The 57,671-nt window shown below is 34.8% G+C and carries 46 protein-coding genes; 19 read left to right on the top strand and 27 right to left on the bottom strand.

All coding sequences use genetic code 11. The features are described from left to right. Positions 1-124: 124 nt before the first annotated feature. Together BUB80_RS08670 and BUB80_RS08675 are read right to left on the bottom strand one after the other, a co-directional pair. Complete coding sequence (locus BUB80_RS08670; RefSeq protein WP_073292541.1) at positions 125-1,174, bottom strand: serine hydrolase domain-containing protein; 1,050 nt, start codon at positions 1,172-1,174, stop codon at positions 125-127. A gap of 448 nt (positions 1,175-1,622) precedes the next feature. Next, positions 1,623-3,665, bottom strand: coding sequence for a PAS domain-containing sensor histidine kinase (locus BUB80_RS08675; RefSeq protein WP_139262621.1), 2,043 nt, complete (start codon positions 3,663-3,665; stop codon positions 1,623-1,625). Between the two features lie 664 nt (positions 3,666-4,329). On the opposite strand from BUB80_RS08675, the gene BUB80_RS08680 reads away from it, so the two are divergent. The 5 genes from BUB80_RS08680 to BUB80_RS08700 all read left to right on the top strand — a co-directional run bounded on the left by BUB80_RS08680 (position 4,330) and on the right by BUB80_RS08700 (position 8,697). Further along, a complete protein-coding gene (locus tag BUB80_RS08680; protein ID WP_073292543.1) occupies positions 4,330-4,920 on the top strand; it encodes a TetR/AcrR family transcriptional regulator in 591 nt (196 codons plus the stop codon). Positions 4,921-4,991: 71 nt separating this feature from the next. Next, positions 4,992-6,083: an alkene reductase gene (locus tag BUB80_RS08685; RefSeq protein WP_073292544.1), complete on the top strand. Its 1,092-nt coding sequence runs from the start codon at positions 4,992-4,994 to the stop codon at positions 6,081-6,083. Positions 6,084-6,105: 22 nt separating this feature from the next. Continuing rightward, positions 6,106-6,834, top strand: a complete 729-nt coding sequence (locus tag BUB80_RS08690) for an SDR family oxidoreductase (RefSeq protein WP_073292545.1) — start codon at positions 6,106-6,108, stop codon at positions 6,832-6,834. Between the two features lie 72 nt (positions 6,835-6,906). Next, positions 6,907-7,674: an SDR family oxidoreductase gene (locus tag BUB80_RS08695; RefSeq protein WP_073292546.1), complete on the top strand. Its 768-nt coding sequence runs from the start codon at positions 6,907-6,909 to the stop codon at positions 7,672-7,674. Between the two features lie 21 nt (positions 7,675-7,695). Further along, positions 7,696-8,697, top strand: coding sequence for an NADP-dependent oxidoreductase (locus tag BUB80_RS08700; protein ID WP_073292547.1), 1,002 nt, complete (start codon positions 7,696-7,698; stop codon positions 8,695-8,697). Positions 8,698-8,851: 154 nt separating this feature from the next. On the opposite strand, the gene BUB80_RS08705 is transcribed toward BUB80_RS08700, so the two are convergent. From BUB80_RS08705 to BUB80_RS08715, 3 genes are all read right to left on the bottom strand, one after another. Next, positions 8,852-9,880: a rod shape-determining protein gene (locus BUB80_RS08705; RefSeq protein ID WP_054510940.1), complete on the bottom strand. Its 1,029-nt coding sequence runs from the start codon at positions 9,878-9,880 to the stop codon at positions 8,852-8,854. Positions 9,881-10,120: 240 nt separating this feature from the next. Continuing rightward, complete coding sequence (locus BUB80_RS08710; RefSeq protein ID WP_073292548.1) at positions 10,121-10,819, bottom strand: LytR/AlgR family response regulator transcription factor; 699 nt, start codon at positions 10,817-10,819, stop codon at positions 10,121-10,123. After that, positions 10,819-12,477: a histidine kinase gene (locus BUB80_RS08715; protein WP_073292549.1), complete on the bottom strand. Its 1,659-nt coding sequence runs from the start codon at positions 12,475-12,477 to the stop codon at positions 10,819-10,821. Before BUB80_RS08715 ends, BUB80_RS08710 begins: the two co-directional genes overlap by 1 nt. Before the next feature lie 110 nt (positions 12,478-12,587). Between BUB80_RS08715 and BUB80_RS08720 the strand changes: the two genes are divergently transcribed. Next, positions 12,588-14,963 (top strand): TonB-dependent receptor, encoded by a 2,376-nt coding sequence (locus tag BUB80_RS08720; protein WP_073292550.1) that lies wholly within the window; start codon positions 12,588-12,590, stop codon positions 14,961-14,963. A 473-nt stretch (positions 14,964-15,436) separates the two neighbouring features. After that, entirely contained in the window at positions 15,437-16,528 is a 1,092-nt protein-coding gene (locus tag BUB80_RS08725; protein WP_139262623.1) for a DUF5700 domain-containing putative Zn-dependent protease, read from the top strand. 117 nt (positions 16,529-16,645) lie between these two features. Here BUB80_RS08725 and BUB80_RS08730 read toward each other — a convergent pair whose 3' ends face one another. Continuing rightward, positions 16,646-18,043 carry an MFS transporter gene (locus BUB80_RS08730; RefSeq protein ID WP_073292552.1) on the bottom strand — a complete coding sequence of 466 codons (1,398 nt, stop codon included), beginning with the start codon at positions 18,041-18,043 and terminating at the stop codon, positions 16,646-16,648. Further along, a complete protein-coding gene (locus BUB80_RS08735; protein WP_073292553.1) occupies positions 18,044-18,610 on the bottom strand; it encodes a TetR/AcrR family transcriptional regulator in 567 nt (188 codons plus the stop codon). Positions 18,611-20,070: 1,460 nt separating this feature from the next. On the opposite strand from BUB80_RS08735, the gene BUB80_RS08740 reads away from it, so the two are divergent. After that, entirely contained in the window at positions 20,071-20,466 is a 396-nt protein-coding gene (locus tag BUB80_RS08740) for an ACT domain-containing protein (RefSeq protein WP_073292554.1), read from the top strand. A gap of 1,074 nt (positions 20,467-21,540) precedes the next feature. Here BUB80_RS08740 and BUB80_RS08750 read toward each other — a convergent pair. Beyond that, on the bottom strand, positions 21,541-21,936 hold the full coding sequence (locus BUB80_RS08750; protein WP_073292556.1) for a VOC family protein: 396 nt from the start codon (positions 21,934-21,936) through the stop codon (positions 21,541-21,543). A gap of 173 nt (positions 21,937-22,109) precedes the next feature. On the opposite strand from BUB80_RS08750, the gene BUB80_RS08755 reads away from it, so the two are divergent. Continuing rightward, positions 22,110-23,516 carry a S41 family peptidase gene (locus BUB80_RS08755; protein WP_073292557.1) on the top strand — a complete coding sequence of 469 codons (1,407 nt, stop codon included), beginning with the start codon at positions 22,110-22,112 and terminating at the stop codon, positions 23,514-23,516. 104 nt (positions 23,517-23,620) lie between these two features. On the opposite strand, the gene BUB80_RS08760 is transcribed toward BUB80_RS08755, so the two are convergent. Both BUB80_RS08760 and BUB80_RS08765 read right to left on the bottom strand, forming a co-directional pair. After that, positions 23,621-24,937 (bottom strand): sensor histidine kinase, encoded by a 1,317-nt coding sequence (locus BUB80_RS08760; protein WP_139262625.1) that lies wholly within the window; start codon positions 24,935-24,937, stop codon positions 23,621-23,623. A gap of 315 nt (positions 24,938-25,252) precedes the next feature. Continuing rightward, positions 25,253-26,596, bottom strand: coding sequence for a sigma-54-dependent transcriptional regulator (locus tag BUB80_RS08765; RefSeq protein WP_073292558.1), 1,344 nt, complete (start codon positions 26,594-26,596; stop codon positions 25,253-25,255). Positions 26,597-26,820: 224 nt separating this feature from the next. Between BUB80_RS08765 and BUB80_RS08770 the strand changes: the two genes are divergently transcribed. The 4 genes from BUB80_RS08770 (at position 26,821) to BUB80_RS08785 (ending at position 32,876) form a co-directional block, all read left to right on the top strand. Next, a complete protein-coding gene (locus BUB80_RS08770; protein ID WP_073292559.1) occupies positions 26,821-28,062 on the top strand; it encodes an efflux RND transporter periplasmic adaptor subunit in 1,242 nt (413 codons plus the stop codon). An 87-nt stretch (positions 28,063-28,149) separates the two neighbouring features. Continuing rightward, positions 28,150-28,872, top strand: coding sequence for an ABC transporter ATP-binding protein (locus BUB80_RS08775; RefSeq protein ID WP_073292560.1), 723 nt, complete (start codon positions 28,150-28,152; stop codon positions 28,870-28,872). A 45-nt stretch (positions 28,873-28,917) separates the two neighbouring features. Further along, the gene (locus tag BUB80_RS08780) at positions 28,918-31,332 is read left to right on the top strand and encodes an ABC transporter permease (RefSeq protein WP_073292561.1); all 2,415 of its coding nucleotides are present in this window, start codon (positions 28,918-28,920) and stop codon (positions 31,330-31,332) included. Positions 31,333-31,577: 245 nt separating this feature from the next. Then, on the top strand, positions 31,578-32,876 hold the full coding sequence (locus tag BUB80_RS08785) for a TolC family protein (RefSeq protein WP_073292562.1): 1,299 nt from the start codon (positions 31,578-31,580) through the stop codon (positions 32,874-32,876). Positions 32,877-32,958: 82 nt separating this feature from the next. Here BUB80_RS08785 and BUB80_RS08790 read toward each other — a convergent pair whose 3' ends face one another. The 9 genes from BUB80_RS08790 to BUB80_RS08825 all read right to left on the bottom strand — a co-directional run bounded on the left by BUB80_RS08790 (position 32,959) and on the right by BUB80_RS08825 (position 40,963). After that, positions 32,959-33,807 carry a nuclear transport factor 2 family protein gene (locus BUB80_RS08790; RefSeq protein WP_083547122.1) on the bottom strand — a complete coding sequence of 283 codons (849 nt, stop codon included), beginning with the start codon at positions 33,805-33,807 and terminating at the stop codon, positions 32,959-32,961. Positions 33,808-33,887: 80 nt separating this feature from the next. After that, positions 33,888-34,466: a TetR/AcrR family transcriptional regulator gene (locus BUB80_RS08795; protein WP_073292564.1), complete on the bottom strand. Its 579-nt coding sequence runs from the start codon at positions 34,464-34,466 to the stop codon at positions 33,888-33,890. Between the two features lie 213 nt (positions 34,467-34,679). After that, positions 34,680-35,486, bottom strand: coding sequence for a DUF4249 domain-containing protein (locus BUB80_RS08800; RefSeq protein ID WP_073292565.1), 807 nt, complete (start codon positions 35,484-35,486; stop codon positions 34,680-34,682). 3 nt (positions 35,487-35,489) lie between these two features. Further along, positions 35,490-37,826, bottom strand: coding sequence for a TonB-dependent receptor (locus BUB80_RS08805; RefSeq protein WP_073292566.1), 2,337 nt, complete (start codon positions 37,824-37,826; stop codon positions 35,490-35,492). Positions 37,827-38,114: 288 nt separating this feature from the next. After that, positions 38,115-38,261, bottom strand: coding sequence for a hypothetical protein (locus BUB80_RS23595; RefSeq protein ID WP_175549581.1), 147 nt, complete (start codon positions 38,259-38,261; stop codon positions 38,115-38,117). Positions 38,262-38,811: 550 nt separating this feature from the next. Beyond that, positions 38,812-39,162, bottom strand: coding sequence for a 4Fe-4S dicluster domain-containing protein (locus tag BUB80_RS08810; protein ID WP_054510920.1), 351 nt, complete (start codon positions 39,160-39,162; stop codon positions 38,812-38,814). A 77-nt stretch (positions 39,163-39,239) separates the two neighbouring features. Further along, positions 39,240-39,803 carry an NADPH-dependent FMN reductase gene (locus BUB80_RS08815; RefSeq protein ID WP_073292567.1) on the bottom strand — a complete coding sequence of 188 codons (564 nt, stop codon included), beginning with the start codon at positions 39,801-39,803 and terminating at the stop codon, positions 39,240-39,242. A gap of 7 nt (positions 39,804-39,810) precedes the next feature. Continuing rightward, positions 39,811-40,311: a DUF2480 family protein gene (locus BUB80_RS08820; RefSeq protein WP_073292568.1), complete on the bottom strand. Its 501-nt coding sequence runs from the start codon at positions 40,309-40,311 to the stop codon at positions 39,811-39,813. 22 nt (positions 40,312-40,333) lie between these two features. Then, positions 40,334-40,963: a superoxide dismutase gene (locus tag BUB80_RS08825; protein ID WP_073292569.1), complete on the bottom strand. Its 630-nt coding sequence runs from the start codon at positions 40,961-40,963 to the stop codon at positions 40,334-40,336. 551 nt (positions 40,964-41,514) lie between these two features. Between BUB80_RS08825 and BUB80_RS08830 the strand changes: the two genes are divergently transcribed. From BUB80_RS08830 to BUB80_RS08855, 6 genes are read left to right on the top strand one after another with little or no spacing between them, the layout of a single operon-like run. After that, complete coding sequence (locus BUB80_RS08830) at positions 41,515-42,990, top strand: hybrid sensor histidine kinase/response regulator (protein ID WP_073292570.1); 1,476 nt, start codon at positions 41,515-41,517, stop codon at positions 42,988-42,990. Between the two features lie 5 nt (positions 42,991-42,995). After that, a complete protein-coding gene (locus BUB80_RS08835; RefSeq protein ID WP_073292571.1) occupies positions 42,996-46,604 on the top strand; it encodes a response regulator in 3,609 nt (1,202 codons plus the stop codon). A 14-nt stretch (positions 46,605-46,618) separates the two neighbouring features. Continuing rightward, on the top strand, positions 46,619-46,984 hold the full coding sequence (locus BUB80_RS08840; protein WP_054510914.1) for a response regulator: 366 nt from the start codon (positions 46,619-46,621) through the stop codon (positions 46,982-46,984). Continuing rightward, the gene (locus BUB80_RS08845) at positions 46,985-47,815 is read left to right on the top strand and encodes a CheR family methyltransferase (protein WP_054510913.1); all 831 of its coding nucleotides are present in this window, start codon (positions 46,985-46,987) and stop codon (positions 47,813-47,815) included. It abuts the gene before it with no gap. Between the two features lie 11 nt (positions 47,816-47,826). Beyond that, complete coding sequence (locus BUB80_RS08850) at positions 47,827-48,399, top strand: chemotaxis protein CheB (RefSeq protein WP_073292572.1); 573 nt, start codon at positions 47,827-47,829, stop codon at positions 48,397-48,399. 39 nt (positions 48,400-48,438) lie between these two features. Beyond that, positions 48,439-48,801 (top strand): response regulator, encoded by a 363-nt coding sequence (locus BUB80_RS08855; protein ID WP_073292573.1) that lies wholly within the window; start codon positions 48,439-48,441, stop codon positions 48,799-48,801. Between the two features lie 102 nt (positions 48,802-48,903). Here the strand turns inward: BUB80_RS08855 and BUB80_RS08860 are convergent, their stop codons facing one another. The 8 genes from BUB80_RS08860 to BUB80_RS08895 all read right to left on the bottom strand — a co-directional run bounded on the left by BUB80_RS08860 (position 48,904) and on the right by BUB80_RS08895 (position 57,512). After that, the gene (locus BUB80_RS08860) at positions 48,904-49,185 is read right to left on the bottom strand and encodes a hypothetical protein (RefSeq protein ID WP_073292574.1); all 282 of its coding nucleotides are present in this window, start codon (positions 49,183-49,185) and stop codon (positions 48,904-48,906) included. Positions 49,186-49,264: 79 nt separating this feature from the next. Beyond that, positions 49,265-50,848: a Na+/H+ antiporter gene (locus BUB80_RS08865; protein WP_073292575.1), complete on the bottom strand. Its 1,584-nt coding sequence runs from the start codon at positions 50,846-50,848 to the stop codon at positions 49,265-49,267. Positions 50,849-51,331: 483 nt separating this feature from the next. Further along, positions 51,332-52,096, bottom strand: a complete 765-nt coding sequence (locus BUB80_RS08870; RefSeq protein ID WP_073292576.1) for a LytR/AlgR family response regulator transcription factor — start codon at positions 52,094-52,096, stop codon at positions 51,332-51,334. Then, positions 52,093-53,067: a sensor histidine kinase gene (locus BUB80_RS08875; protein WP_073292577.1), complete on the bottom strand. Its 975-nt coding sequence runs from the start codon at positions 53,065-53,067 to the stop codon at positions 52,093-52,095. The genes BUB80_RS08870 and BUB80_RS08875 overlap by 4 nt, the downstream gene beginning before the upstream one ends. Before the next feature lie 287 nt (positions 53,068-53,354). Beyond that, entirely contained in the window at positions 53,355-53,957 is a 603-nt protein-coding gene (locus BUB80_RS08880) for a porin family protein (protein ID WP_073292578.1), read from the bottom strand. Positions 53,958-54,776: 819 nt separating this feature from the next. Beyond that, on the bottom strand, positions 54,777-56,072 hold the full coding sequence (locus BUB80_RS08885; RefSeq protein ID WP_073292579.1) for a cryptochrome/photolyase family protein: 1,296 nt from the start codon (positions 56,070-56,072) through the stop codon (positions 54,777-54,779). Next, positions 56,059-56,751, bottom strand: a complete 693-nt coding sequence (locus tag BUB80_RS08890; RefSeq protein WP_073292580.1) for a lycopene cyclase domain-containing protein — start codon at positions 56,749-56,751, stop codon at positions 56,059-56,061. The genes BUB80_RS08885 and BUB80_RS08890 overlap by 14 nt, the downstream gene beginning before the upstream one ends. A gap of 305 nt (positions 56,752-57,056) precedes the next feature. Beyond that, the gene (locus BUB80_RS08895) at positions 57,057-57,512 is read right to left on the bottom strand and encodes a sterol desaturase family protein (protein WP_083547124.1); all 456 of its coding nucleotides are present in this window, start codon (positions 57,510-57,512) and stop codon (positions 57,057-57,059) included. Between the last annotated feature and the right edge of the window lie 159 nt (positions 57,513-57,671).

Genomic DNA, 57,671 nt, shown 5'->3' on the forward strand with positions numbered 1-57,671 from the left:
GGATTGCACCTGCCTACACAGGATGAATAAATATTCTCCTTAAATAGTTTATACAAATATCTAAAAATATTTGGAAATTAGCACAGTACCTTTTGCGGTTTAATCTTTTTATTAGTTTAATTAATTATTTACCATTGAGCATGAATTGATCTATTTTTTTAGCAAAATCACCCTGTCTGCAACCGGCCATAAAATAAACAAATCCTACTTTTGAATCTTTATAAAACTGAAAAAGGGAGTTGTAACAGTTTCCATTGCTTCCCCCATGAAAATATTTTAAACCGTACGGAGTCTTTTCGATAAAAATACCTAGCCCCATATTCATTTTTACTTTCGGATCCATATCTTCTTCATGAATTTCTATTTGTGAAGTGGCCATAGATTGAAATATACTGTTGGGTTTATGGCTTTCTTTGATCAATTCCATCACAAACTTAGCATATTCCGTAGGCTCTATGTACAAACTGTAAGGAGTATGAGGTTGCAAATACGGATCATTTTTACCTCTATCGTGCTCGCCTTTTATTCCGTCTGCTAAATGTTGTCCCACATATTCATTATACGTAAGGTAAGCGTTCTTAATAGACATAGGCTTAAATGTATATTCCTGCATAATAACATCAATTTTCTTGCCCGTTAGGTGTTCTATGACAAGGGCAAGATATTCATAGCCTTCGCCTGAATAATCGAATTTAGTACCTGGCGTAAAATGAATCGCCAGTTTATTGTTTTCTCGCCAGTTGGGAAATCCAGTGGTATGGTCTAGCACCATTCTTGCTGTTATTAGCTTGTACCGATCATCGTAAGCAATATCTGCATAAGGATAATAGGTATACAATGGTCTATCTAAATCAATAATATTATTTTTGACAAGCTTTAGAACCGTATATGCAAACATCGGTTTTGTCATGGATGCAGCCTCGAAAATCGTATTTTTTTCAACAGGTTCCTGTTGGGCATTTTTAGTTCCTGCCGCTTTAGAATAGACAATCTTATTATCTTTTATGATCGCAATAGACAATGCCGGAATTTGAAGCGAATCCATCTGGTTTTTAATGAATGTATCAATTTCTTGGGCAGATATATCTTTTCCTTTAACCGTTTTGATTTGTGCACTCAAACTTTGAGATACAAAAGCAATGATCATTACAATGCAGACTTTATACTTTTTCATTTATTTTCTATTATGGTAAGTACTTTTAAAACATAACTTTGGTTACCTGTATGACAACCGGAGTATTGATTTAGTTACATCCAAAAACAATTATTTCATCTTAAATTTTTGTCTTTGTTAAATGACAGGAAATCAAAAATCAAAAAACACCTTCCATGATACTATAACAGTTGGTAATAATTGATTTCTCTTGATTTTATTTTTTTTGAAATTTTTCCGTTAAATTAACTTTTTCAATTGTAATATTATTGCTTTATTACAAATCAACGTAAATATATTCTTTATCCAAAAGAAATATCTTTAAACACTACATTATAATTGACAAACAGTTGAGTTTTATTATGGAACTCAATGGAAACAACAAAAAGTAAGCTTCGAAATCAGAAGACTTCGAAGAACAACTATCAAACTAATAGGATGATTAACTAATAGAAATTAGTTCTGAATATTAAACAGGAAGGGTAAACCAGAACGTACTTCCTTCCCCAATGGTACTTTCAGCACCAATTTGTCCTTCATGTTTTCGGATAATTTCTGAACAGATATACAGCCCCAACCCTAGCCCTGAATACGATTTCCCCGAATGATCTACACGGAAATAACGATCAAAAAGATGAGGAAGAATCTTTGCATCAATTCCGTTTCCAGAATCCTTTACCGAAACTTTTACATGACCTTCCTGTGATTCGATTATTATGTGAATCTGCTTAGAGTCAGGTGCGTATTTTACCGCATTATTCACAAAATTAATGACCACCTGATCAATTCTATGCTCGTCTGCATACAATTCCAGGTTTTTATCCCCCTCAATAATCAGGTCATATTTACCTTCCATTCTTACATGGTTGCAGCTCATAGAAAGCATATCATGGAGATTGAATTTTGTTTTTTCAAGTCTCAACTGGTCTTCACTCATTCTGCTCATATTCAGCAAATCGTCAATAAGTACGACAACCTTTTCTACACTTTTTCCGGATTGTTCAATAAGCCTGATATGCGTTTCTGAAAAAGGTTTATTCTTCATTCGATCCAATAATTGAAGTGAAGCTTTTAGGGATGTGATAGGCGTCTTTAATTCATGGCTTGCAATACTTAAAAAATCATCTTTGCGTTGTTCGAAAAGTTTTTTATCTGTAATATCGGCAGTCATTCCTACCATTCGGTCACCCTTTCCGTTTTTATCATATCTCGGGCGGCCGTGTGCCTGAATCCAATGTAAAGAACCGTCTCTCCATTTGATAGGATATTCGGTTTTATAAATTCCATTCGTCCTGATAGCTTCTTGTACCAAACCTCTCACCCTTTCACGATGTTCAGGGAGCATGGCTTCAAACAAATCAGAATATGCAAACTCTTCATCATCTGAGAATCCGAAATTACGCTTAAACTGATCATTACTCTGCATAATACCAGTAGCAAGATTTACCTCTGTAGATCCCAAGCTGCTTGCATCCAATGCAATCTGCAAACGGGTATTCATCTCAAGAACGGTTTCTCTTGCATTTACCTGATCGGTCACATCGCTAGCCACCACCAAAATTGCGGTAGTTTTACCATCTGTTCCGGATATTGGTTTGTAAACAAAATTAAGATAACGGTCAGTCAGTTTTCCATCCACCGACAATCTTACTTTCAGTTCCTGTCCATAGAAATTTTTACCAGATTCGTATACTTCTCTAAGGATGCCCAAAAATGGTTGGGTTTCTATCTCAGGAAGAGCCAGACGTAAAGGCAGACCAATCACTGAGCGGTCTTTTCCCCAAATTTGAAGGATAGACTCATTCACAACATCTACAGTGAAATTCTCTCCTTTTAGCGATGCCATAGCAACGGGTGAATATTCTACCAGAGATCGGAAACGTTTTTCGCTTTCAAGTAAAGTATTATTAACCTCTTGTAATTGGTTTTTAAAATAAACCAATTCTTTATTAACCGTTTCAAGCTTATTATTAATCAATAAAAGCTCTTCATTTGCGACTAAATATTCTTCATTCAGATCTACTAAATCTTTGGTCAACTGCTTTTCCGCCTTCGATTTTTCTTTGACCATTTTTCTAGCCTCCATCTTTTCTGATACTTCAGATGCCGTATGAAGAATGTAAGACGTTTTGCCATGCTCATTAAGGATGGCTTTATACTCGAAATCAAAATAAAAGTTTTGAAGAATACCATCCACTTTAAGAATGGCAGGATAATCTTTTGCGATATAGGTCTTCCCCGAATTCCACACCTGTTTCAAAATATCTAAAAACGGTTGCCCCGAAAGCTCAGGAAGGGCATCAAAGAAATTTTTGCCGATGACACTTTTGTCTTTTCCCCAGAATGCTAGCATGGCCTCATTGGCGCTAACAATGGTAATATCCTCGCCAGTATATACAGCTGTCGCATTGGGTGACTTGAAAAGTATGCTCAATAACTGCTCAGGTGCAATATAATCTGGAGAGTTCATAATGGGTTCAAAAAGTAGGCAAAGATAACCAATATCTGCCAATGGCTAATTATAAAAGGGATTTTTAATCTTTGTTAACTGAGTTCCTAAGACAGCTTTTAAAGCTATAAGGCTGTACATCTCTAGTGAAAAAATATAATGTAAAGGATCTCAAATCTTTTTTTCTTTTATTTTAGAGCCTGTTTAAATTTTACTAAGGAATTCCTATACATCTATTTATAAAATATTTTCATCAACAAGACTCAATAGATCATGTTTGAAATTATTTTTTGATTAAAAAGATTAACGCAAAGTTGATGAATAATTTTGCTTTATTTTAAGTGGGCAAAGTGATGCGACTTCGTCGCTGATGAAGCTGTATGCTTATCCCAAACGCTTCGACGAATCAACTTCGTTGATTCTATCCTTTGCTCCCTTAAAATATGCATAATAAAGCTAAAGCTTTGCGTTAGAAAAATACGTCATCAGTACATTACGTTTTTAATCAAAAATCCTTATTTAGATAAAGATTTGAATGGTATACAAAAAATCAAATTTAGACATTTAAACAGGTTCTTAAAATGACCATATTAAAATGAAAGACTGATTATAAAAGCTTTTTCAAAGTTCTTCAAAGCATCAACTTGATATTAACAAAAAAATAAAATCATTCTTTTGTTTTTTAAAATATACTTTTTAGTATATTTGTAGCATAATTTAGAATCAAATGTTAACCAAAGCAGAAAAGACCAAACAATTTATACTGGATACCGCTGTTCCTCTTTATAATGAAAAGGGAATTTCGGGGGTGAATGTTGATGATGTACTTCTGGCTACCAAATTAACAAAAGGATGCCTTTATAGTCATTTTGAAAATAAAGATGATCTCTCTGAGCAGGTGATTGATCTCATGTTAAAGAAGGTTTCTGATAGAATGCATGCAACAGTTTCCAAAGGAAAAACAGCTAAGGACAAAATATTTGCCTTTATAGATTTTTATAAAAATCCCATAGAAACTCCAATTTCTGGAGGATGCCCTATTTTTAATGTTGCTGTGGATGCAGATGATAATCACCCGAAATTAAAACAAAAGATCGCATTTATATTTAGAAGTGGTCAGGAAAGTATTATTCAGATTCTGAATGAAGGTATTAAAAGTGGTGAATTTTCAGATCAACTGGATTCTGTTGTTTATGCATTCAAAATCGTAGCAGCAGTCGAAGGCGGAATTGTAATGTGCAGAACAATGGGCACATCCAAACCTATGATTGGTTTAATAAAGAGTTTAAAATCAGAGTTAATGCAATATGCTCTCTGATTTTTTTTCAAACAAAATATACTTTTTAGTATATTTTAAAACAAAAATAAAAAACATTTTACATAACAAATATGACTAATACAACCTTATTCGAACCTTACAATTTAAAAGGATTAGAATTAAAAAACCGCATCATAATGGCACCAATGACCAGAAGCCGTTCTGATAATTCTGCCCATACTGCAACGGCATTACATGCAAAATATTATGAGCAACGTGCTACTGCAGGATTAATCATTACAGAAGGTACTTTTGTAAGTGAAGAAGCAATAGGCGTCGTGAATGTTCCAGGAATTTATACTTCTGCACAAATTGAAGGCTGGAAAATAACAACAGAAGCAGTACATCAAAAAGGAGGACTCGTTTTTGCACAGTTGTGGCATACCGGAGCTTATTCTCATCCAGACCTTCATAATGGTAAAAAGCCACTTGCTCCCTCCTCTATCAATCCGAATCAACAAGTCTTTACTGCCGAAGGTTTCAAACCTTCAGAAGAACCACAGCCTATGACCATTGATGATATCAGAAGAACTGTTAATGATTTCAAACAAGCCGCTATTAATGCTTTTGAAGCAGATTTTGACGGGATAGAATTACATGGGGCCAATGGTTATCTCTTACAGCAATTTTTCAGTAAAAACACCAATAAACGTGAAGATGAGTATGGCGGATCTGTTGAGAACCGTTCCCGAATATTATTTGAAATCCTTGATGAACTTAAAAAAGTGGTAAATCTTACCAAGGTGGGAATTCGCTTAAACCCTTCATTGCATGGGATTATGGGAATTGTGGTGGATGATGAAACTATTAAATTATATAATCATATCGTCACCAGACTAAATGATTATGACCTCGCTTATATTCATTTAATAGAACCGTTTACCGATGTTTCTCAGAATCTGCAAGCGGTTCAGGAAGTTGCCAAACATTTCCGAAAAATATATAATGGTACCATCATTATCAACAGAGCGTTTAATAAAGAAACCGCGACAAAAATCATCAATGATGGTGATGCAGATCTTGTTTCGTTTGGAGTTCCTTTTATTGCCAATCCTGATCTTGTAGAACACTTCCGTAAAGATATACCGCTAAACACTCCTGATCAGACTACATTTTACACACCGGGAGAGAAAGGATACACAGATTATCCAACTTTAAACTAAAAACAATCTAAATATTATAAAAATGAAAACAACAGGAAATACTGTATTTATAAGCGGCGGAAGTGCCGGAATAGGACTTGCTATTGCAAAAAAATTAAGCAAAGCCGGTAACAAGGTTATTATCAACGGGAGAAACGAAGAACGTCTTCAAAAAGCATTGTTGGAAATTAATAACGCTGTTGCTATTAAAGGCGATCTTTCTATCCAAGTTGATCGTGAACGAATTGCAAAAGAATTAGCAGATCTGTATCCGGATACAAACATACTGATCAATAATGCCGGTGCTGCTTTTATGAACGATCTGGGTGATCAAAACAATAACGCAGCACAGAAAGCTTATGATGAGATCAATACCAACTATTTAAGCGTTATCCACTTTACGTCTTTAGTACTTCCTCAGTTATTAGAAAAAGAGAATGCTGCGATTGTTAATATTTCATCGATAGCGGTTTACAGAGGGAATAAATATCTGCCAACTTATTCGGCTAGTAAAGCTGCATTGCACAGCTATACTCAAGGATTAAGAGATACTTTCATCGAAAATGAAAAACTTAACGTATATGAAGTTTATCCTCCTTTGGTAAATACCGAATTTTCTGCAGAAATTGGTGGGGCTAATGGTATTCCTCCGGAAGAAGTTGCAGAAGAGCTACTTCTTGCATTAGAAAAAAACCAATTTGAAGTTCCTGTTGGAGATACAAAAAAGATCCATGCGCTTATAGAGCCAATTGTAGAGAAAATAAACGGATAGCTTTCCTAACCAAGGTTTGAAATTTAACGAGTAAAGTTCAAACCTTGATTATCAAATTAAAATAAGGATATTATGGAAATAAAAGGAAAAACCATATTGATTACAGGTGGAGCGTCTGGTATAGGATTAGAATCTGCCAGACAGTTTCTATTAGAAGGTGCAAAGGTAATTATTACTGGTAGAAATCAGGATAAACTAGATGCCGCAAAAAAAATGTTTCCTGCATTAACAACAATGAGAAGTGATGTTGAAAATACGGATGATGCGGAAGTCCTTTTTAAACAGATAGAAAAATTAGGCGGAATTGATATTCTTTACAATAACGCCGGAGTAGGAAGTCCAGCATTGAATATTGCCATTGCTAATGAAAAAGTTCTAGAGAATGCAGTATATGAAATGAATGTTAATTATTTTGGAGTTATCAGCCTCACAAATACTTTTATTGAAATGCTAAAATCAAGAAAAGAAGCAGCTATTATTAATACAACATCTATTCTAAGTCTTGTACCTGCACTTGAGGAACCTACTTATTCAGCCAGTAAGTCTGCGCTGAGTTTCTATACAAAGCTTCTTAGAAAAAATCTGGAAATCATAGGAACCAATGTAAAGGTTTTTGAACTACTGCCTCCTGTTGTAGCAACTGAAATGACAGCTAACAGAAATGATAAAAAAATAAGTACGGAAGAGTTGGTAAAAGCACTATTATCAGGGATCAAAGCAAACAAAAGTACAATCCGTGTAGGAGATGCCAAGCTATTGTATCTGGTAAACAGATTTTTTCCGAAATTAGCTTTTAATCTGGTTAATCCAAAAAAGATATATAAGCATTTCAAACCATAAACAAAATAATAACCTAACATTATGAAAGCATTTATAATTAATAAATACAGTAATAAAGAAGCTTTACAATTAGCTGACGTTCCAGTCCCAACCGTGAATGATAATGATGTTCTTATCGAAGTTTATGCTGCAGGACTGAATCTTTTGGACTCCAAAATCAAGTCAGGAGAATTTAAGACAATTCTGCCTTATCAGTTTCCATTGATATTGGGACATGATGTAGCTGGCGTAGTAACCCAAGTTGGGAAAAATGTGAAAATATTCCAGACAGGAGATGAAGTTTATTCCCGTCCATCAGATGGCAGAATTGGTACGCTTGCAGAGTTTATTTCCGTTAACGAAAAGGATGTAGCTTTCAAACCTAAAAATATATCTATGGAAGCAGCAGCTTCTATTCCTTTGGTTGCTTTAACTGCCTGGCAGGTTTTTGTTGAAAAGGCAGATCTTCAAAAAGAGCAAAAAGTTTTTATTCAAGCCGGTTCGGGTGGTGTCGGTACTATTGCCATTCAGTTGGCGAAACATCTGGGGGCAACAATTGCAACAACTGCAAGTACGCAAAGTTTTCAGATGTTAAAAGAATTGGGAGCAGATCTCATTATTGATTACAAAACTCAGGATTTCGAAACTGTACTCAAAGATTATGACCTAGTTCTGAACAGCCAGGATACAAGAACGCTTGAAAAATCCTTAAATATATTGAGACAAGGAGGCAAGGCAATTTCTATTTCCGGCCCTCCCACTCCAGAGTTTGCAACAGAAAAGAAGTTACCATGGTTTATAAAACTGATTCTTTCATTTCTCAGCCGAGGTATCCGCAGAAAATCAAAAAACTTAAATGTGGATTATTCTTTTCTCTTTATGAGAGCAAACGGTTCTCAGCTACAAGAAATTACCAAACTTATAGAAAGTGGTATTATAAAGCCTGTTGTGGACAAGGTCTTTAGTTTTGACCAATCTAATGATGCTTTAAAATACGTAGAAAGTGGTCGTGCAAAAGGAAAAATAGTGGTGAGACTAAAATAGAAGCTATCAATACAATTGGGAGTAGCTGCCTGACAAGCTTCATTTAAAAATGATAAAGCCTATTCTTTACAATCTCAGAAATTCACAGCATTGAAAGGCCTTAAATAATATAATTTAAAGCCTTTTTATTTTTAGTATATCAGATTGATTTGAATTAACTACTCATCAAAAATCTAAACTTGTTTATATTTTTAAGCGCAATACCGGTTCCACGAACAACAGCTCTTAAAGGATCTTCTGCAACACAAACAGGCAATCCTGTTTTTCTGTGTATTCTATCTGCCAACCCATTCAATAAGGCTCCTCCTCCTGCAAGATAAATTCCTGTTTTGTAGATATCTGCTGCCAATTCGGGTGGTGTTAAAGAAAGTGTTTCCATTACAGCATCTTCAATTCTCATAATAGATTTATCTAATGCTTTGAAAATCTCTTTATAATTCACCATGATCTCTTTTGGTTTCCCTGTGATCATATCTCTTCCCTGTACGGCAATATCTTCTAAAGGATAATCTAGTTCTTCTAATGCAGAACCTATCTCAATTTTTATTCTTTCGGCCGTTCTTTCGCCGATATATAAGTTGTAGTATGATCTTAAAAAATAAGAAATATCATTGGTAAATACATCTCCTGCAATCTTTAAAGATTTGTCGCAAACAATTCCTCCAAGGGCAACAACCGCAATTTCAGTTGTTCCACCACCGATATCGATAATCATATTTCCTTCAGGACTTTGAACGTCTATTCCTGCTCCAATAGCTGCTGCCATTGGTTCATAAATTAATTTCACTTCTTTAGCGTTCACTTTTAATGCAGAATCCTTTACTGCTCTTTTTTCCACCTCAGTGATTCCCGAAGGAATACATATAACAATTCTCAGCGCGGGCTGAATAAATCTTCCTTTAATTCCCGGAATTTGTTTAATAAATTCCTTGATCATATGTTCAGAAGCATGAAAATCTGCAATTACCCCATCTTTCAACGGGCGTATTGTTTTAATATTTTCATGGGTTTTCCCCTGCATCAGTTTGGCTTGTTCACCCACTGCAATAGGTTTTCCTGTAGTACGGTCTATAGCGACAATAGAAGGCTGATCAATGACGATCTTGTTATTATGTATGATCAGCGTATTAGCGGTTCCAAGATCCATTGCGATCTCCTGCGTAAACATATCAAATAACCCCATCTTTTCGTTGTTTTATTAGACTTGCAAAGTACGGCTTTCTGTGCGGAAATAGGCACTTGAATATTTAATAATAGAAGTTAAAATTGTGTTAATTATCTTATCAATTAAGGGAAGCAACTTAACTTCCCAAAATAGTTTCATTTATAGAGTATTATAAAAAGCTATTGCTCCATAAGATTAAATCAAAAGTAAAAAAGTTAAGATAAAATCGTTTTTTAATCAAATGGAAAACTCTAAATATCAGATCATTTTATCTTTGAGTTCTTTATATTTTGAACGTCCTACAGGCAGTACCTCCCCTGTTTTAAGTAGGATTCCGTATCGGGTACCTGGGTTAATCAGAATCTTTTCGACCTGTTTGAAATTAACCAAGTAAGATTTATGAACCCTTTCAAATCCGTCCGGAAGAAGCTGCTGTAAAAGCTCAAGTGATTTATCGTGGAGTTCCTGCTGCCCATTTTTAAGATGCAACTCTGTATAAATTCCCGCTCCTTTGATGTAGATGATCTCGGCAATATTAATCAAGCGAATTTGCCCTGCCCTTTTCACCGCTACATATTTAATACTATTATCTGATTTCAAAACAGGATTAACAAACCGATTCAGCGCCTGAAAAAGCCGCTCCTGATCGAAAGGTTTAGGAACAAAATCAAGTACCCCATAGGTAAAAGCAGTGATTGCCTTATCAATATTCGCGGAAACGATAATTGTATGAAATGAAGCCGCTACCATCTGTTCTAATACTTCAAAACCATTATCCCCATTGAGGTTAAGGTCTAACAACAATAAATCCGGAGCTTGGTCTGCAATTTGATCAAGCCCTTTTTGCAGAGAATCACAAATGATGATATGAGCAGGTTTATTGGTGAAGAACTCAGCAGTCATACGCTGCAGACGGCGAGCAATCCTTGCTTCGTCTTCAATGATCAGTATATTCATTATCGTAAAATTTGAATGGTTGATACCCAACCGTTTTCTGTAGAAACCGAATTGAATGTCCAATTTGAACCATAGCTTTCAGTCAGACGTGCCCTGATATATTTAAACCCATTTCCTCCTGCCCTATTGGGCATTACCTTTCGGTTTTCTGCGGTAGTTTCAAAAATATATTGATGCGCATTATTGGTCAAAGAATAATAAATGGCGAATTTAACCGTATTTCCCGGCAGGGGCTCACTATGAGTAATGCCATTTTCTAATAACGTATGAATAATAGCAGGTGGTATTCGCTGTGTTTCATCTATTCCAAGCTGTTCCCAAGTATAATTAATTTCTTTACGGAAGCCCATTACCGAGAGATGTTGCCGACAGAGTTCCAATTCTTTGGTGATGGGTATCAGCGTTTGTTCAGCAATCTCGTTCATGATATCAAATTCTGCAGCCAGTGCTTGTATGAAACGCGCTCCTTCCTTTGGTGATTCTTCTACCCAATCCATCATTGAAGTGAGCGTATTTCTTAAAAAATGAGGTTGAATATTCTTCTTAAGTAACTCCAACTGTAGCCTTGAGGAAAGCAAAATAGCATTTTGGTGTTCTGCTTCCATAACACTTGTACGAATGGAATGAAGATAAAGCATACACAATACAATGATGGTAAAACTGATAAACAGACCATAATCATACACCAAAAAATTATTGACCAGTGCACTCAGTAAAAGACCTGCCAACACAATAAAACCGCCTTTTTCATTTTGAATAATACCATTCAGCACTACAATGAAAGCAGCTACCCACATGGCTAAACTGTAGAGGCGAGCTGTCAAATCATAATGCCTATAATTAAACCAATAAAGCAATAGCAGCGTTACTAAAAGAGCTGCCATCAGCCATTTTCCCTTTTTAAAATTAAACTGAATAATAAAATACCAAGGAACCAACAGCGCATTGGCAAAAGTCAGCCAACCTATAATCTCCAGGCGAATAAAAAACTTAGAATATGGAATTACCACATGGAATTTTAAGTATTCCATAATCAACAAAGCAAAAAATAAAAAACATATCGTCGCAAAAATAAGAATGTCCCGTTGTTTGCGCTTGCTGTTCAGATAGAGAAAAAAGTAATAGATCGCTGCAATAAGAAAAGCTCCTGCCATGAGATTCATATAGGACATCGTGACCAATGGTCTGGTCAATAGTGAATTGTAAGGATCTATTTTAAATCCGATGCTGCGTTGTACTTTCGGAAGAAGTGATTGCGAGCTGCGAAGGGCAACTGTATGTAAACCGGGTGAAATAAGATGATCCGGAATCTTATAATAGCTGCTTTCAGTGCCTGGTATTTCAGGCTTCCCATTTTGTGGAATTTGTCCGTTGTTACCAATCAATATTCCGTCCCAATACACTTCAAAGGAACCAAATGATTCAATCTGAAGACCCAATGGTAATATCTCATTTTCTACCTTGCGAAGATCTAAATGTGTTCGGGACCAGAAAATTTTACCGGAAGTATTACCTCTATTCTGTGCCCAACTTTCATCATTATAGTCTTTGGATGCCCAAGCTAAATCATCACCTACTTTGTAAACAGGCATTGGTTCTTCGTTACGGATAACGGACGGATTCAGTATGCCAAGCAATACCAACATAAACTTATGCATTATGTAAATATACAAAGGGAATTACTAAAACCTGATGTCGTTTGAAAGCCTGTAGAGTCGTTCACAAATTTTCAGCAAACAGGCATACATCCACGTTTTAAATTTACACCATGAAACAACTCATATTATTTTTTTTGATCATTATACCTTCTCAATATTCTTTTGCCCAGAAAGCAAAAATAACAGGTGTGATTCATGAAAGCTCGGGCATCGCTATTCCCTACGCAACCATAACACTCAAGGAAATTGATGATAAACCCGTTGCTGTTGGTATTTCGGATACTAAAGGAATCTTTCGATTAGAAAATCTTTCTGAAGGAAATTACACCCTCACTTATAGTCTTATCGGTTTTAAAACAATCACTAAACCAATACAAATCATTGCTGATAAGGAAGTAAACGTTGGAACCATAGTTTTACAACCTGATGGAAAACTCCTGGAAGAAGTAACAGTAAACGGACAACACCCCTCAGTAAGTTTAAAAATTGATAAAAAAGTATTTGAAGTAGGCAAAGATATCCTCTCCCAATCGGGAGCTGTAACTGATTTGCTGAACATTGTGCCTTCAGTAAGTGTTACTCCAACTGGCTCCATCAGCCTAAGAGGTAACAGCAATGTACTGGTTTTAATAGACGGGCGACGCACCGGATTAACCCAAGGCAATGCACTAGATCAATTGCCTGCAGATCAGGTTGAGCGTGTGGAAGTAATCACCAATCCTTCCTCTAGATTCGATGCTGCGGGCTCTGCCGGGATTATCAATATCATCCTGAAAAAAAATAAGAAAGCAGGATTCAGCGGGCAGATACGCTTAGTGGGCGGTAGTCCTAATGAAACCCGAGTGACTCCTAGTATAAACTATAAATCTAATAAGTTGAATCTATTTGCCACCTATGGTTTAAGGTTATCAGATTATGTAGGCCTTTATACGGTGGAACAATCTACCGGACTTTCAAGTACGCCAGTTTACATGAATCAACGACAGGATGAGAACCGACATGATAACGCGAAGCTACTCTATTTTGGTGCCGACTTTAAGTTTAATGACCACAACAGTATTACGGCAGCTTTCCTTCGAAACTCCACCCGCGACCACGACAAAACCAGACTCAACTATCTATATTCAGATAAGAATAGTATTCTGGACAGTAGTCTGAGCCGTAGTGGCGAATCATGGGAAAAACGAAGTTATAATCAGCTTGAATTTAATTATACCAAAACGTTTGGCAAAGCAGGCAAAAAACTGACCGTAGATATGCAATATGATTTTTGGAACAGCGAAAAAGAATGGAATCTTACCACCAGTAAAGTTTCACCGATTTCAATTGATTTACCAATGATTAGAACAATATCGGATGGGAGTAGTAAAGATTTAATGATTAAGGCAGACATGATACAGCCGATGGGCAGTAATGCTACCTTAGAGTTCGGTGTGAAAGCAGAAGACCGAAGAGTAAACAGTGACTTTATCGCTGAACAGCAAAACTCAACAGGCTGGGAAACTGTAGACCAGATAGATAACCATTTGTTGTATAAAGAATTAATTGGGAGTGGCTATGTGCAATTTTCCGGTAAGGCAGGTGCTTTTAGCTATCAGAGCGGCCTGCGTGGAGAGCTCGCCCGAATTGGTATTGAAGACCGAATTGGCAGCTATACCAATAAAAAGAAGTATAACCGTTTATTCCCAACGCTCAACATCAGTTATCTTTTTAAAGAAGGCGCAACCTTACAAGGGAGTTACAGTAAAAGAATCAATAGGCCAAGTCTTAGAATGATCTATCCTTTTAATGAACTAACCGACCTCAGCACCCGATATATTGGTAACCCGGACCTTAACCCATCTTACGCCAATGTATTTGAACTCGCTTTCCTCAAGAACTGGAAGACGCTTACATTTAATCCATCATTTTATTATCAAAGCACCAGCGGTGTGATAGAAGATTATACCTATAAAAATGCAGATGGCCTATTCATTACCATGCCTATCAATATTAATAAAGAAATACGCAGTGGCTTTGAACTCTCATTGCTTTATAATCCCATTAAATGGCTGCAAGTAAACACAGAACTTAATGTATTTCATTATTCTGAACAGGGAGTGTATCAAAATCAGAATTTCGATTATTCGGGCAATACCTTCACCGCCCGTGTAAGCGCACAGTTAAAACTAAAGGATAAACTGGCATTTCAGACATTGTATAATTTCAGAGGCGCCAATGCTACGGCACAAACTCGTGCAGAAGCTCTTCATAGTATTGACTTTGGATGTAGCAAAACTTTCCTCAAAGACAAAGCTACCGTTATGTTTGATGTAAGTAATCTATTTGATCTTCGAAAGTCAAAAAGCATCACCACAGGATCGGATTATATAATCAGCCAGACCAATATTCCTAATGCTGCCCGATATCGACTGACACTCGTTTATCGACTTAACCTGAAAGACAATGAAGCTGCCAGACAGGCTAAAAGTGGGAATAGAAATTAAGATGGATTCTTTACAAAGCCTGGAATACCTTGATGAATTAATGAGTTCATACGAAACGTAATTAAAAAGCCAATTCCTTTAAAATTTAAAAAACAGTATAAAACACAACTGCCTTCCTAATTTCGGAGGCAGTTTTAATTTTGATTATAATCAGTTGAAACCACATTATTTTTGGACAAACAACTATTACATTTTGAGGCACTTTCAGCAATCTTTCAATTTACAGGTAATGAAAAGCCACCTATAATTGTTTTACTAATAAATGACTCCGCCTGTGATATTATTTTTTAGATAACACCAGTTCAAAACTTTTAATAGTAATACGATGAATATGAAATACATCAAAGTTGAGTGTAACTTATTTTGATCTTGCTCCGGCAATAAGTGCAATTTTCTATTCTATTGAATTAAATCACTATACTAACAGTACTTTATTGTACTTTAACCAAATAATTTTCATTAAAAACAAACCCATGATTAAACAAATAATATTTACCTTATTTACATTTCTATCCTCTCAGATGGTATATTCTCAAACCTTTGATGATACCTCTTGCTGGGAATATTTTAAAATCACTCAAGACTTAAAAAATAACAAACCGCTCGACAAAAAAACATGGAACCAGTTTTTAAAAAATGATGCGATACAGGTATATCTGAAAGATCAGGGTGTCGACAGTGCGTACATCGATAATTACAGGAAAAACATGGAAATCGCCTACATGCCCAAAAATAATGCCCTCTTACAGGAAAAACTAAAAGACCCTATGAAAAATTGGTGGCTTTATATTGTGAATGAGTATAAGGTGAACGAAGATCAAATGAAAAAATACCTCACTGATATTAAAAAAGATCCTAAAAGCTATTTTGAAACTTGCTATCAATACACGTATCAAATGCTTCCTAAGAAATATCAAAAAAAAGCTCCCAATTATAAGGTTACCATCATTCCTATACACAATGATGCTCATATAGAAAGCAGCTGGATGATGTATTCTCTTATGGCAGCCTATTTTCATGATGCCAATAAGATGGGTGCTATGGGAGGTCACGAGTTTCATCATGTATTGAGACCTCAACTTATGTTTGAAGTGGAAAATCAAGATGCCGTGATTGTCAATTTGCTTCAAAAAATCCTAAATGAGGGCAGTGCAGATTTAACAGATAAAATATATGAAGGCAAAGATGCGGTGAAGTTATTAGAATTTCAGAGAGAAACACGTGCAGAATTTATTGCAGACGGAGCCAAAGTCATTAAAAATATTGATTCTCTATTATCTGTAAAACCATTAAACCGATCTTCATTAAAAATGAATAAGCTGATTAATATTGGGAATACCAGTGGCCATGTTCCGGGATGTTATATGTCTGACATTATCTATAAAGCAGGCTATAAAAAAGAACTCGTTAAACATATTGAAGATCCTTTTCAATTTATTTATCTCTACGATAAAGCGTCGAAAAAAGATAAGAATGCGTATGTTTTATCATCCACAACAATGGATCTTGTTCGTGAGCTGGATAAAAAATACAGACCTAAAGCAAAAGTTGAACAATATCAATAAAATACGATTAATAAAAACAAGAAAGGACAAATCAGTGATTTGTCCTTTTATAATTTATAAGAATGTATAAATGATTTAAAAGTTCTTGATCACTTTTGTGGCTAAAATAAAAGTTCATTATTTCTGTTTTTGCTCCAAGTTCTTCTCTTCCGGCAATATATAAAGCATAATTCCTACAAGAAGCACACAAATTAATATCGCTATAACCCCAGCTTTATAAGCAATTTGCCAGCTTTCCTGGGAAAAATAGAAAAATATCCCTCCAATAATACTGATTCCTAATGCTGATGCAGTCTGTTGAAAAGTAGAATAAATCCCTGCGGCAGCTCCGGCATGTTCAGCGGGTACACTTTTAAGTACGATATTTAATAAGGAGGGTAATACCAATCCGTTTCCTAAGCCCCAAACTCCCATTAATACAATAATGATCCAGCGATCTACTCCGGGTTTCCATAATTGAACCTGAAGCAAAAAGCTTATGGCTAAAAGGATAACACCAACCTGCAATACTTTCTTTCCAAACCGAACGATAAGTTTTGAAGCAATCAGGGAAGAAAAAATAAATAGAATCCCAGGGAAAATAAAATAAAGTCCGCTGAGTAAAGCTGAAACCTTCAATCCATTTTGTAGATATACTGCGCTGAGAAGTAAATATGAAGTATGCAGCATAAAATGGAACAGTACAGCGATTAATCCAATATTGAAATCCTTGATCTCAAATAAACGGACATCAATAAGTGGATTTTTATTGGTGAGCAATTTCTTTTTTTGATCATACATAAAATAGACAAACAGAAACAATGACAGGATAATCATTAAGATACTCCACCATGGCCAGCCTGCTTCCCGACCTTGTGTTAAAGGATAAATTAGACATACTAAAGCCAATGTTAAAATCAACACACCTACATAATCAAACTTGCTCCCATGATTGCCTTTTGTTTCAGTTACATAACGATGAGTAGCCCACAAAGTAACCATTCCAATGGGAAGGTTGATAAAGAAAATAAGTCTCCATCCTGCAATTGCCCAATGGGTATCTGATAAATAACCTCCCAACACCTGCCCGATAATAGCAGCAATTCCTAACGTAATTCCGAATAGACCCACCGCTTTCGCTCTTTCTTTTTTATCGGTAAAAAGGATTTGAATAAAAGCAATCGTTTGGGGAACCATAAATGAGGCACTTAATCCTTGTAGAAATCGGGTAAGGTTAAGCTGAAACGGAGTCATTGATAATCCACACAAACATGAGGCAATCGTAAAAGCAAACATTCCCCAGAAGAATACTTTTTTGCGTCCAAAATGATCGCCTGCCCTACCTCCGGTAATCAGAAAAGCTGCATATCCCAACAAATATCCGGCAATCACCAACTGAACCTCAGCATCAGTGGCGTGAACTCCTGTTTTAATGGACGGAATCGCAATATTGATAATAAATACATCAATCACAGAAAGCAATGGCGCCGAAAGTACAATAATAAGCTCCAGCCATTTATTTTTAATCTCGTTCATTTAAATCAGTTTTTCAATGATTTTTTTTGCAGACTGAAGATCTTCGCCCTGTTTAAAAATGGATGCAGCAACAATGCCGCCTTCTGTCATAAGGAATATCATTTCGGTGAGTTCTTGATCCGTCAGCATCTTTTTATGTCCTGAATTGATGACTAGTTTTTCAATAAGCGCTTTAAAGTCTCTCTTCGCATTTTGAATTTCAGCCAACACTCGCTCATCATTCTGTCCTGCCTCATTATTAGCCTTTACAAAAGCACAGCCTTGATATTCACGGGATAATTGACGCTCACTCATATGATCAAAAATCGTCAGCAGTTTCTGTTTAGGATCTGGTTCTTTATTAATTCTTGCTTCAATCCGTTCCAGCCACTCTTGGTGAAAGCGTTGGATATACGCCAACAGCAAGTCTGCCTTAGATTCAAAATGTTTGTATAAAGATGCTTTAGCAATATCAGCTTCTGCTATCACTTGGTTTATCCCCGTCAGATTATAGCCTTGATTATAAAAAAGTTTTTCGGCTGTATCTATTATTTTATCGGTCACTGTTTGACCTCTTTGTTTTTTCATGATGCAAATATAATTATTAAATATACAAGTCTGTATATTTAATAGTGCTTTTTTAATCTGCTTTACTTTAATCCTTTGTAAACAGCTTCATCACAGTCATTGCGAGAAACGAAGTGACGAAGCAATCTCTTATAAGAAACATTTAATCAAAACTTAACACCCAGTTTGTCATCCTGTAAGGATCTCAACAGTTGAAAGGAAAAATCTAAAAAGCGTATTAAGACTGCTTTGTTCGTTTTAGAAAAATGAAATAATCCTTGCTATTATATTGAGATTACTTCACCTTTGGTTTGCAATCACTTCTCTATTTTATTTTTTTGTTCGTTTTGCCTTGAAGCAAAAGAACCAAAAGTTCAAGACTTGGAAACTCCGGCTAAAAATAATCTATGCTCTCTAAAAATTCTAAAACTCGTGCGATAGCAATATAAGTTCTTCGGTAGTACATTTGTCACGCACTCAAACAGTAGAATTTTCTTAACGTTCGCATAGCTTATTTTCTTAACGCCTCCATTTCCTAGGTCGTTTATTTTCTGTCATTGCGAGGAACGAAGTAATCTCTTATAAGAAACATTTAATCCACAAGATATAACACAAAGTTTGTCATCCTGAAAGGATCTCAACGGTTGAAAGGGAAACCTAAAAAACTTATTAAAAATGCAATAATCTTTACTATTATATTGAGATTGCTTCACCTTTGGTTTACAAGAACTTCTCTATTTTATTTTTTTGTTCGTTTTGCCTTGAAGCAAAAGAACCAAAAGTTCAAGACTTGGAAACTCCGGCTAAAAATAATCTATGCTCTCTAAAAATTCTAAAACTCGTGCGATAGCAACATAAGTGCTTCGGTTGTACATTCGTCACGCACTCAAACAGTAGAATTTTCTTAACGTTCGCATAGCTTATTTTATTAACGCCTCCATTTCCTAGGTCGCTTATTTTCTGCCATTGCGAGGAACGAAGCAATCTCCCACAAACTCTAACACCCAGTTTGTCATCCTGGAAGGACCTCAACGGTTGAAAGGAAAAATCAAAAAGTATATTAAAACAGCTTTCTTACTTCTAAAAAAATGAAATAATCTTTACTATTATATTGAGATTACTTCACCTTTGGTTTACAATAGCTTATCTATTTTTATTTTGTTCGTTTTGCCTTGAAGCAAAAGAACCAAAAGTTCAAGACTTGGAAACTCCGACTAAAAATAATCTATGCTCTCTAAAAATTCTAAAACTCGCGCGATAGCAATATGAGTTCTTCGGTAGTACATTTGTCACGCACTCAAACAGTAGAATTTTCTTAACGTTCGCATAGCTTATTTTCTTAACGCCTCCATTTCCTAGGTCGTTTATTTTCTGTCATTGCGAGGAACGAAGCAATCTCTCAGTGACAGGAAAAAAATCTATTTTTTATCAATTGATAAATAGTTCCCGAAACATAAACTCTAGTTTTGTAGAAAAAAAAGATGTCAGGAGAAAAAGATTTAGCCCTACTCCTCCAAAATATGGAGCCTGTCTTGAATTCAGGAGACTATGTTTTCTGTACCGTAGAAAACCTCAACCAAATTCCCAATATGGAAAAGCTATTGTTTTTCTTTCGCGAGACCGAAGCAATGACAATCGTTTTAGAAAAATCGGTTGCCGATGAATGGAATTTTGAATACACTTATATCTCTTCTTGGATTACCCTTAACATACATTCTTCACTGGAAGCGGTAGGATTAACCGCCGCTTTTGCCAATGCCTTAAAGCAAGAAAATATAAGCTGCAATGTGGTTGCCGCTTATTTTCATGATCATATTTTTGTAGGAAAAGAGGATGCTGGAAAAGCGATGGAGGCGTTGAGGAAGATGGCTTTATAATGTTATAAGAGAAAAATAAAACGTTTGTGAAATAATCATTATATTTGTAAAGAACAGTGGCGGAAGATAGACGCTAAAGAGATTAGAATAAGCTACTCGGGTTAGGGTGGGTAAGTATAAAGTCTTAAGGGTACACACTTAGCATTAACCTTATGGTGTGTGAAGCAGTAACGTGCAAGATCCCTGATAAAACTTATTCGTACAGGTATTAAATCCTGTCTGTTCTATTTTAATGATAATGCCTGTGCAGTATTATCACTATGATACTATAACAAAATAAATTGAGCTATATTTTATAGCTTTTAAAACTGAGTTTATGGAATATTTAGAAAATATTCCTTTGCACTCTAAGATTGTGGAACTATCTTATTTCTATTTTCACTCCTACAGTGAAAATTCTTATTATTAGGCATCACACCAAATTGTTACTTCTCTAATATCCGTTAGTAGTATTGTTATTTCAGCCAGTCTAGGCATTGTTAATTACTTGGATTGAGAGAAGGGCAGCAACCAAAAAGAACAATTGCAAAATCAAATTGATTCATTGAATAGTAGAATAAAAAGGCTTTGTAAATAATAAAGGTATTTTATCTCTTTAAGCTTAACTGAGCTTACATTTTCATTCTACTATACTCAAGCATATTCAAATATCCTTATAAAAGCAAATTTCGCCTACCTTCGAAATGACAGAAGAAAAGAAAATATTACAGAAGCAAATCCTTATTTTCCTTTTTTTAAGCTTTCAATATACCCACTATTTTTCCCATCCCAATAGCATATAATACAACGATTATTTTCGAAAATGTGAGAACAGTTTGGATAATTATAAAGAATGTGAGCACATTCAGGACATAGACTTGCCATTGGAGATTTAGCTACAAAATAATAACTCTCACATTCATCGCATTTCTTTATTTCAGGTTTCATGAGTGAATAAATTGTATGGTTAGATTCGTTCTATAAAGAAAAGCAATTTCCTTACTTTCAAATATACAGAATTAATAACGTCACAAAAACTAAAACCTACCACTTCCAACAAAGCAGTAGGTTTATTTACATCTAAAAACAGCCAGTCTAACTAAACTTCTCAATCGCCTCCACACTCACAGGCGTAAAAAAGTTAATTAAATTCCCATCAGGATCTGAAAATAACAGCGAGCGATTTCCCCAAGGCATTGTCGTAGGCTCTTGAATAATATCGGTGGTAATTTGTTTAATTCTTTCATATTCTTCATCCACATTGGCAACCCGAAATTCTATAATTGTATTTTTGGTACCGGCTGATTCTGTTAGATTGTCACCGAATAACTTCATGGTACGGACGCTTCCTATTGCAATCGTGATGGTGCCTGTAGAAAGTTCCGCAAAATCTTCTGTAAACCATTGCGCTGTTAATCCAATAGCTTTTTCATAAAATTCAACGCATGGTTTGATGTCTTTCGTAATAATTCTTAAGGAGGTTAGTTTCATAGGGTTGGTTATTGATAATTTATATAATTTTAAGCAAAAGTAATAGAGAGTTGTGACAACAGTCTGTCAGTAAAGTTGTACTATTGAAATAATCAATCAAAATCTAGATTAGGGCTAATTATTTAAAAATACATGTAACATCCAAGTCCGTCCAATTGTCTTTTAAGTAACCTATGAATACTAAAAACATTTTCTTCTCACTGAGCTTTGCTTTGTCAGGAGGTGCGGCAACAGCCCAAGAGATTCCGAAATCATTATCCAATACCGTCTGGCTACAGCAGGGCTATGACCGGATTTTAACGATAAAAGATTCCACCTATTCCTATTACAATATCAATAGTGTTACGTGCAAACCAATGATAGATGGTGTTTTTAAGGACCGTTTCAAAATGGTTTCTCTGAAAAAAGGAGCGCTGATCGTCAACCCTGGCGGAATCGTTCATTATAATTTCACCGCTCTTGACCAACTGCCCGCCAACTGTACAAGAGAAGCAAGAAAGGAACTATCCTATCCTAAGAACTTTCAAGTATTCTGGGAAACGTTTCAAAATAATTATGCCTTTTTCAAAGAGCGGAAAATTGATTGGAAAGCCATCTATGATGAATATTTTCCATTAGTTCAAAATGCTAAAACCGATAAAGAATTTGCAGGAATTTTAAAAGAGATTGTAGGAAAAATGAAAGACGGACATATCCGACTTGATCTTCCTGATGATTTAAAGGAAAAACCAGCACCAATAGCAATCGCAACAGGAACTGTACATTTAAGACAAGCATTATTATCAGATTTAAAAAACACCTACATCAAAGAATTAAAATCATATAATGGAGGTGTTCTGCAATGGGGATTTTTAAAGGACAGCAAAGTGGGCTATATCATCATTTCCGATATGAATAATTTTGCCAATTATATTCCCGAAGAACAGCAGAATTCAAAAGAATTCAGAGCATTGTACGATAAAATAAGTGAAGCTAAACCTCCTCAACAAATGTTTGACGATGAAATAGCAGGAACAGAAAAGATTATGAAAACCGTTCTCCATGATTTAGAGGGCTCCACTTCTATGGTCATTGATCTTCGTTTTAATGGCGGAGGTTATGAAACGGTTGCTTTAAAACTGTTAAGCTATTTTGTAAAATCTAAAAAGAAAGTCATTTCCATTACTGCAAAAACCAGTTCAGGGTTTACTCCGAAGCAAGATTACACACTGTATCCTGTGGAAAAAGGCTACGACCAACCCGTATATTTGCTTCTCGGTCCCAACACCGCAAGCGCTGCAGAAATCTTTGCTCTTGCCACGCTGGAGTATCCCCATATTACCCGCGTTGGAAGCAGAACCTCAGGCATATTCTCAGAGATTCTTTGGAAAGAACTTCCTAATGGTTGGGAATTCAGCCTTTCCAACGAGATCTATACCGATAACAAAGGAAAAGCCTACGAAGCAACCGGAATTCCTGTTAATATAGAAATGAATTACCCCAGAAAGCATCCTGATTTTAATAACAGCTTTTACCCTAATGAAGTCTTTAAAGACCAAGCACTGGATAAAGTATTGGAGTTAGAACTCTTAAGAAAATAATGATCGATTTGAAAAGAAACTGAAAGTTAGAAGAAGGAAGTTATAAAGGTCAACAGCATCTCCCAGCTTCCTTCTTTCAGCCTTTCAACCTTAATACTCTCAGTCTATTTCAAGAACCACAATTCAAAACTGCTCCCCTCTTCCAACCCTTGGTAATTGAGATATCCGCCATGTGCTTCCATAATACTTTTGGTTAATGTTAATCCAATTCCGGAACCATTGGCTCTGGTCGTAAAAAACGGAAGAAAAATTTTATCTCTAATTTCCGAAGTAATCCCTGAACCGTTGTCAGTAATACTTACAATAATTCTGTTGTTATGAGAGGTTACGGTAGTTTTGATGATCTTTTTTTCTTTTTCAGAAACCGCAAAAATGGCATTCAGATAAAGGTTGATAAGGCTTCGCTCAATCATTTTTTCATCCGCAGAAACCATAAAATCTTCTATTTCCAACACCATCAGAATATCTTGTTTTTCAAATTCAGTTTTTAGAAAACTCACAGCAGATTCAATCGTTTTTTTAAGAGATACAGCAGCAAGTACAGGTTTAGGAAGTTCTGCTACCTGACGATAATCGTCTACAAAATGCAACAATTGCTTAGATTTAGAATTGATGATCATCAAACTTTCCTTCATTTCCTGTTGGTCTTCCTTGTCTATCGTTTCCTGATTGCTGATGTATTCAAGATTCTGGATGAGGCTGTTCACGGGAGTTAGCGTATTCAAAAGCTCGTGAGAAATTACTTTCATTAAATTATTCCAAGCCAGTTTTTCTTTCTGTTCAATAATTTTCTGCAAAGATTCCATCGTGATAATGAAAAATTGATGTTGTGTACTTTTCACTTTTTTAGTTCTGAGAGAAAAAGACTGTGTAGAATTTCCACGGATAGATACATCAAAAAACTCCTGAGAGCTGCGATATCCTGTATCTTCAATGATTTTATAAAACTCAGGAACCTTTGATTCATACATTTGCCATACATTATATTTCGGAACCTGCAGAATATCCAAAAAAGCATTATTTACGTAAAATACGTCCCAGTTTCCCTCTCTTTCGCTGAGGATCATCAAGCCTGTTTCCATATGATCCAGGATGCTTTCGTACAGCAATTTGTAGGAAGATAAAGAAAACTGCTCTTCCTTACTTTGATAGTAAAGACCAATGCTGCTGTCCAGAAGTTCAGCCCCTTCTTCTTTTGGATATAATGAAAAATCTTTTCTTCGGATGGATGAAATGATCTTTTCCGCTTTTGAAATTTCATAAGCAGAGGCTGAATTAATTAACGCCACAAAAACAACCATGACCGCTGCAAAAAGAATCGCATTGATCCATTTCTGTTCTAAAAAAAAGTGATACCCGATAATTCCACTTGCGATTGCCAAGATGCTGTACATCAGCCACGCATATTTATTTCTGATCATGATTTTTCTTCTATTTTGTTGATACTAAATAATAACAATGAAATGATTGGATTTTTTAATCTTTGAGTCTGCTTACATTAAAAAAAATTCCAATTTTATCATTTAATTTTTTACCATTAAGAAGTACTTTAAGAGTTTTAGAATATTAAGTTTTTAGCTTCGCTTTAAGCCAATGCACTTAAAAAATCCATGGATTTTTCTCTTAACCTTCCTTAATAACTAAATTTCTCTTAATGGTTAAAAACTTCAAGTTCATTTTCAAATATAACACCCACAGTCTCAACATTATGATTAAAAGTCTAAAATCTACCCTATTTACAATCCAAATTTCTCCATTCTTCTGTACAACGCAGCGCGGGACAATCCCAAGTCTTCTGCTGCTAAAGAAATATTTCCGGTATGCTTTTTCAGTGCTTTTTTGATCAAGACTTCTTCCATTTCTTCAATATTGAGATTCACAATGGTGCTTTCGTGTTCTTCAATCTGAGGCATCAACAATTGTAACTTGTTGTCATTAGATAAAATAACACTTCTTTCGAGACAATGATCCAGTTCACGGATATTTCCCGGCCATGGATAATTTTTTAAAGTCAACAATAAATCATCCGTGAGTTCAAGGTTGGGTTGATGGTATTTCTGTTTATAGCGATCCAGAAAATAATGAGCTAACAACCCAATATCTTCCTGTCTTTCCCTTAAAGCAGGAATCTGAATTTCCACCGTATTGATTCTGTAATATAAATCCTGGCGAAACCGATTCTCAGCCACCGCTTTTTTAAGGTTCTCATTCGTGGCAAAAATAAAACGGACATCCAACAACCGTTCTTTAGACTCTCCTAGCCTCGATAATTTTCTGTTTTGAATCAGGCTTAATAATTTGGTTTGAAGTTGAAGCGGCAGGTTTCCGATCTCATCTAAAAATACCGTTCCATTCTGTGCATTTTCTATCTTTCCTGAGTAATCCTGATTTGCATCGGTAAATGCTCCTTTTTTATAACCAAACAATTCTGCCTCAAAAAGACTTTCTGAAATACTCCCCAAATCAATATGTACAAACGGTTCATTTTTCCTTTCCGATTGCTCGTGGATGGATTCTGCTAATACATATTTTCCGGTTCCGTTTTCGCCTAACAATAATACGTTTGCATCGGTGGGCGCTACTCTTCTGATCTGCTCCAGCACTTCCTGCATTTTCTTGGAGTGGCTCTCCAACTGATATTGATTATTCTTTTGGTTTACATTTTCCCATTGGCTGAGCTTTCTGTTTTTTCTGGAAATATCTACTGCAAGGTTTACCGAAGCGTATAGTTTTTCATTATTCCAAGGTTTCAAAATAAAATCCGAAGCCCCATTTTTTAACGCTTCTACCGCCAATTCTACTTCACCGTAAGCTGTCATCAGAATAATAGGAAGATGAGGTTCAAGCGTTTTAATTTCATTCATCCAATACAAACCGTCCTGGCCACTTTCAAACCCTTTTCTGAAATTCATATCCAATACCACGACATCAACCTGATTTTCAGTCATAAACTTCATAATCTGAGCAGGCTTGCTGAGACAGCTGACCTCCGAGAAAAACTTCTTCAGCCAAACCCTTGCAGAAAATAAAATATCTTCGTCGTCATCTACAATTAAAATATGAGCTTCTTTTTTACGCATGTTGTTGTTTTTATGGATGTATTAAACTTGTTTAAACAGACTTATTATTTTATTCATTAAAAATAAGTATTAAAGTGTTCATTTCCGTACAGAAAGTGTTCGATAATGAACACTCCAAATTTCTTATCAATAAGACTTCTCCAGATTTTCAAGCACTTATGCGATTGTATTCTTCTGGCATCCGTATTGTGTAATCAACTGTAATAAAATGAGTTATCTCTAATATGGATACGAAAATAGTAAAAAAGAAATCAAAACTAAAATTTGTTGTAGGCGGATTTGGACTCATAGCGGTACTGGCATTGTCTGGTGCTTATATTACCAATCAGAAAAAGACCTATAATGTTTCAGCAGAAGACATCCAGATGGATCTTGTGACCCGTGGAAATTTTGAAGACATGCTGATGGTAAATGCACAGACCCAATCTCTTAATTCTTCTTTAGTGAATGTTCTGGAAGGCGGAGCTGTTAAAGAAATTTTTGCAGAAGATGGGCAAATGCTAACCAAAGGCCAGCCTATTGCAAGGGTTTACAATCCCAATACCGAATTCAATTATATGAATCAGGAAACGGGGATCATGCAGCAGATCAGCCAGATGAGAAGTACTCTTCTTGAACTGAAAAATCAAGAATTGGCGCAGGATAAAGAACTGCTACAGTCACAAAACGATTACAACACGGCATTACAAAGCTTTAATCTTCAAAAACGTTTGTATGATGCCGAGATTGGAAAAAAAACTGATTATGACATCAGCATGCAGAATCTCACCTATCAAAAACAGCGGAAATCTATTGTAGAAAAAGGATTTTCTAATGAGAAGAATTCCAGGAATGCACAGATGTCGGCGATTAACGGATCTATTGGACAAATGGAAAAAAGTCTTCAGATCTTACGCTCCAATAAAAATAACTTTCTCATCACCGCTCCGGCCTCCGGAAGACTTTCGTCATTTACCATTTCGGTTGGACAAAATCTAACAAGTGGACAAAGCATCGGAAAGATAGATTTAATGGATGGCTATAAACTGGTCGCTAAAGTAGATGAATACTACATCAACAAGCTCCAAAACGGCATCAAAGGAATTTTGGACAACGACAGCAAACCCTACCAAGTAATCATTACCAAAATTCTTCCCGAAGTAAAAGACGGACAGTTTTTAGCTGAGCTTAATTTTGTAGATAAAAAATCTGAAAACTTGAAAATAGGAATGACTTTCGGGGTCAAACTAAAGCTTTCGGCAGATACCCAAAGTACGATGATTCCCAAAGGAAATTTCTACAAAGACACCAACGGAAAATGGATCTTTGTAGTGAAAGGAAATAAAGCCGAAAAAAGAACCATCAGTTTGGGAAGAGAAAACCCGCTTTATTATGAAATAACCTCAGGACTGAAGGCCGGAGAGACCGTTATTACTTCAGATTATTCGGATTTAAAAAAATATGAGATCCTGACGATTAAAAAGTAAAAGATGAATAATTTTAATCTTTTATTATACGCAGCTTTAAAAAGCTATTATCAACTTAATAAACAAAACCATTAAACAGACCAAACAATGATCAATATACAAACTCTTTCAAAAATATATAAATCAGAAGATGTACAGACTCATGCGTTAAACGAAGTGAGCCTCAACATCAAAGAAGGTGAATTTCTAGCGATAATGGGACCTTCAGGTTGCGGAAAATCTACTTTTCTAAATATTCTCGGACTCCTCGATTCCGCTTCTGCAGGTTCATACCAATTTGAAAAAGTAGAAATGATAGGATTAAGCGAAAGAAAAAAATCTGATGTCCGTAAAAAGAACATCGGTTTTATTTTCCAGAATTTTAATCTGATCGATGAACTGACCGTCTATGAAAACATCGAACTGCCTTTAATTTACAACGGCGTTTCTTCTTCCGAAAGAAAAAAGAAAGTTGAGGAGATCATGGAAAAAATCAATATCGCTCACCGTGCCAAGCATTATCCACAGCAACTTTCAGGAGGACAGCAACAGAGAGCAGCCGTCGCAAGAGCATTGGTGACAAAACCGAAACTGATTCTTGCCGATGAGCCGACAGGAAATCTCGACAGCAACAACGGAAATGAAGTGATGAATCTTCTCGCAGAACTTCACAGAGAAGGATCAACCATTGTAATGGTAACACACTCTTCATACGATGCCGGATATGCATCCAGAATTATCAATATGAAAGATGGCGAAATCTTTAATGAAGAACACGCTTCCCAAAGAAAGGATGTATTTGCAAAAGCAGATGCTAAAGATTTTGAATAAATCAAGACGATTTCATCAATTATCATTAATTACAACACTACAATTATGCTCACTAACTGGCTCAAAATAGCTTTCATCAATTATAAAAAAAACGGATTGTCTACCCTTATCAATCTGTTTGGTCTCACCATAGGTCTTACCGGATTTATGCTGATTCTCATGCATTGGAATGACGAAGAATCCTACGAAAAATGGAACCCAAAGAAAGATCAGATCTATGCATTTCAAACCTATCATACAAAAGAGAAATCGTATGGCGTAAATATTTCTTATCCCATGGCGTATACTGCCGTGAAAAAAATTCCAGAAATACAAGACTATGTTCTTTTTAGTCAACCTGATGCAGCATATAAAATGACAACAAAGCATACAACTGTTTTTCAGGAAAATGGCTTTATGGCATCGGAAACCTTTTTTAATTTTTTTCCTTTTACTATTATTTCAGGGTCAGCAAAAGATGCTTTAAAAACAGATACTTCCATTGCTATTTCTAAACAGACGGCTAAGAAATTATTTGGGACAACCAATGCTGCTGGAGAATCTGTAAAATTTAATAATAAAAATTATATTGTTACCGCAGTGTATGAGCTTCCGGAAGGAAACAGCCAGATTAAACCTGAATTCGTTATCATGGCTGCCCAACAGCTGAAGAATGATAAAGAAAATTGGGGAACTTATAACTTTGGATGTTTCTTTATGCTTAAAAAGGGAGCTGATCCTGTGGTGATTCAGGAAAAATTTAAAAGAGATATCTTACAGTTAAGAGCAGAAATCGGGGCTAAGGAATCAGGAATGCAAGTACAGCAATATATGGATTTATATGGTCCTAATGATATGTTACTTACCCCATTAGAAGGTCTTAAACTTCATACCAAATTATCCTGGTTTGCAACGGGAGATTTTAAAACGATCATGATCTTATTTACATTATCTGTTCTGATTGTTATTCTTTCCGCTATTAATTTTATCAATCTGAAAACGGCAGAAGCATCGCAGAGAGCCAAAGAAGTAGGTGTGAGAAAAGCCATTGGAGGAACAAGATCTTCGTTGATGATACAGTTCTTTATGGAAACTTTCATCATTTGTCTCGTATCCTATTTGCTCGCACTGGCACTAGTTGAGCTCTTGTTACCCTCTTTCAATAAGTTTTTCAATAAAGAAATAAAACTGAACGATTGGCATGTTTACGCCTATTCATTAGGAATGGTCATGATTGTGACTTTACTGTCTGGATTAATTCCTGCCTTTTATCTTTCGAGTTTTAAAGCGATTGAAACACTGAAAGGAAATTTCGCAAGAAGTAAACACGGCATATGGCTTAGAAACGGGATTCTTACGTTACAGCTTATGATCTCTTCATTTTTTATTATTGGTGGACTGATTGTCCACAGTCAGGTAAAATACATGATGAACAAAGATCTTGGGTTTAACGGAAAGCAGGTCATGGTGATTAATTTTAGTGAAAACGATCCCAAACCATGGCTGAAATATGAAAGGCTGAAAACCGAACTTTCAAAGATTGAAGGCGTAGAGGCAATCTCTTACTGTGAAGCAGTAGCAGCAAGTGTCCGTTCCAGTATTTCAAATATGGATTACCAAGAGCAAAGTATTAATGCTCAAAATGCACCAATGGATTATAACTATCTCCAATTTATGGGTGTTAAACTACATAAAGGACGTTGGCTGGATCCTGCATTAGCTTCTGATACCATCAACAATGCTATTGTTAACGAAGCTTTTGTAAGAAAATTTGGATGGACAGATGAACAGACTCTTCAACGTAGTTTTCAGCCCGGCTTTGATAATAAAAAATATAAAATAGTGGGAATTGTTAAGGATTTCAACATTAAGAATCTTAAATACAAGGTAGGACCTATGATATTTTTTCATTACAGAGACACAGATTGGATAAGGTTCAATGTATACAATATTCAGGTGAAATTAAAACCTGATGATATTGAGGGTACCGTCAATCGAATTAAAAAATTCTGGGGAACCAAAGCAGAACCTGGCTATCCTTTCAACTATTATTTTATCAATCAGAAATTTGCCAAAACTTTTGAAGAGTACCAGAAACAGCAGACTTTATTTACCATTCTGAATGCCATGGTGTTGATGGTAGCCTTATTGGGGCTTTTCGCACTTTCTTCTTTAATGATAGAACAGAAACTAAAAGATGTTGCCATCAGAAAAACATTAGGCGCCTCAGACGGAACCTTGATTTTTGGATTAACACTTCAATTCTTATGGATCACCATAGCTGCTGTATTAATAAGCATCCCGATCTCTTATTTTCTGATGAATGAATGGCTGAAAGATTTTGCCTACCGAATTGATATGCCGATCTGGCCTTTTATTGTAAGTTTCTGTGTCTTGCTTATTCTAACGTTTGCGGTGGTAAGTATCAAAGCTTATAAAGCAACAAAAGTGAACTTGGTTACCTATCTGAAATATGAATAATAGACCTCATTGTTTTTAACCGCAAAAGAGACAAAAGATAACATATTAGTGTTTTAAGTTGACTCACAGACTGCAAATAAAATCACATAAGTTTTAAAATCTTATTGTATTGAGCGGAGTCGAAATAGTATTTTTTTGAGAACTTTTATTTTCTAATGATTACATCTCCAAAGAGCTTTTGTCCCTTTTGTAGTTACCCTTTTAACAGTTTAAACCAACTCACCTATTTAAATCAGAACGTACTCATGAAAAATTTTATTTTCATATTTTTTGTTGGCCTTTTTCCGGCACAGCAAACATGGAACCTGCAACAATGTCTCGATTATGCTTCGGCCAATCATCCGTTGATTAAGCAGGCAACCGTTACCGTTACAAAGAATGAAAGACTGATCACAGGTGCAAAAGGAATGCTGCTGCCTTCTGTAGAAGCTGGCGTAAATCATAGCTACAGCTTTGGTTCTTCCATTAATCAGTCGAGTAACCAAAGAGAAACGCTTAATACCCAATACGATCAGTTTTCTGCAAGAGCAGATTGGGAGCTTGTTAACTGGAAAAACTTCCTGAATATTTCTTTGTCTAAACTCAATAAAGAAACAAGTACCTACAAACTAAAACAGGTTCAAAATGAGGTGAAACTCAATGTTATTCAAATGTTTTTTGCCTATCAAAACAGCAGAAGCTGGCTGGATGTTTTGCAAACTCAAATTTCGGGAATTGAAGATCAGATCAAACGAACCGAAAAGGAAGTAGAAATCGGGAGCCGACCTAAAAGTGATGTGTACGATATCAAAGCTAACCTGGGAACTTTACAGGAACAGTGGGTGTCTGCAAAGAATCAGCGTGATTTATCTAAAATCAATCTTTTCAATGCGCTCGCTCTTCGTTCGGATTCTCTAGATTTTGTCATCAATGAAGAAAATATTTTATCAGAAACAGAATTTAAGGACCCGAATTTCACTCAAAATTTATTAGAAAAAAATCCCGCGTATCAATCGGTTATCGCCGAAATCAATGCTCAGAAAAAAAAGAAGGATATTGCAAGATCAGGCTATTGGCCTACTTTGAATGGAAGTTATAGCTGGTCGAGTTTCTATAATAAAGTATTAGGAAAAGATGATATTGCTGCAACCAATTTCTCAGATCAGTTAGCCCAAAATAAAAATCAATCTTTGAATTTTGGGCTTAGCATTCCTGTTTTCAACAAGTTACAGGTAAAAACCAATGTAGAGATTGCCAAACTGAATATCATTAATTCTAATTATGATAAAGAACTGGTTATTAATACGCTTACGAAAAGTATTAATTCAATTAAAGCTCAATTTCTAAACGCCCAGGAGAAGTATAATCTATTGGATGCTAATTTTGAAAATCAAAAACTGTCATTTCAGAAATCTGAAGAAAAGTACAAGGAAGGATTGATGGATGCCTACACTTTTTTTGTGGTTCGAAATGGCTGGCTTCAGGCTAATTACAATCTCATCAGCAGTAAAAATGATCTTATTCAGCAGACAGAATTGTTAAAAGTAATGGAATCCGGATTTTAGTTCCGAACTATTTATATTGTTACAGAAAGCAGCCTTCAATTTTTTGAAGGCTGCTTTTATCATTAGGATATTTGGAAATACCCTAATTCATTTCCTCATTAAGTTTATAGCCATCTTCTAACAAATGGAATTTGACAATTTTCCCATTCACTACTTTAAAAATAACCACAAATTCTGTTGTAAACACTTTGTCATATTTTAATATTTTAGAAGATAACTCTCCTACTACTGTCGCATTTTCTCCTTTCACCGCTATAAAATCAATCTCAAATTTTTCTGGTTTTACGTTAGCATACAGTAACTTAAAAAATTCTCCAACCTGATTCTTTTTTGTTCTCTTGCCCACCCATTCAAATTTCTCCGTATTTCCCGGCAAATCCCAGTCTATTTCGTCTGCAAATAAGTCTTCGAGATTTCCTTCCGTTCTTCCAAACTGAATGTCATAAAAATTGTTTACAACATTTCTGGTTTGCGTTTCAATATCTTCTTTTTGAGATGCTTCTATTGTTGTATTGAGTAATTGAGCTCTTTCAATATCTTCACCACCAAAGTCAGGATCTACATAACAATGCATTCTTTTGATACGGCTGTTTTCAAACTCAAACACCGTACAGAACTTTCCATGTGAAACGATCCCATCAGGAAATGGAATTCCGGTGCGGGTAATCCCTTTTTCTGAGCCTTCAACAATCACATACTTTTCGTTGGTGATGTATGTAAATTTATCCATCTCAAAATGAAGATCATTAATGAGTTTTCTAACATGTTGTGAAAAGCTGCCGATACCTTCCATTCCTTTGGCATAGCCAAACTTCGGATAATATATTTCAACATCTTCTGTGAAAAGGTCAGCAAAAGCTTGGGTATTAAACTGTCCGTTATTAATTAACTCAAAGTAAGATTGAGCTTTAGATACATTATTGTTTTCCATTTTATTTAAATTTCTATTGTAATTGTTTGATTCTGATTTTTTTATATTAAACCAATCGTTCCAAAATAGGACAAAAAAATTTATTTCTTAATTTGCTCCATTAAAAAATCGACCATTTCCATGACTTCTTTTTTATTCTGGGTTAGTATATAATGACTCCAAAAAGCACTGAACGAAGTTAAAATATACCGCGAAATAACTGCTGGCTGACTTGAACTTTTAATATCACCGTCTTCTAAAGCTTGCCCTATTGAATGTTCTAAAATTTGGTATAAAGACGCTCCCGTATTTAATAAAAGTTGCTTCACCGAATCATCGCTGGAGCCAATTTCAAAAATAGTGTTGACAATAAGACAGGCTTTATTATCCGTTAAGGTCTGGTCTACCACATCACGAATTATATATTCTAGTACTTCAATTCCTCGCCCTTCAATAGACGCAGCTTTTGTGTATTGATTTTCTTTAAACTCGGCATAATTTGACAGGCACTTTAAAAACAAATCATGCTTATTGCCGTAGGTATCATAAATACTGCTCCTATTGAGCTTCATAACATCTACAATATCATGCATGGAAGTAGCATGATAGCCCTTTTCCCAAAAAAGGTTACGCACTACTTCTAGTTTTTCTGTATAGTCAAATTCTTTATTCCTTGGCATGATGCAAATGTATGTATTTTAAACCAATCGTTCCGAATTAATTTTATACTTTAATTTTATCGTAAATCTTTCATTTTGGCTATTCATTTTGTTTAAAAACTTCAATGTCCAACCTATTCCTATCCTATTTTTAAAAACAAAAAATCCCAACTTTCGTCAGGATTTTATTATATGTGTGCTTTTCAATTCAGAAGAATTGAAGAAAAATATTTTCTACTGAATCACAAAATCTTTTGTGCTTGAAGTATGCGCTGAGAAATATCCTAAAGCACCATTGCTAATGTTACTTGGCGGATTGGAAGGCGTCACACCACCTCCATTGTCTCCCATAATTTGAAGAAGCGCACTGTAGAACGTAAAGATATTATTATCAATACTCTGCATTTCAACGTGAATGGTATCTCCTACCACTACTTTAACAGCATCCGCCTTATCGCTGTCATCGTTAGGAAGGAATAAAGGTCGTTGATTAGGTAATCCATTATTCACATTGTCTGAAAATACATTAAATGTTTTTTTAGGTTTATTATTAACCGTAAAACTAAAAAGATAGCGGTTTCCTAACGCTATAGGATCTGTAAAAATAGGTAGAAGCGTATATGTTGTTACACCTCCAAAAACAAATGAATCCTGTGCAAGTCCTTCAAAAGCTACCACAGCAGGCATCGTACTTTGCGCCGTATATTGTTTTCCTTCAGCCTGTACTTTCATCGTGTAGGTTCTTCCTGTTACTGCCGTAAAAGCAGTCGTCTGGTATTTTCCGTCACCTACATAATGTAAAGTTTCTGTTTGTCCTGTGTTATCACTTAAAACAACCTGAGCATCTGCAATCGCAGGATATTGATTATTCTGAGTAAAAGCCACCGATTTTGTGATTCTCACGGTATAAGGTCCTGCCTGATCAGTGATATTTCCTTCAATAACGATGCTTCCGCTTTTATCGTCCAGATCGAGGTCGATCTCTTTTTCACAAGACGTTAATGCCAACAGGGATAATATAATAAAAAATGTATTCTTCATGATTTAAAATTTGAAATTGTAAGTGATGTTTGGTACCCAACGGAATAACGAGGTCTGTATAGCCTGGGTTGTTCCTGGATTGTCCGGATTATCTTTAAACGTAATGGTGTAAGCATTTTCACGACCGTACACATTATAAATTCCGAATGACCACGAACCTTTGAAACGTTTGTTAGAATCCGGTTCGTACGTCGCACTTAGATCCATTCTGTGATACGCCGGCATTCTGTCTGCATTTCTGTTGCTGTACTGGAATATCGTTTGTCCGTTCAACTCATATTTTCCGGTAGGGAAAGTAACCGCGTTTCCTGTGCTGTAAAGGAATAATCCTGAAACCGACCACTTTTTATTCAGTTCATATGTTGCAACGATAGAAAGGTCATGGGTTTTATCCATTCTTGCGTTGTACCATTCATTATCGTTGATGCCATCAATTTTTCTTTCTGTTTTAGATAACGTATAAGAAATCCAACCGGTTAATCTTCCGCTTTTCTTTTTCGCTATTAATTCTAAACCATAGGCTCTTCCTTTCCCGAAAAGTAATTCACTTTCTACATCGGCAGCGGTATCAAATGAGATTTGAGCCCCATTTTTAAAGTCGATTTGATTTTGCATTGATTTATAGTAAATCTCTGCATTCAATTCGTAATTGTTATTCTTAAAGTTTCTGCTGTATCCTGCACTGATCTGATCTGCAATTTCAGGCTTCACCGTATAACTGCTTCCAATCCACTGATCGGTAGGGTTTCCACTGCTGCTGTTGCTTAAAAGGTGTAAGTTTTGGGTATTTCTAGAATAGCCTCCTTTGATGCTGCTGACTTCGTTGATTCTATAGTTTGCTGTAATTCTTGGTTCAAGATTTACATACGTTTTTCCAAATTTACCTTTTTCTAAAAATCGACTGTCGGTAAGATTTCCGTTTTCGTAGGTATTAAATGTATCACCTCCTAAAACACTGAAACCGGAAAGTCTTAATCCGTAATTAACGGTTAACTTTTCCGTTGCTTTAAAATCATCATTGATATACACTGCGTTTTCCCATGATTTTCTCGGATTTCTTGGAAAACTGCTCACGCTCGTTCCCGAAGCACTGCTTGGCGTAATGGTATGATAAATAGACTGCAGACCAAAACGAACAGAATGTTTATTTCCTGCGAACCAAGTGAAATCCTGTTTCAGGTTCCAGTCTTGAATTTTTGAATTTAAGCCAAATGTATTGTCATTGCTTTCCAGGCTGATTTTATAATCATAATCACTGTAAATCAATGAGGTATTAGAGAATAATTTACTGTTGATAATGCTGTTCCATCGTAACGTTCCTGTGGTATTTCCCCAATCTGTTGCAAAGGTCTTTCCTATTCCCAGTACATCTCTTCCAAAATATCCGGATAGGTAAAGACGGTTGTTTTCGTTGATCTGATAATTGGCTTTTAAATTAAGGTCATAAAAGTATAATTTACTGTCTTTGAAATCATCTGTTCCTCTTAAAAAAAGATCGGCATACGTTCTTCTTCCCGAAACTATGAATGATGATTTTTCCTTTTGAATAGGCCCTTCCACACTCAGCCTGCTGCTGATTAAACCAATTCCTCCATTAACGTTATAATCTTTATTATTTCCGTCTTTCATTTTAACATCCATCACCGAAGAAAGTCGTCCTCCGTACTGAGCCGGACTGTTTCCTTTAATGATACTTGCGTCTTTTAAGGCATCACTGTTAAACGTACTGAAGAATCCCAATAAATGCGAAGCATTATAAACAGGCGCTTCATCTAATAATATTAAGTTTTGGTCTGTTGCTCCTCCTCTTACACTGAACCCGCTGCTTCCTTCGCCATTGCTTTTAATTCCCGGTAATAACTGGATAGTTTTCATCACATCCTTTTCGCCGAATAAAACAGGAAGTTTCTCTATATTTTTGATACTTAATGTTTCGGTACCCATTTGAGCAGTCGAAAGATTTTTATCTTTTTTTACTCCGGAGATAATCACTTCATCAATATTGGCTGTTCTTTCTTTTTTATCTTCCTGGCTTAAAGGAAGGTCCAGCTTAATATTTTGATCTACTTTTATATCTTGTTCGAAATCTTTGTAGCCCGGATAGGAAATAATCATTTTATAATTTCCCTCAGGCAATGATAGAGAATAAAATCCATATTCATTAGCTACCACGTTAATCGAAGGGTCTTCAGCCACTTTTACTGTCACCCCGATCAGTAATTCCCCATTTTTTTGGTCTTTTACCGTTCCGCTTACAGAGTATTTTTGCTGAGCTACAGCTAAAGTACTGAAACAGAGCGCAGCTGAGGCAGCCGCGATTTTAAAAAAAGATGTTTGCATTCAGTTTATTGTTTAATGTAGTAGAGTTTTTTTTATAGTGATTTTGGTTTATGAGTAGTGAATAAATTATGAAAAACCTATTATGTTTAAAAATCATTATTCCGTGATTTAATTAGCTTTTCTTTTCAGTTAAGCCTCTATTTCAGAAGCTCTGCACGCAAAGATAACAGCAACTTATCATAAAAAGTAGTGTGGTATTAAAAATTAATCTTTTTTTAATGAAAGAAATATTGGTTAATGAAATAAAATATTTAAATTTTCAATTCAACACACTAGATTGTGATAAAATTATAAATGGTGATCAAAAGTAAAAGCATCAACCAGATTATACCCTATAGAAAAGAATACAATATTATCTGAAAGCAAATCAACAATATTATTGTGATGATGAAAAGTAAATGTGGATACGATCCCGCTCAGTCTGAGATTTTTCATATTAGTTTTAAATTAGTGTATTTCAGTGATGAATTACAAAGCAATATCCAGTCATCAACATAAACAGTTTAAACGATAAAATATTGTACAACGATAGAAAAAAAATAACAATGTTAGAAATTTATACATTAAGCCTGTTTAAACTAATTAAAAAATTTAACCACAAAAGATACAAAAGCTATTATTGAATCATTTAAAGTTGAACTATTTGAAAACAAAGCTTACAAAAGAATAAAAATCAAAGATTTTTTTAAACTTATGTGTTCTTGTTTGCAGTTCATTATGAACTTAAATAAATAATATGCTAATCTTTTATCTCTTTTGTGGTTAAATTAAAAGTTTAAACAAGTTTTACATTTCATGATGAACTTAAATAGATAATATATTAATCTTTTGTGTCTTTTGTGGTTAAAATAGAAAGTTTAAACAGGCTCTTTATTACCTTTTAATAATTCATAATAAAGGTTGTTAAATTAGTATCTCACAAAAAAAAGCGGAAAAAGATCATACAACCAGACCCTTTCCCGCTTTATAGTTTAACCAAAATGTTTTATACGTGATGTAAAAATTTCTGCCTGCTAAACAGTACTTCTTCTGTCTCTCGATGATCAGGATCATCTACACAACAATCCACCGGGCATACTGCTTTACATTGCGGCTCTTCGTGAAAACCTTTACATTCTGTACATTTTCCGGCTACTATATAATATACATCATCTGAAACCGCCTCATTAAAAGCATCTGCATCTACTTCCTTACCATCCGGAAAGACTGTTTTCCCGGAAAGCTTTGTCTTATCCTTCCACCTCCAGTCGATAGCTCCTTCATAAATGGCTGAATTAGGACACTCAGGTTCGCAGGCTCCACAGTTAATACAGGCATCTGTTATTTTTATGGCCATATCATCAATCTTTTAATTCTGTTATTCAGTATATTATCCAGCAATAATTACACCGTAGATGAGTTTTTAAAACTCTTTTATATCGTATGGTTAATTATTTTTTCAATCCTGTTGGTAGTAGCAATATTAATCAGTTTATCGAGTTTATCTGCATACATCGGAGATACATTATTTTCATTATCAAAAAGTGAAGTTCTGATCATAGGAACACTGTAAGGAAGTGGCCACGCCCGTAATGATTTGGCAATGGCATCCATCGCATTAATCCCCTGCATCGCCTGTAGACCGTCTGCCCAACACACCAATCCTACAGTTTTGTCGGTAAGATACGGCTGCTTCTGGTCTGCGGTCACTTCCAGCCAATCCAGACAGTTTTTCATTACCCCCGGAATACTTCCGTGATACATCGGTGCCAGCCAGAAATGAATATCTGCATCCAGAAAAAGCTGAGCCATTCTTTCCACCGCTAAAGGAACTTTCGTAAGAGAAATATCATACAGCGGAATCCCGGAATCTGCAAGAGCAAACATTTCATAGCTCACCCCCAACATTTCAAGTTGATCTGCGAAGTATTTTGAGAGGATCCCCGAAGTAGACTGTGGCCTTCTTTCTAAGGCTCCGTTAAATATAATTGCTTTCATTTTATTTTTAATTTTTAAAGATAACTTTTGGCATACCTGCCTCACCGTACATCAAACTTTTAACCAATGGTTTCAGCTGCAAGGAGACTAAAAGATAAAGTGCAGGATCAATATTCGTTCTTGCTTTTACCACTACTTTTTGATCTTTGTACTGGCTTAGATCTGCTTTCAACAAACTCTTTTTCCAGAAATCAAGCAGAATATTTTCTGGAGTGTTTAAATCAACATACACCGCATACAAGTATAGTTTTTCCACCAACATCATATAAGCCCAAGGTGGAATAATAGCATCTTCAGAACAAATCACTGCAACCGCTTTTCCATTATAAATTGAAAAATCTTTCTCAGAAATAGATTCTTTAAATTCTTTTTCCTTAACAATCATTCCCATGAAAAGATGTTCTTTGATATCCAGTGTTATAATTTCTATTTCAGGTTTATAATCTAAAAGATCAATCGTTATAATTCCTGAAGCTTCTACTTTATTGATGAAAATTGAAGTATCCATGTTAAAAGGAGGTATTTATATTTTATGATCTGATTTTTGAAAGTGCTTCTTCATATTTTATTTCAACAGAAGACCAGTCTAACACAGACCAAAATAAATCCAGATAATCTGCTCTTTTATTTTGATAAGATAAATAATAAGCATGCTCCCATACATCGATTCCAAGAATTGGAACACCTCTGTTAACAGACAGAATATCCATCATCGGATTATCCTGATTCGGAGTAGAACAAATAGCAAGAGAACCACTGAACTTCACATACAGCCACACCCATCCCGATCCGAACTGGCCAAGACCTGCTTTTTTCATTTCTGCTTTAAGATCTTCTAAACTTCCAAAAGTTTTAATGATTTCCTCATCCAGTTTTCCTTCAGGATGTAATTTAGGTTGAGGAGACAAGATTTCCCAAAACAAAGAATGGTTAAAATGTCCTCCGCCATTATTTCTAACAGCCGGACTGTATTCACTTACTCTCTGTAAAATAGATTCTAAATCAGGATCTTTTTCAGCGGCTTGTTCTAATGCAATATTCAAATTATCAACATATGCCTGGTGATGACGCTGGTGATGAATAGTCATTGTTTCTTTGTCTAAAACGGATTCTAATGCATCATAAGAATAAGAAAGCTGTGGTAGTTTAAAAGTACTCATTGTATTTATTTTTTGTTTTCGATGGATCAAAGGTAATATTAATTCTCAATTAAACAACCTTTTAGTTATTTAATGCAATTATCCAAAATAACACATAACAAACTAAATACAAATAACTTAAAATAAAACTTTAATATTATAGAAAAATACTATAGTTGTTTTTGATAATAAAGTAACCAATAAAACAACTCATTTTAATTTAATTAAAATATTGGCATAGAAAAAGTCAAATAGAAAACTTTGCTAAAAGCAATAAGGAAAAATTAACACTTCCTACCCTATTGTAATCGTGTAAAAAGATATCCCATTGTAACATTTCAACACTCAAAATTTCAATGTCGATAGTTTTAATTCAAACTATTTACAATATACAAATGGAATACAACCATTCATTAAACAATCAATAATTAAAAATTTCACTAAAATTTTATTGAAAACCCAAAACATGTGGTACATAAGCATAAAATGGTTAAAAAATAAATGTTTTTCGGAATTTTGTGAGTATTTTTGACACAAGAGTAAACATAATTAATTATTGATTTTCCATTCCTATGATCTTAATTGTTGATGATAACCAAAACAATCTTTATTCCCTAAAAAAATTATTAGAATCTAAAGATTTTCAGGTTGATATAGCCAGTTCCGGTGAAGAAGCATTGGGAAAAGCACTAAAAAATAATTACGCCTTAATCATCCTGGATGTGCAAATGCCAGACATGGATGGTTTTGAAGTTGCAGAAACATTGGCGGATTACAGCAAAACGAAGGAAATTCCTATCATATTTTTATCTGCCGTAAATACTGAAAAAAAATTCATAACCCGCGGATATGCTTCAGGCGGGAAAGACTACGTAACCAAACCTATAGATCCAGAAATTTTACTGCTTAAGGTAAAGACCTTTTATAACCTTCAGGAAAAGAATATTGCGATGCAAAAAACGCAACAAAGTCTGGAGCTGGAAGTAAAAGGAAGACGAGAATCTCAGGTTACGATGAAATCTCAAATCGATCATTTTCATCTGATGTTGGAGTCTTTACCTCAAATTGCCTTTACTTTAAACGAAGAAGGAATTGTAGATTTTGTAAATCGTAAGTGGCATGAATATTCGGATTCTGAACAGGAATTCCCAGAGACTCACCCTGATGATTTCAACATCCAAGAAGAATTTGAGCGTTGTAAAAAGAAAGCAAAAGCGCTGGAATTAGAGGTCAGAATAAAAAATATTGAATCCGGAGATTATCGTTATCATTTACTCCGAGTGACGCCTGTGTATGAAGAAAACACGATAAAAAACTGGGTAGGAACCTTTACAGACATCAATGATCAGAAAAAAGTTGAAAAAGAAAAAGACGAATTTCTGAGTATTGCCAGTCACGAATTAAAAACTCCGCTTACCAGTATTAAAGCATACGTTCAGTTATTAGACCGTAAGTTAAAGCTAGACAAAGAAGGTGCTGAAGCTGGTTTTATGATTAAAGTTCAGGATCAGATCGAAAAACTGAATACTTTGATTACTGATCTATTGGATGTTTCCAAAATTGAAAACGGCAAACTAAAGATTAATAAAAAGCCTACCAATATTGGCAATGTTATCCAAAATGCGATTGAAACCATCTTACAAACGCACGAAAACCGTCAGATAAAAATAGACTGGCACGGCATCAAACCTGATATTCTTATTCCGCTGGATGAGATTCGTATCGAACAGGTTTTGATTAACTTCCTTACCAATGCCATTAAATATTCTCCTCAAAATAACCAAGTCATCATCACAACCTTCGTTGATGAAGAAGAGCAGGAAATCAAGGTGAATATTACAGATTTTGGAATCGGAATTCCTGATTTTAAACAAGATGCTGTATTTCATAAATTTTATCGTGTAGAAGAATCTTCGCTGCAGTTTCAAGGAATGGGAATCGGTTTGTTCATCTGCTCAGAGATCATTAAACAACACCACGGAAACATAGGAGTATCAAGTAAAGTAGATGCAGGATCTACATTTTATTTCACGTTACCATTAAATTAATTTTCATGCCGAAAAAAATCATAAGAAATCTTCAGTTTGGAGTTAGTCTATCTTTACTGATCTTAATTGCAAGCTCAATTGCTTCTTACGTCAGCATTCAAAGGCAAACCCAACACAGAGAAAGTCTATCTCAAAGCAGACGTTCCATTACAGCGGCAAAGGACGTTTTAATAGCTCTTTTAGATGCCGAAACAGGAAACAGAGGATACCAGTTGACAGGAAAGGAAAACTTTTTAGAACCGTACAACCGCAGTCTGAATGAATTCCCAAAAGCAATAGCACGTGCTAAAGCGCTAGATCTTAAAGATAAAAATCAGCTTCAGCGTTTAAATAGTTTACAACAAAACGTCAACAGTAATATTAGCAATCTAAAGCATTTTGTAGAAAACAGAAAAAAAGGCATTGTAATGACTCAACAGCAAGTGTTGATGAGTAAAATTTATATGGACAAATGCCGTTTGCTTGTTCGAGATTTCGTGCAATATGAAGAAGCCCAGCTAGCTATCAAGAATAAAGACCTTAACCGTTCTTCTAACACAACTGTGTTGTTCATTATCTTTTCTGCATTAGCTGCGATCGTGGTTACTATATTTTTCTATATAAAACTACGAGCAGATTTGATCCGCAGAGATAAGCTTGAAAAGCAATTAAAAGCAAAAGATCTTGAGATAAGCAGACGTGTAAGTGCTATTCAGCAAGTGGCTAATAGAGTGGCCAATGGAGATTACAGCCAAAAAGCAAATGATAATTCTGAGGACGACCTTGGTGATTTAGTAGACTCTCTGAATAATATGACCGACTCGTTGAAGAAGTCATTTGATAAGATTAATAAAAGCGATTGGCGCCAAAAAGGTCTTGCCATATTAAATGAATCTTTGGTTGGCAATAAATCCGTAAAAGAAGTTGCCAATAAATCTTTAGCTCAGTTAATTGAATATGGTAACTGCATCAATGGTTCATTGTATCTTTTTGATGAAGGTATTTTGAAATTAAACAGCGTCTTTGGTCTAGAAGGCAACATGAAAAAGACATTTGAGCTAGGAGAAGGAATGGTGGGCCAAACCTTTGTTAGTGAAAAGATGCAAGTGTATAACAATCTTCACGAAGACGATTTCACCGTTACTTTTGCCAGCAGTAAAATAAAGATCTACGGCATATTATTACTTCCCATTGTAGCTGATGGTAATACGATTGGAGTATTAGAACTGGGCTCAACGACCAATTTTGAAGAAGAACGAATTGATTATTTTGCAGAATGCAGCCGAAATATCGGGATTGCTTTAAGCGCTGGAAAAAGCCGTGAAAAAGAGCAACAATTACTGGAAGAAACCCAGGCACAATCAGAAGAATTACAAGTTCAACATTCTGAATTGGAAAACCTTAATACTGAATTAGAAGCTCAAACTCAAAAACTACAGGCTTCAGAAGAGGAATTAAAAGTTCAACAGGAAGAACTGATGCAGGCCAATGCCGAACTGGAAGAACGTTCAAGATTATTGGAAGATAAAAATCACCTGATTGCGGAACGTAACAATGAAATTCAGAAAAAAGTAGAAGAACTTGCCTTAAGCACAAAATATAAATCTGAATTTTTGGCGAATATGTCGCACGAGCTGCGCACGCCTCTGAATTCGATTTTACTACTCTCCCGTTTGATGGCTGAAAATCCTGATGAAAACCTGAATGAAGATCAGGTTGAATCTGCTAAAGTAATCCAGAGTTCAGGAAGCAGTTTATTAACCTTGATTGATGAAATTTTAGATCTGGCAAAAATAGAGTCAGGTAAAATGACACTGGAATATGAAAATGTGGTCATTGAGGAAGTGGTACAAGATTTAAAAAACCTATTCAAACCCATCCTTAAAGAAAAAGGAATTGAATTTACGGTTGAAATAGAAAATAATGTAGAAAAATCAATTGAAACTGACCGTTTACGTGTAGATCAGGTCATGAGAAATCTACTGTCAAATGCTGCAAAATTTACCACGAAAGGAAGTATTCATTTAAATATTAAAAAAGATCCTAAGAATAACGATTTTATTATTTTAAGTGTAAAAGATACCGGAATCGGGATTGCAGAAGACAAACAGAAAATCATTTTTGAAGCTTTCCAACAAGCAGACGGTTCTACCCGAAGAAAATTTGGAGGAACAGGTTTAGGTCTTTCTATAAGTAGAGAAATCGCAAGATTATTGGGTGGAGAATTAATGCTTACAAGTAAAGTAAATGAAGGAAGCGAATTTAGTTTAATCATTCCGATTAAAGCAATTACAGAAGCCGTTCAGCCTGAAACTGATCAACAATTAATGGAAACGATTCGGGAAGATGTAGAAGAAATTCAACAAATTTTAGAAGATGATGAGCTCTCGTACACACTTCCGGTGAACACCTTAGAAATTCCGGAAAATGTACCCGATGACCGCGATACAATCTCTAAAGATGATAAGGTTATTTTAATTGTTGAAGATGATATTAATTTTGCCAAAGCATTATTGAAATATGCTCGTCTTCAAAAATACAAAGGCGTTGTTGCCGTAAGAGGTGATCATGCATTATCTACTGCTCTTCAATATCATCCGGAAGCTATTTTACTGGACGTTCAGTTACCTGTAAAAGATGGATGGCAAGTGATGGATGAATTAAAATCAAACCCTCAGACCAAGCATATCCCGGTTCACATGATGTCTGTTTTACATGTGAAAAAGGAAAGTCTGATGAAAGGAGCTATTGATTTCATTAATAAACCAATGGCGCTGGATCAGATGACTGATGTATTCAAAAAGATTGAAGAAGCACTACAAAAATCCCCACAAAAGGTTTTAATTGTAGAAGAAAACGAGAAACATGCAAGCGCACTCTCCTACTATTTGAGCAATTTCAACATCTCATTATCAGTAGAAAACAATGTGGAAGATTGTGTGAAAGCTCTAACAGAAGGTAATTCTGATTGTGTGATCTTAGACATTGGTGCCTCAAAAGGAAATCAGTATCAGATCATAGAATCTATTAAAAGTTATGAAGGACTGGAAAACCTGCCAATTATTATTTTTACCGGACATAATTTAACCCAATCAGAAGAGCTTAAAATCAAGCAATATGCAGATTCTATTGTCGTAAAAACAGCACATTCTTACCAAAGAATTTTAGATGAAGTAGGTTTATTTTTACATTTGGTGGAAGAAAAAAACAACTCAGAAACCATTAAAAACAAAGTCTTAGGTTCATTAACTGAAGTTCTGAAAGGCAAAAAGATTCTAATCACTGATGATGATGTTCGTAATATCTTTTCTTTAACCAAAGCGCTGGAGAAATACAAAGTAGAAGTTGTATTGGCTATGGACGGCAAGCAGGCGTTAGAAAAAATGAAAGAAAATCCTGATATAGACGTTGTGTTGATGGATATGATGATGCCGGAAATGGATGGATACGAAACTATAAAGGAAATAAGAAAGATGCCATCATTCATGCGTCTTCCTATTATTGCGATCACTGCCAAATCCATGATTGGTGACCGTGAAAAATGTATCGCTGCAGGCGCTTCAGATTATATATCGAAACCTGTGGATATAGACCAATTATTATCGTTGTTACGCGTTTGGTTATATGAAAGTTAAACAGATAAATTCTGATGAATAAGAAAATTTTAATTGTGGACGATGATCCACGTAATATATTTGCACTTAAATTGACACTGAAGTCAAGGGGTTATCAAATTGAAAGTTCTACAATGGCACAAGAAGCTATTCAGATCTTACAAAAAGATGACGGAATCAATGTTGTATTGATGGATATGATGATGCCTGAAATGGACGGATACGAAGCCATTAAGATCATCCGAAATACCCCATCCATCAGCGGAGTAGATATTATTTCGGTTACGGCGCAGGCCATGCCTGAAGACCGCCAAAAATGCTTGGATGCCGGAGCACAGGATTATGTATCAAAACCCATTGATGTCGATCAACTGATAACTGCCATAGAAAAACTATCGTAAATGCTAGAACCCAGTATCGTAAAAGATGAAGAAGTAGAACACTTGATTAAAGATGTGTACGCCATGTACGGATACGATTTTTCCGAATACAGCAGAGCGTCTTTTAAACGTAGGGTTAATCGTATTTGTCTGATTGACAGATTCACCAGTTTTGCAGAGTTGAGATATACCATCCTTAACGATCCTGAATATCTAAAGCGTTTTGTAGAAGAAATCACAGTGAATGTAACCGAAATGTTCCGCGATCCTATCTTCTTTAAAACGTTGCGTGAAAAAATATTGCCGCAATTGGGAACCTATCCGCTGATCAGAATTTGGGTAGCGGGTTGTTCTACCGGTGAAGAAGCGTATTCTATAGCCATCCTTCTTAAAGAAGCCAATCTTTACCACAAATCATTGATCTACGGAACAGACCTTAATCCTTCGGTATTGGAAACTGCAAGAGCAGGGGTTTTTCCGTTGCAACAGATGAAATTATATTCTGAAAACTATATGTTATCTGGCGGTAAAAAAGATTTTTCAGAGTACTACACGGCCAATTATGACAGTGTACGATTTGATAAAAGTTTACAGGAAAAACTGATCTTATCAACGCACAACTTGGTATCAGACAGTTCATTTAACAGTTTTCAGTTAATTATATGCCGGAATGTGCTGATCTATTTTGACCGAGGATTGCAGGAACGTGTTTTCCGTCTTTTTGATGATAGTCTGGAGAATTTAGGGTATTTGGCTTTGGGATCAAAAGAAACGCTAAGATTTTCTAATTTAGACAAATCTTATCATCAGGTAGAGGATCAAAAAATCTGGAAAAAACTGGATCATCATTAAATGCCTTTAGCATGAAATCAAAAAACACAAATACAGAATTAATCGTCATTGGAGGATCTGCAGGAAGCTTGCAGGTGATTCTGGAAATGGTTAAAAACCTGAATAAAGAATTGACTTTTCCTATTGTACTGATTGTTCACAGAAAGGCAGGCTCTACAAGTATCCTTCCTGTTTTGTTACAGCAGTTTTCATCAAGAAAAGTCGTTGAGATTGAGGATAAAACAGAAATTCAAAACAACATATTATACATCGTTCCCGCAGATTATCATTTGTTGTTTGAAAATAAAAAACTCATGTCGCTGGACAGTTCAGAAAAAATGAATTATTCTCGACCGTCCATTGATGTCACCTTTAAATCTGCCGCAGAAATTTATGGTGAAAATCTTATCGGAGTTTTACTCTCCGGTGCTAATGCAGACGGTGTGGAAGGTTTAGGTTATATTAAAAAAAATAACGGCCAAGTATGGATCCAGGATCCGGAGACTGCAGAAGTAGATTATATGCCGAAACATGCGGTGGATGAAATTGAATATGATCTGATTATTACCCCAGATAATCTGGCAGATTATATTAATCAATTATAAAAAATAAAAGAAAAAACTTAGGATTTAAATAGAACTGCTATGAGTAAAAAGAAAATTTTGATTTTCGATGATGATACAACTATTCTAGAAGTAATTACCATCATCTTTGAAGAGAACGGATATGAAGTCGAAATTTCAGAAACCTCTCATGATATCGTAGAAAAAGTAACCAAGTATCAGCCGGATGTTATCCTGATGGATAATTGGATTCCAAAAATTGGAGGTGTTGAGGCTACAAAGCTTTTGAAAAGTCATGAAGAATTCAAACATATTCCTGTGATTTACGTTACCGCAAACAATGATATTGTAGCATTGGCGAAAGAAGCTCAGGCTGATGATTATGTGGGGAAACCTTTTAACCTTGATGATTTAGAAGGAAAAGTAGCTAAATATTTAGGCTAAAACAAGAGATCATTTAATACAATAAAGTCCCTCACTCATCAGTAGGGACTTTATTGTATTTTGACTAATTACGGTACAATGTGTTATTCTTAATTCAGTAGTTCAAGAATCTGAACTCTTTAAATATTCTATTTCCTTTTTCAAATCAGTAACATTATGATTCATATTGTTAAGACTTAAAATAAGTGCTGTTAAAAACATCTTTATTCTTGGATTACTGGTAATCTTATCTGAAAATGTGGGAACAATAATTCTTGTTTTTGAAACAATATTCTTAGCTAAAATATATTCGTTAAAAAGATTGATATCTAAATTAAAATTCTTTCTAATACTTAAAACTAAATATTCATATACCAGATATTTATTTTCTTTATGATCGATCATTTTGTGAGTTTTGATATCATAATACAAGTAATATCTGTGCCAAAATGATTTCTAATTAAATAAGCTCTAAGTTCACTGATTATAAAAGCCTTATACGCTCTTCTTCCAAATCAATTTGGCGAATTTGCCAATTGATGTATTCTTCATGCAATTCAGGATCTTTGTTTAAGGTAGCTAAAAACTGACGCTGACTTTCCAAGACTTCTAAATAATTTTGTTTAGAACTTTCCGGCATCCTCAGGTTTTCCGGCTGGCTGATCTTATGCTCCCACACAGCAATCATTTTTTGTAGATGAGGGTCTTTATACAAACCTTTTTCATGCTTTTCTTTTAATAAACGTATTGTCTCTACTACAAGATGATTTTTCACTCGTGTCTTTGCTTCTTCTTCAGATAATTCTCTGGCAAAATTAAAAAGATTGGAGCGCTTAATAATATAAGGAAGCGTAAGCCCCTGAATTAAAAGTGTTAATAAAATAACGACAAACGTTACAAATAAAATAAGGTTTCTATGAGGAAAAGCTTCACCACTTGGTAAGGTTAAAGGGATTGATAAAGCCGCAGCCAAGGATACCACCCCTCTCATTCCTGTCCAACCTAATAATAAAGGCATAGCAAATCTTCTTTTTTTACTGATGTCACTCCCGAATCTAAGGCTTGGTCTGAATATAATAGTGGCTATCATCGCTCCATAAGAAGAGATCATTCTTGTACCAATTAAAATAGCTGTAACCGCCGCTCCGTAAAGAATAGCTCTATTGAGAGGTATCCCATCTTCCCGCAAGCCTTTTACCACCTCAGGAAGAGCCAAACCAATAATCATAAACACGATACCATTGAGAATAAAAATTAAGGCTTCCCAGAAGCTCGATCCTTTTATTCTGCTGGAACTGCTTAAAAAAGACAATCTTCTGGTGGATAAAAATAAACCGCCTGCCACCACGGCCAATACTCCCGAGCTGTGCATTTGTTCCGCTGCCCAATACAACAGATAAGGTTCAACAAGCGTAAACACAATATCTGAAGGCGCATCGGTAGGCAATCTTTTATGAGCCTGCATAAATAACCATCCTCCCAAAAGCCCGATGCCAATACCTCCAATTACCATCCATGAGAAATCTACAATAGCTGTTTTAAAAATAAACTGTCCGGTACCCACAGCCACCAAAGCAAATCTTACAATAATTAATGATGAAGCATCATTCAGTAAACTTTCACCTTCTAATATAGCAGAGGTGGATTTAGGAATTTTCACAAATTTCATAATGGCTCCGGTACTTACGGCATCAGGAGGCGAAACAATACCACCCAATAAAAAGCCTAACGCCAAGGTAAATCCTGGAATAAAATAATTGGTAAGCAACGCAACAGTGAGCGCAGAGAAAAACACTACTATAAAGGCAAAACTACTAATGATACGCCACCACTTTTTCATTTCTTTAAAAGAGATAGTCCATGATGCTTCAAACAAAAGCGGGGGTAAGAAAATAAAAAAGATCATATCCGGATCTATCTGAATTTTAGGAAGCCCCGGAATAAAACTAATCATTAAACCTACCACTACCAGAAGTATAGGATAGGCAATTCTCAATTTATCGGCCAGCATTTCTATCAATACAATAACTACGATAAGGGCCAACATGAAAGGTAATAACTCGTGCATACTTTCGAAATACTATTTGAATTAAATAAATTGGATAACAACGTATGAAGCGTTGGTATTTATAGGATTGAACATTCTGAACAAGAACTGTCCTTCACAAAGATTAAAATCTTACTTTTTACAGTATCATCTTGCACCTTTGCTTTCTTTTCACCACACGATAAGAATATCATTGGGATAATCTGAATACGTTTATTTTTTATCATAATAATGTGTTTATCTAAAATAAAAATCAAACAAAACCCTAGAAGTTACTGAAATACGCTTGGTATTACAATTAGATATTTTGATTTTATGATGATAAAAATACTATTTTAATAGATAATTTTCAAAAAAAACAAACAAACTTAACTTATTTCCACACCATTACCCAAAATACAAAAAACTACAACCATCAAAAAATAAAGAGTCTCCTGATGAAACTCTTTTATTATTCGCAATCGAAGTAGAAATAAAAAAAAACTGAGCTCTTACACTCCATAATTATACATCATTAAGCCATTTCAATAATTTCGTTTTTTTCTCTTTACTTACTATAATTTCTTTATCAAAAGATAATTTCAGTTGCAATTTCAGCTTTCTGGGAAAATATTCTAAAGCTTCCAAAACTGCCTCCTTATTAATGAGAAACTGTCTATTGGCTCTAAAAAAATTGGAACCTATTTTACTTTCTACTTCTTCCAATGTGTCTGGTATAAAATATATTTTTCCAGAAAAAAGATAGAGGCGGCAAACCTCATCTTCTAAATAGAACATCGCAATTTTATCTAATCCTACAGGCAGATAACGGTCTCTGTGTTTTATCATAAATGTTCCCGTTTCTTGTAACTTATAGCTATCAAGAACCTTCATTACAGCATCATATTGCTGTATGACATCCTTCGCTAATGCTGTTTTTAGAAGGCTGTATTTTTGTATTGCTTTATCTAATACATTTTTATCATATGGCTTAAGAATATAATCAATCCCGTTTGTTTGAAAAGCTTCAATAGCATAATCGTCAAAAGCTGTACAAAAAACAATAGGAACATTGATTTCTATATGACTAAAAATCTGAAAACTCAATCCGTCTCCCAATTGAATATCGCTAAAAATGAGATCAGGCTGTGGGTGATTAGAAAAATATTCTATTGATTCGCTAACCGAACTTAAAACAGCCTGCAACTCTATATCCGGTTTTATCTGCATTAATGTTGAATACAAATCTTCAGCAACAAGCGTTTCATCTTCAATAATTATAATCTTCATTGGTCAAGGAATTTAAAACGTACAGAAAATTCTTTTCCATTATTCTTCACAATAATATCCTCCTCAGTAAGCAACCGATATCTTTCTGCTAAGTTACTAAGACCACTTTTCAAGGAGGTTTCTTTATAAAACTTCGGGTTAATATTATTAGAAACTTCTATACCATTTCCCGATTGATGAATCTTTATATGTAAAGGTAACTGAGCGGTTAATACATTATGTTTAATTGCATTTTCCAGCAATGGCTGTAATGAAAAAGAAGGTATTTTTCCTTGTAAGGATTCCTGATCTTCAATAATAATTTGCCAATCCAGAGAGGCTGTAAATCTTATTTTCTGCATTTCGAGATAGTTGATACAAATTGAAAGTTCATCTTCCAAAGTGGCTATAAACTTATTATTATGAGAAACTGCAACCCTTAAGAAATCAGAAAGCTGCAAAAGATAATGCTCTCCCATTTCAGGATCTTTTTTATAAAGGATTTTCAAAGTACTCAAAGCATTAAACAAAAAATGAGGCTGAATCTGTTCTTTCAAAACAAGATTCTCTGCTTCTGTATTTTTCATCTGAAGTCTATAATTTTCAAGGTCAGCCTGTATCTTTCCCCGGCGAACAATCACAAAGTCATGTAATGCTAGAATAATCGTATTAATAACCACCGAAAACATTAAATACATCAATACCCTGCTCAATTCATTAAGCCCCCATGAATTTCCCGACAGCAATACCATAATTTCCCAAAGCAGAAAATAAAGGATAATTCCAATCCCAAAGCTCAATGTATAACGCCAAAATTTAAATGCATTATTTTCATATCTCGCTGAGCAGTATTTGAGAATAAAAGCTTGAGCAAAACTCGTCAAAAAAATATATGCCCCACTTTTAAATGCAATATATGGCATCTTAAAATGCTCCAATGTAAGAAATAGAAAAGAAAAAACAAATGTAACTCCCGAAAGAAGGTAATTCATCTTATAAATTTCCCGAAGACTTTTGGGTGTTATTAATTTATTAATATTACTAAGCATCTTTGTAACTATTTATCTAAAAAAATAAGCAACAACATTGCGATTAAAAATCTAAATCAGAGTTCCCTCAATTTGCTTATCAAATATATAACAATACATTTTTACATGAGAAAAATGAGTGTGATAAATGACAGATTTCTAATTAACCTTAATTCGGAATCTAAAATATTTAACCCGAACTAAGGCTAGTTTTAAACGCATCTTTTTTTAATAATTGATTTTTTTAATTACTAAAAAATATAGAACACTCCGGCTTGAAACACACTGTTTTTAAAATCCGATTTTACAGCAGAAGAATTGAATTTGCCTACATCTGTAAAGCCTTGGTAATATCTCGCACCAATACCTAAACCTTTTAAAGAACCTCCTTTAAACTGATAGCCAATTCCTGCAGCAACCCCCGCATCTATTTTGTCTGCAAATTTGTCAAACCCTGTATTCTTAGCATCCTCTATCAACATATTCACCTGTGGTCCTACCTCAGCATAAATTCCAATATTAGAATGATATTTTACAAGGATGGGAACAGATAAGTAAGACAGTTTTAAATCTTTCTCCAACCCTAAAAGGCTGTTCTTTGTCTTTGCTCCTTGTGTTGAATACAAAAACTCTTCTTGTATAGACCATTTATCTGCCAACTTAAAATTAACAATAAGTCCTCCATGAAATCCAGCCAATCCCTCCGTATCAAAACCAGCATCAGTAAAATTACTATAATTACCTCCCGCTTTCACCCCGAAACTAAGACGCTGCATAATATTTCCTAATGTACTTTGTCCAAATGACATTTGTGATGCAACCAATGCAAAACCAACTAAAAATAACTTTTTCATAATGATAACATTTATAAATAACTCTGCAAATGTATCGTGCTGAATTTCTGCTACATCGAAAAATCAAGCGGAAACGGACAAAAAAGAAACTAAAGCGGATTTTTGAAAATATACTCTCTATCACAAAGCATAAAAGCCTGTGATAAATTTCTAAATTTGATTTTTGTATACCATTCAAATCTTTATCTAAATCACATTCTTTAAGTTTTTTTTTAAAGATAATATACTGATGATGTGTTTTTCTAACGCAAAGCTTTAGCTTTATTATGCATATTTTCAGGGAGCAAAGGATAGAATCAACTTCATTGATTCGTCGAAGCGTATGAATAAACAGCTTCATCAGCGACGAAGTCGCATTACTTTGCCCACTTAAAATAAAGCAAAATTATTCATCAACTTTGCGTTAATCTTTTTAATCAAAAAATAATTTCAAACATGACCTATTGAATTTTGTCAATAAAAAAAATGATAACCAAACACATAAAAATTTATTATATTCATCCTTGATTTTCAATAGTAAGATTACTTAAGATTATTCGAATATTAGAATATTAAGTTTGAGCTTCCCTTTAAGAGGACACGCTTAAGAAAATCTGCAGATTTTTTCTTAATTTCCTTAACAACTAAAATTATTCTTAATGGTTTAAAATTTTCACATATTAATTATTAACTAAAATTTAAACATACTCAAAAAACTAAGCTTAATTAATTTTAAAAAGTAGAGTTATCATTATTTATACAAAAAATAAAGGACCTCATGATGAAGTCCTTCTATTTTCTATTCCTGTAATTATCATTTTTTTGAAATTTGGTATAAAATCATTCTACAGCCAGTCCTTCTTTATAGGTTTTCAATGCTCTTTCTCTTGCCTGTTTGTGATCTACAATAGGCCTGATTAATAAAGCATCCTGAGGAAGCCATTTTTTAATATATTGAAGATTTTTATCAAACTTTTTAGTCTGTTCTTCAGGATTGAAAATTCTGAAATACGGCGCAGCATCACAACCACAACCCGCTGCCCACTGCCAGTTTCCGTTGTTGGCCGAAAGGTCATAATCTAAAAGTTTTTCGGCAAAATATGCTTCACCCCATCTCCAATCAATCAACAAATGTTTGGTAAGAAAACTCGCAACCACCATTCTCACCCGATTGTGCATAAAACCTGTCTCATTTAGCTGTCTCATTCCTGCATCTACAATGGGATATCCAGTATTCCCTTCACACCAGGCTTTAAATTCGTCCTCATTATTTCTCCATTGAATATTTTCGTACTTCTTTTTAAAACACTGCGTAACAACATGCGGAAAATGAAATAAGATCTGCATGAAAAATTCTCTCCAAATCAATTCATTCAGCCAGGTTTCATTATGCTTTTGAGCAAACTTCACACATTTTCGTACTGAAATTGTTCCAAATCTCAAAGCAATCCCCAAATGAGTGGTATGATCCATTGCCGGAAAATCACGGTTTTGATCGTATGTATCTATAATTTTTGAGTCTAAAGAAGGTTTTGAAAATTCAATTTCAGTTTTTTCAAATCCTATTTCCTTAAGGCTTAAAATCTCTTTATAATCTTTTACAGGAAAAAAGTTATTGCCATTAATTTGAAAATTTTCAATCTCAATTTTATTAATATTCTCTTTCCATTTTTTTGAATACGGCGTAAAAACAGTGTAGGGAGTTCGGTCACTTTTAAGGATATCATTTTCTTCAAAAATAACCTGATCTTTATGAACTGAAAATTTCACTTCTTTTGTAGCTAGAAATTCAGCTATTTTTTGGTCTCGTTTAATGGCTTGAGGTTCGTAATCATTGTTGCAGAAAACGGTATCAATATCATATTCTTCCGTCAATTTTTCGAACACTTCAAAAGGCTTTCCATAAAAAGTTTTTAGGCAAGTTCCATATTTATTTAGCTCTTGATTGATTTCCTCTAAAGCCTGATGAATATAATCTACCCTTTTGTCTTTTTTATCACTGAGCTGATCTAAAATTTCACGATCAAAAATAAAAATAGGAAGCACTTTTACCCCCGATTGTAAAGCCTTATGTAAGCCACAATTATCTTCTAATCTCAGATCTCGCCTGAACCAGAATAGATTAATTTTGTTCATTTTTTTTGAATTTTTGAAATAAAAACAGATTCCACAATATCATTTCATAACCATATACAGTGTCTTCCAATGGAATAGTCAACATTCTTATTCCCATAAAGTTTTGTGGGTTGTAATTCACAATTGGAGATTCTAGACCAGTTCCCGTCAATATTCCGTTTACGCCTAAAAATCCGGGCATTAAAACAAGATAAATAAAAGAAGCTTTCCCAATCCATCTTGCTTTCAAGATAAAATACAAAACAAACATGCTTACAGCTGTTGAAAGGAATGTAATGAAAGTGTAAATTTTATCATGAAAATAAGCCGCAATTATTAAAGCCAAAATAATACTGATAATTACAAATATTTTTTCAGGAAGCGGTTTCCAATTGAGGTTGAAAAATTGATCTAAACAGAAATACGTAAATACACATGAAAAAGGAATACAAATAAAGAATAATATCTCCTCAATGGGCAAGTTTAAAATCCTTATTCCCAAAAGATAATGATCATTAAACCACCACACCCCTATCTTCGTAAACCACGCATCCCAAGCTATAAATACTAAAGCCACCAAAAAGGAAGCAGAGAAAAAAGCTCCGAAATGTCTGTTGAATTTTATCTTATGATGAAATGAAAAAATAAAACAGATGATTATCGTAAAAAAATTGATTAACAGATAGGTATAGTGATGCATTTTTATTACTTATTTATTGAATTTTCTTTTATGACATAAATATTTTTTCATTGAGCTCATTTAAATCTTTAGTTTCAGTGAAAAAAAATTAAAACTACAAAACAGACAAAAGCTTTCTGACACTTTAGAACACTTTAGTTTAAAAAAATTCACATAAGAAGAAAATCAAAGATTTTCATAAAACTTAAGTGTACTTGTTAAGAGTATAACTTTTAACTTAATAAGTCTTAAGTGTTATCATCCTTTGTTCTTTTTGCTGTTAATAAAAATTAAGTATTTTAATTATATCAATTTGCAGGTAATCATCATTTATCTTTATTAAAATACATTTTAAAATATTTCACGGGGACCCATAAAAATCCAAAACACTCTCCTCTTTCTTTTCCTGTATGTTTGTGATGTTGCTTGTGTGCCCGTCTGATCGATAATAAATAAGGATTTTTGGTATCTCTTAAAAACCTGATTCTTTGATGAATGAAAATATCATGAACAAAAAAATATGCCATCCCGTACAATGCAATTCCTACAGCGATATAAAAGTAGATGTTGTAATTATTAACTGTTCCGTAGTACATTAAAGCGATGGTTGGTAGCGCAAAAATCAGAAAAAAGTAATCGTTTTTTTCTACATGCCCTTCATTGCTGTGATCGTGATGATCTCTGTGAAGCGACCATAAAAAACCATGCATGATGTATTTATGAATCAGCCACGTCATGCCTTCCATGATGAAAAATGTACTTATGACAATTAAAAAATTCATGATTTTTATTTATTTAATTTTTTATTTTAATCACAAAAGGAACAAAAGCTTTTTGACACTTTAGAATACTTTAGTTTAAAAAAGTCCACATAAGAATAATATTTCGACTCCGCTCAATATTCAAAGATTTTCATGAAACTTAAGTGTTCTTATTTTACA

It is taken from the genome of Chryseobacterium polytrichastri, from assembly GCF_900142445.1.
Lineage (GTDB): Bacteria > Bacteroidota > Bacteroidia > Flavobacteriales > Weeksellaceae > Chryseobacterium > Chryseobacterium polytrichastri.

Bases quoted from the DNA above. Each gene is read 5' to 3' on its own strand.
- BUB80_RS08790 (WP_083547122.1), bottom strand. From the start codon at position 33,807: ATGGAAAACAATAATGTATCTAAAGCTCAATCTTACTTTGAGTTAATT.
- BUB80_RS08690 (WP_073292545.1), top strand. From the start codon at position 6,106: ATGAAAACAACAGGAAATACTGTATTTATAAGCGGCGGAAGTGCCGGA.
- BUB80_RS08705 (WP_054510940.1), bottom strand. From the start codon at position 9,880: ATGGGGTTATTTGATATGTTTACGCAGGAGATCGCAATGGATCTTGGA.
- BUB80_RS08710 (WP_073292548.1), bottom strand. From the start codon at position 10,819: ATGAATATACTGATCATTGAAGACGAAGCAAGGATTGCTCGCCGTCTG.
- BUB80_RS08760 (WP_139262625.1), bottom strand. From the start codon at position 24,937: ATGATCAGAAATAAATATGCGTGGCTGATGTACAGCATCTTGGCAATC.
- BUB80_RS08875 (WP_073292577.1), bottom strand. From the start codon at position 53,067: ATGAATTACCTTCTTTCGGGAGTTACATTTGTTTTTTCTTTTCTATTT.
- BUB80_RS08870 (WP_073292576.1), bottom strand. From the start codon at position 52,096: ATGAAGATTATAATTATTGAAGATGAAACGCTTGTTGCTGAAGATTTG.
- BUB80_RS08800 (WP_073292565.1), bottom strand. From the start codon at position 35,486: ATGAAGAATACATTTTTTATTATATTATCCCTGTTGGCATTAACGTCT.
- BUB80_RS08770 (WP_073292559.1), top strand. From the start codon at position 26,821: ATGGATACGAAAATAGTAAAAAAGAAATCAAAACTAAAATTTGTTGTA.
- BUB80_RS08825 (WP_073292569.1), bottom strand. From the start codon at position 40,963: ATGAGTACTTTTAAACTACCACAGCTTTCTTATTCTTATGATGCATTA.
- BUB80_RS08740 (WP_073292554.1), top strand. From the start codon at position 20,071: ATGTCAGGAGAAAAAGATTTAGCCCTACTCCTCCAAAATATGGAGCCT.
- BUB80_RS08785 (WP_073292562.1), top strand. From the start codon at position 31,578: ATGAAAAATTTTATTTTCATATTTTTTGTTGGCCTTTTTCCGGCACAG.
- BUB80_RS08850 (WP_073292572.1), top strand. From the start codon at position 47,827: ATGAAATCAAAAAACACAAATACAGAATTAATCGTCATTGGAGGATCT.
- BUB80_RS08765 (WP_073292558.1), bottom strand. From the start codon at position 26,596: ATGCGTAAAAAAGAAGCTCATATTTTAATTGTAGATGACGACGAAGAT.
- BUB80_RS08715 (WP_073292549.1), bottom strand. From the start codon at position 12,477: ATGCATAAGTTTATGTTGGTATTGCTTGGCATACTGAATCCGTCCGTT.
- BUB80_RS08845 (WP_054510913.1), top strand. From the start codon at position 46,985: ATGCTAGAACCCAGTATCGTAAAAGATGAAGAAGTAGAACACTTGATT.
- BUB80_RS08680 (WP_073292543.1), top strand. From the start codon at position 4,330: ATGTTAACCAAAGCAGAAAAGACCAAACAATTTATACTGGATACCGCT.
- BUB80_RS08775 (WP_073292560.1), top strand. From the start codon at position 28,150: ATGATCAATATACAAACTCTTTCAAAAATATATAAATCAGAAGATGTA.
- BUB80_RS08880 (WP_073292578.1), bottom strand. From the start codon at position 53,957: ATGAAAAAGTTATTTTTAGTTGGTTTTGCATTGGTTGCATCACAAATG.
- BUB80_RS08755 (WP_073292557.1), top strand. From the start codon at position 22,110: ATGAATACTAAAAACATTTTCTTCTCACTGAGCTTTGCTTTGTCAGGA.
- BUB80_RS08815 (WP_073292567.1), bottom strand. From the start codon at position 39,803: ATGAAAGCAATTATATTTAACGGAGCCTTAGAAAGAAGGCCACAGTCT.
- BUB80_RS08750 (WP_073292556.1), bottom strand. From the start codon at position 21,936: ATGAAACTAACCTCCTTAAGAATTATTACGAAAGACATCAAACCATGC.
- BUB80_RS08700 (WP_073292547.1), top strand. From the start codon at position 7,696: ATGAAAGCATTTATAATTAATAAATACAGTAATAAAGAAGCTTTACAA.
- BUB80_RS08725 (WP_139262623.1), top strand. From the start codon at position 15,437: ATGATTAAACAAATAATATTTACCTTATTTACATTTCTATCCTCTCAG.
- BUB80_RS08855 (WP_073292573.1), top strand. From the start codon at position 48,439: ATGAGTAAAAAGAAAATTTTGATTTTCGATGATGATACAACTATTCTA.
- BUB80_RS08695 (WP_073292546.1), top strand. From the start codon at position 6,907: ATGGAAATAAAAGGAAAAACCATATTGATTACAGGTGGAGCGTCTGGT.
- BUB80_RS08810 (WP_054510920.1), bottom strand. From the start codon at position 39,162: ATGGCCATAAAAATAACAGATGCCTGTATTAACTGTGGAGCCTGCGAA.
- BUB80_RS08795 (WP_073292564.1), bottom strand. From the start codon at position 34,466: ATGCCAAGGAATAAAGAATTTGACTATACAGAAAAACTAGAAGTAGTG.
- BUB80_RS08860 (WP_073292574.1), bottom strand. From the start codon at position 49,185: ATGATCGATCATAAAGAAAATAAATATCTGGTATATGAATATTTAGTT.
- BUB80_RS08805 (WP_073292566.1), bottom strand. From the start codon at position 37,826: ATGCAAACATCTTTTTTTAAAATCGCGGCTGCCTCAGCTGCGCTCTGT.
- BUB80_RS08720 (WP_073292550.1), top strand. From the start codon at position 12,588: ATGAAACAACTCATATTATTTTTTTTGATCATTATACCTTCTCAATAT.
- BUB80_RS08840 (WP_054510914.1), top strand. From the start codon at position 46,619: ATGAATAAGAAAATTTTAATTGTGGACGATGATCCACGTAATATATTT.
- BUB80_RS08670 (WP_073292541.1), bottom strand. From the start codon at position 1,174: ATGAAAAAGTATAAAGTCTGCATTGTAATGATCATTGCTTTTGTATCT.
- BUB80_RS08865 (WP_073292575.1), bottom strand. From the start codon at position 50,848: ATGCACGAGTTATTACCTTTCATGTTGGCCCTTATCGTAGTTATTGTA.
- BUB80_RS08730 (WP_073292552.1), bottom strand. From the start codon at position 18,043: ATGAACGAGATTAAAAATAAATGGCTGGAGCTTATTATTGTACTTTCG.
- BUB80_RS08735 (WP_073292553.1), bottom strand. From the start codon at position 18,610: ATGAAAAAACAAAGAGGTCAAACAGTGACCGATAAAATAATAGATACA.
- BUB80_RS08820 (WP_073292568.1), bottom strand. From the start codon at position 40,311: ATGGATACTTCAATTTTCATCAATAAAGTAGAAGCTTCAGGAATTATA.
- BUB80_RS23595 (WP_175549581.1), bottom strand. From the start codon at position 38,261: ATGAAAAATCTCAGACTGAGCGGGATCGTATCCACATTTACTTTTCAT.
- BUB80_RS08895 (WP_083547124.1), bottom strand. From the start codon at position 57,512: ATGAATTTTTTAATTGTCATAAGTACATTTTTCATCATGGAAGGCATG.
- BUB80_RS08830 (WP_073292570.1), top strand. From the start codon at position 41,515: ATGATCTTAATTGTTGATGATAACCAAAACAATCTTTATTCCCTAAAA.
- BUB80_RS08835 (WP_073292571.1), top strand. From the start codon at position 42,996: ATGCCGAAAAAAATCATAAGAAATCTTCAGTTTGGAGTTAGTCTATCT.
- BUB80_RS08685 (WP_073292544.1), top strand. From the start codon at position 4,992: ATGACTAATACAACCTTATTCGAACCTTACAATTTAAAAGGATTAGAA.
- BUB80_RS08890 (WP_073292580.1), bottom strand. From the start codon at position 56,751: ATGCATCACTATACCTATCTGTTAATCAATTTTTTTACGATAATCATC.
- BUB80_RS08885 (WP_073292579.1), bottom strand. From the start codon at position 56,072: ATGAACAAAATTAATCTATTCTGGTTCAGGCGAGATCTGAGATTAGAA.
- BUB80_RS08780 (WP_073292561.1), top strand. From the start codon at position 28,918: ATGCTCACTAACTGGCTCAAAATAGCTTTCATCAATTATAAAAAAAAC.